The sequence below is a fragment of the Trichococcus ilyis genome (assembly GCF_900109135.1).
Classification (GTDB): Bacteria; Bacillota; Bacilli; order Lactobacillales; family Aerococcaceae; genus Trichococcus; species Trichococcus ilyis.
Window position 1 is genome coordinate 115,155 of record NZ_FNYT01000003.1, and the last position, 45,452, is coordinate 160,606.

The 45,452-nt window shown below is 51.2% G+C and carries 42 protein-coding genes and 1 riboswitch; of the genes, 4 read left to right on the forward strand and 38 right to left on the reverse strand.

Annotated elements, in window-relative coordinates; genetic code table 11:
• Positions 1-69: 69 nt before the first annotated feature.
• The 9 genes from BMX58_RS02640 to BMX58_RS02680 all read right to left on the reverse strand — a co-directional run bounded on the left by BMX58_RS02640 (position 70) and on the right by BMX58_RS02680 (position 13,550).
• Positions 70-2,715 carry a beta-galactosidase gene (locus BMX58_RS02640; protein ID WP_068622135.1) on the reverse strand — a complete coding sequence of 882 codons (2,646 nt, stop codon included), beginning with the start codon at positions 2,713-2,715 and terminating at the stop codon, positions 70-72.
• A 103-nt stretch (positions 2,716-2,818) separates the two neighbouring features.
• Complete coding sequence (locus tag BMX58_RS02645) at positions 2,819-5,029, reverse strand: helix-turn-helix domain-containing protein (RefSeq protein WP_068622137.1); 2,211 nt, start codon at positions 5,027-5,029, stop codon at positions 2,819-2,821.
• Positions 5,030-5,041: 12 nt separating this feature from the next.
• Positions 5,042-5,839 carry a polysaccharide deacetylase family protein gene (locus BMX58_RS02650; RefSeq protein WP_068622139.1) on the reverse strand — a complete coding sequence of 266 codons (798 nt, stop codon included), beginning with the start codon at positions 5,837-5,839 and terminating at the stop codon, positions 5,042-5,044.
• A gap of 104 nt (positions 5,840-5,943) precedes the next feature.
• Positions 5,944-6,822: a carbohydrate ABC transporter permease gene (locus tag BMX58_RS02655; protein ID WP_068622141.1), complete on the reverse strand. Its 879-nt coding sequence runs from the start codon at positions 6,820-6,822 to the stop codon at positions 5,944-5,946.
• Between the two features lie 21 nt (positions 6,823-6,843).
• On the reverse strand, positions 6,844-7,785 hold the full coding sequence (locus tag BMX58_RS02660) for an ABC transporter permease (RefSeq protein ID WP_068622143.1): 942 nt from the start codon (positions 7,783-7,785) through the stop codon (positions 6,844-6,846).
• A 13-nt stretch (positions 7,786-7,798) separates the two neighbouring features.
• Positions 7,799-10,297 carry an exo-rhamnogalacturonan lyase family protein gene (locus BMX58_RS02665; RefSeq protein WP_068622145.1) on the reverse strand — a complete coding sequence of 833 codons (2,499 nt, stop codon included), beginning with the start codon at positions 10,295-10,297 and terminating at the stop codon, positions 7,799-7,801.
• The gene (locus tag BMX58_RS02670) at positions 10,278-10,910 is read right to left on the reverse strand and encodes a DUF624 domain-containing protein (protein ID WP_068622147.1); all 633 of its coding nucleotides are present in this window, start codon (positions 10,908-10,910) and stop codon (positions 10,278-10,280) included. Before BMX58_RS02670 ends, BMX58_RS02665 begins: the two co-directional genes overlap by 20 nt.
• On the reverse strand, positions 10,907-11,584 hold the full coding sequence (locus BMX58_RS02675; protein ID WP_068622149.1) for a DUF1961 family protein: 678 nt from the start codon (positions 11,582-11,584) through the stop codon (positions 10,907-10,909). The genes BMX58_RS02670 and BMX58_RS02675 overlap by 4 nt, the downstream gene beginning before the upstream one ends.
• A gap of 433 nt (positions 11,585-12,017) precedes the next feature.
• The gene (locus BMX58_RS02680; RefSeq protein WP_068622150.1) at positions 12,018-13,550 is read right to left on the reverse strand and encodes an extracellular solute-binding protein; all 1,533 of its coding nucleotides are present in this window, start codon (positions 13,548-13,550) and stop codon (positions 12,018-12,020) included.
• A gap of 286 nt (positions 13,551-13,836) precedes the next feature.
• On the opposite strand from BMX58_RS02680, the gene BMX58_RS02685 reads away from it, so the two are divergent.
• Positions 13,837-14,517 carry a rhamnogalacturonan acetylesterase gene (locus BMX58_RS02685; RefSeq protein WP_068622153.1) on the forward strand — a complete coding sequence of 227 codons (681 nt, stop codon included), beginning with the start codon at positions 13,837-13,839 and terminating at the stop codon, positions 14,515-14,517.
• A gap of 231 nt (positions 14,518-14,748) precedes the next feature.
• Here the strand turns inward: BMX58_RS02685 and BMX58_RS02690 are convergent, their stop codons facing one another.
• From BMX58_RS02690 to sufC, 14 genes are all read right to left on the reverse strand, one after another.
• Positions 14,749-15,192 (reverse strand): Lrp/AsnC family transcriptional regulator, encoded by a 444-nt coding sequence (locus BMX58_RS02690; protein WP_068622155.1) that lies wholly within the window; start codon positions 15,190-15,192, stop codon positions 14,749-14,751.
• An 88-nt stretch (positions 15,193-15,280) separates the two neighbouring features.
• Positions 15,281-16,474, reverse strand: a complete 1,194-nt coding sequence (locus BMX58_RS02695; RefSeq protein ID WP_068622157.1) for an MFS transporter — start codon at positions 16,472-16,474, stop codon at positions 15,281-15,283.
• A 12-nt stretch (positions 16,475-16,486) separates the two neighbouring features.
• A complete protein-coding gene (locus tag BMX58_RS02700; protein WP_068622159.1) occupies positions 16,487-17,239 on the reverse strand; it encodes an amino acid ABC transporter ATP-binding protein in 753 nt (250 codons plus the stop codon).
• A gap of 28 nt (positions 17,240-17,267) precedes the next feature.
• Positions 17,268-18,239: an NAD(P)-dependent oxidoreductase gene (locus BMX58_RS02705; protein ID WP_068622161.1), complete on the reverse strand. Its 972-nt coding sequence runs from the start codon at positions 18,237-18,239 to the stop codon at positions 17,268-17,270.
• 11 nt (positions 18,240-18,250) lie between these two features.
• Entirely contained in the window at positions 18,251-19,471 is a 1,221-nt protein-coding gene (locus tag BMX58_RS02710; protein WP_068622163.1) for an aminotransferase-like domain-containing protein, read from the reverse strand.
• Positions 19,472-19,500: 29 nt separating this feature from the next.
• The gene (locus tag BMX58_RS02715; RefSeq protein ID WP_068622164.1) at positions 19,501-20,247 is read right to left on the reverse strand and encodes an amino acid ABC transporter ATP-binding protein; all 747 of its coding nucleotides are present in this window, start codon (positions 20,245-20,247) and stop codon (positions 19,501-19,503) included.
• On the reverse strand, positions 20,244-20,954 hold the full coding sequence (locus BMX58_RS02720) for an amino acid ABC transporter permease (RefSeq protein ID WP_068622166.1): 711 nt from the start codon (positions 20,952-20,954) through the stop codon (positions 20,244-20,246). Before BMX58_RS02720 ends, BMX58_RS02715 begins: the two co-directional genes overlap by 4 nt.
• A 15-nt stretch (positions 20,955-20,969) precedes the next feature.
• A complete protein-coding gene (locus BMX58_RS02725) occupies positions 20,970-21,788 on the reverse strand; it encodes a transporter substrate-binding domain-containing protein (protein ID WP_068622167.1) in 819 nt (272 codons plus the stop codon).
• A 14-nt stretch (positions 21,789-21,802) separates the two neighbouring features.
• Positions 21,803-22,573, reverse strand: coding sequence for an amino acid ABC transporter permease (locus BMX58_RS02730; RefSeq protein WP_068622169.1), 771 nt, complete (start codon positions 22,571-22,573; stop codon positions 21,803-21,805).
• 481 nt (positions 22,574-23,054) lie between these two features.
• Entirely contained in the window at positions 23,055-24,449 is a 1,395-nt protein-coding gene (gene sufB / locus BMX58_RS02740) for a Fe-S cluster assembly protein SufB (protein ID WP_068622174.1), read from the reverse strand.
• Positions 24,446-24,931, reverse strand: a complete 486-nt coding sequence (gene sufU, locus BMX58_RS02745; protein ID WP_068622176.1) for a Fe-S cluster assembly sulfur transfer protein SufU — start codon at positions 24,929-24,931, stop codon at positions 24,446-24,448. Before sufU ends, sufB begins: the two co-directional genes overlap by 4 nt.
• Entirely contained in the window at positions 24,918-26,153 is a 1,236-nt protein-coding gene (locus BMX58_RS02750; RefSeq protein ID WP_068622178.1) for an aminotransferase class V-fold PLP-dependent enzyme, read from the reverse strand. The genes sufU and BMX58_RS02750 overlap by 14 nt, the downstream gene beginning before the upstream one ends.
• Positions 26,150-27,442 carry a Fe-S cluster assembly protein SufD gene (sufD, locus tag BMX58_RS02755; RefSeq protein ID WP_068622180.1) on the reverse strand — a complete coding sequence of 431 codons (1,293 nt, stop codon included), beginning with the start codon at positions 27,440-27,442 and terminating at the stop codon, positions 26,150-26,152. Before sufD ends, BMX58_RS02750 begins: the two co-directional genes overlap by 4 nt.
• 11 nt (positions 27,443-27,453) lie before the next feature.
• The gene (gene sufC, locus BMX58_RS02760; RefSeq protein ID WP_068622182.1) at positions 27,454-28,227 is read right to left on the reverse strand and encodes a Fe-S cluster assembly ATPase SufC; all 774 of its coding nucleotides are present in this window, start codon (positions 28,225-28,227) and stop codon (positions 27,454-27,456) included.
• Positions 28,228-28,483: 256 nt separating this feature from the next.
• Between sufC and BMX58_RS02765 the strand changes: the two genes are divergently transcribed.
• A complete protein-coding gene (locus BMX58_RS02765; RefSeq protein ID WP_068622184.1) occupies positions 28,484-29,209 on the forward strand; it encodes a gamma-glutamyl-gamma-aminobutyrate hydrolase family protein in 726 nt (241 codons plus the stop codon).
• 92 nt (positions 29,210-29,301) lie between these two features.
• Here BMX58_RS02765 and BMX58_RS02770 read toward each other — a convergent pair whose 3' ends face one another.
• From BMX58_RS02770 to dapD, 10 genes are all read right to left on the reverse strand, one after another.
• Complete coding sequence (locus tag BMX58_RS02770) at positions 29,302-29,661, reverse strand: glycine cleavage system H family protein (protein WP_068622186.1); 360 nt, start codon at positions 29,659-29,661, stop codon at positions 29,302-29,304.
• An 18-nt stretch (positions 29,662-29,679) separates the two neighbouring features.
• The gene (locus tag BMX58_RS02775) at positions 29,680-30,033 is read right to left on the reverse strand and encodes an arsenate reductase family protein (protein ID WP_068622188.1); all 354 of its coding nucleotides are present in this window, start codon (positions 30,031-30,033) and stop codon (positions 29,680-29,682) included.
• 18 nt (positions 30,034-30,051) lie between these two features.
• Complete coding sequence (locus BMX58_RS02780) at positions 30,052-31,248, reverse strand: FtsW/RodA/SpoVE family cell cycle protein (RefSeq protein WP_068622190.1); 1,197 nt, start codon at positions 31,246-31,248, stop codon at positions 30,052-30,054.
• Positions 31,249-31,345: 97 nt separating this feature from the next.
• On the reverse strand, positions 31,346-32,368 hold the full coding sequence (locus BMX58_RS02785; protein ID WP_068622192.1) for a YihY/virulence factor BrkB family protein: 1,023 nt from the start codon (positions 32,366-32,368) through the stop codon (positions 31,346-31,348).
• Positions 32,369-32,687: 319 nt separating this feature from the next.
• Positions 32,688-33,728 (reverse strand): branched-chain amino acid aminotransferase, encoded by a 1,041-nt coding sequence (locus tag BMX58_RS02790; protein ID WP_068622234.1) that lies wholly within the window; start codon positions 33,726-33,728, stop codon positions 32,688-32,690.
• Positions 33,729-34,084: 356 nt separating this feature from the next.
• Positions 34,085-35,032 (reverse strand): aldo/keto reductase, encoded by a 948-nt coding sequence (locus BMX58_RS02795; RefSeq protein WP_068622194.1) that lies wholly within the window; start codon positions 35,030-35,032, stop codon positions 34,085-34,087.
• A 41-nt stretch (positions 35,033-35,073) separates the two neighbouring features.
• On the reverse strand, positions 35,074-35,604 hold the full coding sequence (locus tag BMX58_RS02800; protein WP_068622197.1) for a DUF2179 domain-containing protein: 531 nt from the start codon (positions 35,602-35,604) through the stop codon (positions 35,074-35,076).
• Positions 35,605-35,637: 33 nt separating this feature from the next.
• Complete coding sequence (locus BMX58_RS02805) at positions 35,638-36,141, reverse strand: hypothetical protein (protein ID WP_068622198.1); 504 nt, start codon at positions 36,139-36,141, stop codon at positions 35,638-35,640.
• Positions 36,142-36,553: 412 nt separating this feature from the next.
• On the reverse strand, positions 36,554-37,696 hold the full coding sequence (locus BMX58_RS02810; protein ID WP_068622235.1) for a M20 metallopeptidase family protein: 1,143 nt from the start codon (positions 37,694-37,696) through the stop codon (positions 36,554-36,556).
• Positions 37,697-37,727: 31 nt separating this feature from the next.
• Positions 37,728-38,441 carry a 2,3,4,5-tetrahydropyridine-2,6-dicarboxylate N-acetyltransferase gene (gene dapD / locus BMX58_RS02815; protein ID WP_068622200.1) on the reverse strand — a complete coding sequence of 238 codons (714 nt, stop codon included), beginning with the start codon at positions 38,439-38,441 and terminating at the stop codon, positions 37,728-37,730.
• 158 nt (positions 38,442-38,599) lie between these two features.
• Positions 38,600-38,745, reverse strand: a riboswitch (Lysine riboswitch).
• Between the two features lie 249 nt (positions 38,746-38,994).
• Here dapD and BMX58_RS02820 point away from each other — a divergent pair.
• Positions 38,995-40,161 (forward strand): aminotransferase class I/II-fold pyridoxal phosphate-dependent enzyme, encoded by a 1,167-nt coding sequence (locus tag BMX58_RS02820; protein WP_068622202.1) that lies wholly within the window; start codon positions 38,995-38,997, stop codon positions 40,159-40,161.
• A 307-nt stretch (positions 40,162-40,468) separates the two neighbouring features.
• Here BMX58_RS02820 and scfB read toward each other — a convergent pair whose 3' ends face one another.
• From scfB to BMX58_RS02840, 4 genes are all read right to left on the reverse strand, one after another.
• Complete coding sequence (gene scfB, locus BMX58_RS02825) at positions 40,469-41,872, reverse strand: thioether cross-link-forming SCIFF peptide maturase (RefSeq protein WP_068622237.1); 1,404 nt, start codon at positions 41,870-41,872, stop codon at positions 40,469-40,471.
• A 68-nt stretch (positions 41,873-41,940) separates the two neighbouring features.
• Entirely contained in the window at positions 41,941-42,096 is a 156-nt protein-coding gene (scfA, locus tag BMX58_RS02830) for a six-cysteine ranthipeptide SCIFF (RefSeq protein WP_084253821.1), read from the reverse strand.
• A 170-nt stretch (positions 42,097-42,266) separates the two neighbouring features.
• Positions 42,267-43,739: an aminotransferase class I/II-fold pyridoxal phosphate-dependent enzyme gene (locus BMX58_RS02835; protein WP_068622239.1), complete on the reverse strand. Its 1,473-nt coding sequence runs from the start codon at positions 43,737-43,739 to the stop codon at positions 42,267-42,269.
• A 140-nt stretch (positions 43,740-43,879) separates the two neighbouring features.
• On the reverse strand, positions 43,880-44,164 hold the full coding sequence (locus BMX58_RS02840) for an SMP-30/gluconolactonase/LRE family protein (protein ID WP_068622205.1): 285 nt from the start codon (positions 44,162-44,164) through the stop codon (positions 43,880-43,882).
• Positions 44,165-44,402: 238 nt separating this feature from the next.
• On the opposite strand from BMX58_RS02840, the gene BMX58_RS02845 reads away from it, so the two are divergent.
• Positions 44,403-45,005 (forward strand): hypothetical protein, encoded by a 603-nt coding sequence (locus BMX58_RS02845; protein ID WP_084253823.1) that lies wholly within the window; start codon positions 44,403-44,405, stop codon positions 45,003-45,005.
• 297 nt (positions 45,006-45,302) lie between these two features.
• Here BMX58_RS02845 and BMX58_RS02850 read toward each other — a convergent pair.
• Positions 45,303-45,452, reverse strand: a 150-nt coding sequence (locus BMX58_RS02850) for a cold shock domain-containing protein (protein ID WP_242653619.1), incomplete at its 5' end; no start/stop codon positions are given.

Genomic DNA, 45,452 nt, shown 5'->3' on the forward strand with positions numbered 1-45,452 from the left:
TACAAAAAAATCGACCGGAGCATGTTACCGCGGTCGATTTTTTGAGAGGACAGGGTGTTCCAGATTCAATTATTGATCGGATTCTCCAGTTTTAGGGAATGCCAGAATGACATAACTGTAGCTGTCGAGCAGATGGTTCCCAGTAGCGTACAGTTTTCCCGTCAGCAGGTCCGTCGTCTCCTGCAGAAGCGTAAATTCCGATTCCGTCCTCGTCATGTTAGTCAGATAAAGTTGTACTTGATCCGCTGTTTCGCGCCGATACTTAACGATTCCTTCACTGACAGAAAGCAGATGTCGATCCGTTTCGTACGGATTTATTTCATCCAAAATGAAACTTTTCCAGAGCGTACTTCCGTTCAATTCCTGCGGCAGACCGCCCAGATAGATGATTTCACCGTTCTCCAACGTCATTTTAGCAGCCAACGTCTCGCCATCCGGACCGGATATCAATGGCTCCCAACCTTTCGGACAGCGGAAAGTAGTCACCAGCCGATCCATATTTCCTTGCATGCCTTGATAAGTTCCCGGATAAGCATGATTTTTCACCGAGAACTGCCGGACCCCGGAAAATTCCAACCACTCACCGATCCGATCCAGTCCGTTCCGATCCGGCCAGGCTAGTTCCTCCGTGCGGTCGCCGGTCATCGGCCCGAGGATCAGCTTCCCGCCGCCTGCCACAAACGCCTGCAGTTTCTCCAGAACAGTCGCGCTGATCCAACGGACGAAAGGAACGATCAGGACTTCGTAGCCGGTGTAATCGCTGTTCTCCTGGATCACCTCGAGCCGGATGCCGACTTTGATCAAAGAGCTGTAGTAATCCGTGACGAGCTCGCGGTGATCCTGGCAGCCGCCGTGATCAATCGTGAAAAAGCGCTTAGCATGGTCTGAATACATGAACGCAATCTTCGCTTTCCGGTACTCGCTCTCCACAAGATGCGGCTGCATCTCCTGGGCCAACTTGCCGCTCCGGACGACATCATCGTAGCCCAGATCCGGTTCTCCCCAAGCCGTCACGACTGCACTGTGAGGCTGTTCACCCCCGTGGCGGTGGCTGCGGAAATGCCAATAGCTGAACGACTTCAGGTTCCCGGCATAACCGATGAACATTTCAGCCGTGATGAAACCGGTCGGATGCGGTGTCACATGGTTCTCCAGATGGCCGGTATGCGCTGTTGTCGTCTCCAAAAGTAAAGATTCGTTGCTGTGCTTCCGCACATTGCGCCAGCGATCGACATTCAACAGAAAAGCTGGGTAATTATCCGCAGATGGGTAAGTGTCAAAGCCCGCAACATCAAGATCCGCAAATAGATGGTCATTCATCAAGTTGAACCCGAAGGCCGAGTTGTGTGTGATTGGGACAGCTGTCTCCATCCGGACGAAATGACCCAGATCGTGGGCAAATTCATTGAGCGTCAATGCAGTGAATTTACGGAAGGCATTCATCAAGGATGAGTTGTGAAGGAACGGTGTCCGCGTCGGCAGTACGATGTCTTCGAAACAATCATACGCCTCGCTCCAGACTTGCGTACCCCACAGTTGGTTCAAGTTGTCCACCGTTCCGTAGGCTTCCTCCAGGTGCTTATGCCAACGCGTCCTGCAGGTATCACAATAGCAGAGATCGACGTGGCATTTGAACTCGTTATCTAACTGGATGGCGATGACGTTCGGATACTTTTCAGCCAAGCTGGCCACCTTGCGCGTCATCCGGTAGGCATAACGTCGGAAATCCTCATTATTCGTACAGACGTGCTGCCGCGAACCATGCACCATCACCGTCCCGTCGGCATTCTTGATAAGAGCTCGCGGATATTTACGCGTGAACCAACGCGGCGGGGTTGGGGTCGGAATGCACAGGCAGACGTCGATTTCATGCTTCTGAAATGTCTCTAGCGCACGTTCGAACAAGGAAAGGTCAAAGCGCCCTTCCTCCGGTTCGATTGTCTTCCAGGCGAACTCTCCAAAACGTGCAAAATTCATGCCAATCTCCTGCATGTGCACGACATCCTGTTCAAAAATTTCCCAGCTCCAGACTTCTGGATACATGCAAGCACCGTAATAATGCTTTTTGAACAGAGGTCCTTGCCGCAAAAATTCCTGCAGCCTGATTTTCACGTAACGTGCAATCTCATGTGCCCCTTTTTCCCGGAAATGCGTGTCATCCATACTGCCCATCGGATACGTCGCCTGCTCGCCCCGTCCCAACCACATGAATAATTGTTTCGCTCCTTCAAGGCCATATTCTCGGTACAGATAAAACGTATAGCGATTCAAGTCGAGCAAAGGAATCTCCGCTTCCTCCGCAAGCCTGCGGCAGATCGGCAAAAAGGCCTCTAAAGTCTGCACCGCCCTGCCGTTTCCATTCACCCGGCGCTCAACCGGCGTGCACAGGATCGGCTGTCCTTTCTTCACCCTCACTTCCGCGATCATCCGTTGCAGCCGAAGATAATATTCGTTTAATTTCACCCCATTAGCGGGATTCTGATCGTTATGACCGAATTGGAACAGGACCAAAGCATCTTCATCGACCTTTTCCAATAATTGCTCAAATAGCCCTTCCTCCATAAAGGACCTCGTCGTACTACCAGGCTTGGCAAAATTGATCACCTCAGCTGTATCTCCCAGCTGCGCTACCAACGCTTCCCCCCAACCCATCATGGGCGCAAATTCCTGGCTATAAGTAGCGACTGTAGAGTCGCCGGCAAGTAAAACTTTCATGTCTTAACCTCCGTAATTTTCTGAGTTTTGGGTACAAGAAAAGGCAAGTTCCCAAAATGCGACTTGCCTTAAATTTGATGTTCAGCGGACAAAAGCCGCTTTTCTAAATTCTGCCTTTGCGGAATTGTCCAGGCGTCATACCATTTATTTTTTTGAACAACCGATTGAAGTAACTTGGATTGTAACCGATACCTTCCGCAATCAGATTGATCTGCTCATCCGTTTCCAGCAACAAACGTTTTGCTTCTGCAATCCGGATGTCGGTCAGGTAATCGATGAAATTGACTTTTTTGATGCGCTTGAACTCCTTGCTCAGATAAACCGGATCAATCTTGAATTGGTCGGCGACCGTCTCCAAAGAGATCTGCTCATTCTGGAATTCCCGCTGCATGTACAAAGCGACGTCTTGGATCAGTTCGTTTGCGGTATCGCTGATTTTTTCCTGCCACAACAGTGTAATGGGCTTTAGGAAATCAGCGAAAAGGAAGCGGCTGATTTCATCTGGATCCAGCATCCGTCGAATCCGTTTGAGGATGACGTCTTTCGACAGATAGTCGCTCGAGGAGACGCCGTTTTCGTTCAGTTGGAATTCGATATGATCATAGAGCCGCTCAACCGATACGAGAACAGCGAATTGGCGCGGTTGTTCATCAGTCACCTGACGGATGAACACGCCGATATTTTCCTGCAGTTCCTCAAAGTAACAACTCTTGAGCGCCGTGATGAGATTACGTTCAGAGCTGATCGGGTATTTCGGCGGCAACATCCGTCCCGTTTCGAGCGCCAATTGTTGGTTTTCCAGTTTCAGATATTGATAATCGATATTCTTGCGCAACTTTTCCACCAATTCAGGAATCTGACGGAATTGATGTGTGATTGGTGTCGCCACGATTGTCACATAACGCCCGGCGACCCGATTGATTTGTTCGAACAGATGCTGGATATAGGCATCCCCTTTACTTTGGTCCGAGACCATGGCAAATGTCAGCATCGTCAGGCCGTCGAACGGAATCACAACCCCGTCTTCGAAATGCAGACTAGTTACATCGTTCACGATATTGTCCAGCGCAAACAGCGTGAACTCATCTTCGCGCCTCTTATCGTCGGTATGGATCGGTCCGTTGATTTGGATAAAGAACAGCTGATAACCGGCATACTCCAGATTCCAATGTTTCTTGCGAAGTAGGCGCTGGAGCTCTTCTTCCGGCAGATAACCGTAATATCCCTCAAGGATGCGCCGGACGATCGACCGCTTCTCGGTCAACGATGAACGCGCCGCAATTTTCTTCAGATTGCCCTGCTCGTCCGTCATCTGTTGCCAACGTTCCGCCAGGAAGGTCAGTTCATCCTGGCCATCCCAGTTGTCGCCGAACATTTTCTCCATCGTTCTTCCAAACGGTTGGTACTGCTTTTTGGCAAAGAACTGGCTCAAAAAGACCATAACAACAATCAGGATCAGGCTAGCTGCCACCAAGGAACTGGCAAATTTGCTGACGGGCTGCGTGATAGCAGCCATCGGGACCATGGAATAAAAAATCCAGGTCTGATTCAGGCGTTCCGATGGGACAGCGGTCACGCTGTATTGGTCCCCGCCATGGCTTTCGATCCAGGACCCGCTCTGTTTCTTCTCCTCAGCCAAGTATTTGATCATACTGCTGTCGCTGGCGGCCGAGAAACGTCCTTTATCGAAGGAAATCGCAGTCGCGCTGTAGTCGATTTTGGTGTCATCGAAGAAATTCAGCAGCTTCTTCTGATCGATGACTGCCACCATATAGATTGAAGGATTGTTCCGGTCCAGATGACCGATATTCTGAATAAATAAGAGCTCATCATCACTGTTGAATTTCCACTGGTAGTCCTGGTCATTATCGATCTGGTACTTTTCATTGAATTTCTCTGCGTCCTTATCTGTGAACTCAAACGTACCTCCGCTTTCCAACCCGAATGGCTGGTCTCCGAAGGAATAGACGCCGATATTCTTTACGTAGTTCGAACTGTTCGTCAAATAAAACAATTCTTCGGATATCCGGTTGAGGGTCATGTAATCGGTGGTCAGCGAGTAGTTCTCGGTCTGGTAGCGTTCCTGAAAGGATTGGCCCCAGACACTCAGTGACACTTCCAGCTGGGAAAGCTGCTGGTTGATGTTCTCGACGACACCTTCGACTTGCTGGGTGTGCTGGTCCTGATAGGCTTTTTGTATTGGCTCTATCAGGTAGAAATGCAGCAGAATCGCGACCAAAAGAATCGGCAGCGCCACCCATAGGCTGAGTATTTGCAGGCGGCGTTGATAGCCGCCCTTCTTAAAAAAAATCATCATGCAACATCCTTACGCTAGTGTATTTAGCCCAGTATGAAGTTTCTTGATTTCACCATCGATGGTTACCCATATCGGTTGATCGGAAGGATTCAGGACAGTTTCTCCGGAAACAGAAAAGACAAGCCGCCGGGAAGCGGACATGTACCTCTTGAATTCAATATTCGTGCAGTACCAGATATCCCTCCTGTTACCCGTCGCTCTGCAGAAAGACTCTATAAGATCCCAGTTGCCATCATTGTCGAACTCGTAGCTGTGGCCCCAGACATACATCAGGTGCAGATACTGCTTCTTCGATAGGCCGATGAATGTTTCGCCGTGCTTCAGCAAATCATGGTTATGGTGACAGGTTGCCTGCCACTCATACCAATCATTCGGCAACGAAAAGTTATGGCTGCTGCCGACGATGCGCCCATATTCGATCCCCAATGCTGGCAACAAGCGCTTGATCGCCTCCGTATAGGAGCCGTTAGGGTAGGAAAAGCCCTGCACCGGATACGGAACCAACGCTTCCAACGCGCGGCGGTCCTCCAGTATTTCCTCCATCACCTTGTCCAATGGGCAACGGGCGATGGTCGGATGCGTATACGTGTGGCAAGCTAGCTCATGGCCGGCATAAAGAGCCGCGACTTCTTCTTCCGGGATGCGTTCCGGATCTGAAAAGCGTCCGCCGTTCAAGTGAAAAGTCCCCTTCATACCGTAACGGTCGAATATTTCCACCAAGCGGCGATCGCTCTCCTTTCCGTCGTCATAACTGAATGTTAGCGCTTTAAATTTACCTTCCGGATAACAAATATAGTACTGTTTCATAAGATCCTCCTAGTCAAAGGCGTCTCCTTCATACTCCAACATCATAAAACAGAAATGAAAGATGCGCCACTATCAATTTTTTCACACACTCAAAAAAGTGATGCTTAACCCTTCACGGAACCCACCAACATGCCCTTTGCGAAGTGTTTCTGCAGGAACGGATAAAAAATCAGAATCGGCAATGTGGCCACGATGATGACCGCAAATTTCATGCCTTGTTCAGGCGGAATGTAGTTCGGGTCCAAGTTGCTCAAGGCACTGCTTGCGCTCGAAGACATCGTGATCTGGCGCAGCAGCAATTGGATCGGCCACTTTGAGGAATCATTGATGTACAGCAGTCCGCTCATGAAGTCGTTCCAGATTCCGACTGCGTAGAACAAAGTGAAAGTCGCTATGACAGGTTTCGAAAGTGGCAGCATGATTTTCCAAAGAATGCCCAACTCGGTGCAACCATCCATCTTCGCGGACTCCTCCAGCTCGATCGGCATCTCCTGGAAAAAATTCTTGATGATCATCAGGTTGAATGGATTAATCGCAATCGGCAGGATCAATGCCCAATAGGAATCTATTAATCCAAGGTTCTTCACGACGATGAAGGTAGGGATCATCCCGCCTGAAAACAGCATCGCGAAGATGACCAGATTCAACAGCACATTCCTGCCTTTCAGGTGTCTCCTTGATAGCGGATAAGCAAATGTGAACGTGAAGAATAGTTGCACGAGCGTTCCCACTACCGTCACACCGGTTGTGACGAACAAACTGCGCATAAAGGCCGGCGTTGAAAAAATATATTTATAGGATTCCAGGCTGAAGGTATTCGGCCAAAGAAAGAATGCCCGCGTAGACAATTCGTGTTCGGTAGCAAAGGATCCAGCAACCACGTAAATAAACGGGAGGACCATCAAGATGCCGAGCAGTCCCAAAAAAATTATGTTCAGGACATCGAAGATGCGCCCTCCCTTTGTATTGTGCATATTTTTCATGTGTTTTTCTCCTTCCGTGGCTTAGTAAAGGCCGCTTTCGCCAAATTTTTTCGCTAATCGGTTTGTAGAAAAGACTAGGATGATGCCGATGACTGATTTGAATAACCCGACTGCCGTCGAATAACTGTAGGCACCGTTCGTGATCCCCATCATGTAGACATAGGTATCAAAAACATCCGCAACCGGCCGATTCAACTGATTCGTCATCAAATAGAACTGATCGAATCCGGTTGAAAGTATCGAACCCACTTTCATGATCAACATAATGATAATCGTGGAACGGATCGCCGGCAAAGTGATGTGCCAAACCCGGCGGAATCTTCCGGCGCCATCCATGATGGCCGCTTCGTATTGTTCCTGATCGACCCCGGCCAAGGCGGCAAGATAGATGATTGTGCCCCAGCCCATTTCCTTCCAGATCGACTGGAGGATGATCATCGGGCGGAACCATGTGGGATCCGTTAGGAAGTCAATTTCCTTTCCGGTCAGACTCAGCACGATTTCCGTAATGGCCCCATGGTCGAGGTTGAAAAGAATATGCCATAAACTGACGACGATCGTCCATGACAAAAAGTGTGGCACATAGACGAAAGTCTGAATCGTGCGCTGATAAACTTTCAGCCGTACTTCATTCAACAGGAGCGCCAAAAGTATCGGAGCGGGGAACGCAAACAGGATGTTCAGAAAAGCAATCGCTAGCGTATTCCAGAATATCCGGAAAAAATCTGGGTTGGTGAAGAAATCCTGGAAATTCTCCAACCCTACCCACTTGCTTTCCGCGATTCCGAGGAAAGGCACGTAATCCTTGAACGCGATAATAAGTCCATACATCGGGGCGTATTTGAAAATCGCGAAATACAATAAGCCGGGTATCGTTAAAATATAGAGCCATTTATTCTGTTTGATGTGATTTAAAGCACTGATTTGTTTCTTTTTCGGTATTTCTTTGATTGTTGATTCCATTCCGTTTCCTCCTTCAGCTCCGGTCGGTCATGTGACCGCCGATCCATTCCAAGCAACCTATTGTGTTCAGACACCACTGCGACACTACATTTGTGGAAATCCAAGGCATTTCTTCTACCGGCTTCCAGATGTCTGTCTGTTTCAGTGTTTCTTCAACCGGTAGCGGTACACCGGACAGTTCATTCGTTGTGAGAATCTTCCAAGACTGGTTGGCGATGGCTTTATCATTTCTGACGACTGCCCCGTAAGCCATCATCGTGGTCCCGAACATTGGCCAAGAAAAATGCGGTTCCGACAACTTCCCTTTGGATGCCTGAAGCTTCTCTTCGGGAGTGAGACTATACATCCAACCGAATTCACCGAGCATCTGGTTCCATTCGGGATCCTCTAAGTTCTGCGCCAATTCCAGCCAGACCTGCGGAGCTCCAAACGAAATGACCATATGATAACCACCTGCATTTCCTGTCCCCATGTATTGGAGTTCCTTCGTTTTTGGGTTGAAGAGATAGGTCGGACCGGACAGCAACCGGTCCGGCGTTGCTTTGATGCAGGCAATCCCGGTCCTGATTTTTTCGAGGTAGGTTTCGTCGCCTGTCCTTTCCCACTGCGTGAACCAGTTGGAAACAAGCGCCGACCAATCCGGACCGACCCGGATCGGTACCCATTCCTCGGTCCGTTCGTAGAACTCGCGCATCGGTGCCAAGCCTTCGAAGGCGTACGTTTCATTGTCCTTCACCTGTTCCATGATTTCGCCGATCCGCTCATCCGCCGTTAAATAATAATAATAGCGGTGCAATCCAGCCATCGAAATACGCACTTCTTTGCACTGGCAACCCCAGTGCAGTACGTTGTGACGCGATCCGAGCCCTCTGTATTCCCCGGCATGGTACTGGTCCACCTCGGAGGTATGACGCGTCATCGCCTCTGCGAAACGGAATACTTCCGGATCGCCCGTGCGCAGGAAGTCGAGCCATAGCCACATGTTCGGCACGAGCTCGGTGTTCTGCCAAGCATAACCGCCCAAATCGTAGCGCCACTGATGGCGGTAACGGTCGTAGGTATGCATGACGTCTCCGTAGTTCCAGTAGCCGTACCAGCTGCGCTTATCGACTTCCTTCACGTAGAATTTCCGTAACGCCAGCATCTGATCCTCAAGTCGGGCCATTTTCGGATTGGTGCGGTTCGGCAGGCTAAAGGAACCGAATACTTTTGTCTGACGGTAGTCTTCCGGAGTAGCCACGATCAACGCTGGGTTTCGGTTCTCTAGGGCTAGTTCAAAGAGTTCGGCATTGCTGAGCGGTTCCGCACAGAGGTCAAGCCACAAACGGGTCGTATTGGCGACACCCACAGCAGTAGACCGAATTTCCTCCATCCCTTCATAGGCGCTCAGCATATGATCACGCGGCGAGTAATGCGAAAAGTCCATCTCACCTGCTTCCGGACTCCAAAGCCAGGCAATCATTTTGGTGCGGTGACCGGTCAGATCTCTGACTTCGATTGCGGATGGCGCTTTTTCCCAGAATTTTTCGATGCTACAGGCAACCCCGCCTGTTTCCCCGCCGGCATAAACGCTTCCCAAGGAACGGCTACCATCCCCGATCAATAGCGGTGCATAGCCCGGCTCGGTCTGTTTCTTCAGCGTATAGGAGCGGTGGTTGATTTGGGTCAGCGAAAAGTTGTTCCAGACCGCATTTTCCTTGGCATGGATCAGCATCGGTCTGTCCGTTTCGGTCAGCTGGACGATTTCGCCGGCCGCCTGTTTGGCGTATTGCGGATGTTTTTCATAAAAACGGCGGGACATTAACAATTGACCTGGTTCGGCATAGACGCCACTTTCACCGACGAATTTCACATGGCGGTTCCAACTTTCCCCTGTCAGCGTGGTCTCATACGCAATACCGATTCCTTTGATTGGTTTGGAATCAATCACGATTAAGGTATGTACAATATCTAATCTGTTGACTTCGTGGTAAAAGCGGAAGCGTACGATGAACTGCTGTAGCTCTGTATTGTCCTGATAGATATAGCCACTGACCTTCACAACAGCTTTGAGCGGACCATTTTCTTCCAGAATCAAATCAGTAACTTTTGAAGAGAGCGTTCCTTCAGCGTATTTTGCTTCAATCCGCAGATCTGTCAATTTAGCTTCACCGGCAATCTTTACCCAATCCAGTAAGTTCTTCCCTTCCCCGTGTTTCGGGAAGAAAGCTTTCAGGGAACCGTTATCGATATAGATGCCGTTATAGCGTGATTCGGCGATATTACCGGAAAGCTGCTTGCCTTGTTGCAAATCGATCAGCGTACTTGTTTTGTCAAAGATACCAGCGTGTCCGGTCCATTTGATGCTGCCGTCCGGCCAGAAAGCCAGCGCTTTTGTCTGCAGCGGTGTTCCATCGAGCCAGAAGGTTTGGGATTGTAATGTCTCTTTTGTTAATTCCCCCTTTTTCCAAGGAGTTCCCCAGTTGATGCCTCGTTTAATTCCAGGTTGTTTTTCAAGCCATTTCAGTGTCATTTTTCAGTTGTGCTCCTTTCAATTTTTCTTCGTTGTCTTCAAAATACTTCAGGTAAAGTCCCATATTTCCATAGACCCACACGCCGACACTGAGGAACGACAACAAGCCGGGCAACATATACGAGACCGTGCTGCAGATGCCCAGCCAGAGGAGCGCCAACAAGCAGCCAAATGGATTATAGGTCAAAAATTTCAATGCGGAAGGAAAATAGCTGCGGAGCGGCAACTCGTAAAACTCGTACATCGCGAATAGCGTATTCACAGTCGCCAACATCGCCCCTTGGCTCACCAGGAAAACAAGCAGTGCTGCAGTTCCGAGATGCGGCAAGAACAACTGCTGGACCGCCAACATCGGCAAACCGTAGAGAGCTACAATTGCCAGAAAAATTTGGTTAGATGAAATGAAGTGCGTGCGGTAATAGAAAAAAAAGCTTGAGTAAAAATTCATACCTTGCTGACGGTGGAGCGCTTTCGCCACATGATGTGCTGCTTGGAGGCTCGGTGCCAATCCGAAGATGCCCAACCCAAGCAGCGTTCCTAGTATAATTGCGCTGTTCAAGCGCAGGCAGTCATATATTTTTTCGGTTCCATTATAGAGTTTGTCCCAATTCATATGCCTTCCTCCTCGATTCCGAACACTTTTAGGTTACGGTATTTGGCCATCATCGGCGCCATCTGACGGAAGCCAACGCAGCCTTCCTTCAGAATCGGGCCCAGCGTCCCGTCATCCTCCCAACGGAACAACACGAGAGCGTTGATGCTGAAAGTGATCCATTGTTGTCGCTTTTCTACCGTCAGTTTGTAGAAATCAATCGCGTCAGCCACTGCCGGGAGCGGATCAGCACCTTGGGCAACCAGATGGAATCCATGACTTTTCCGAAGGTTGCATGTTTCAAAATAGCGCTCCGAGGCGAATTTCCTCCTATAATAGGAGATGTGGTAGGCATTGATGTCGCCTGAATGATACTGCGGGTAATAGCCATCCCGTTCCTGAAGCTCCGGGCTGAAGAGCAGTTGCCCCTCCCTGCCGAGTGCGGCAAAGAACAACATACACAGCCCTGGCTCCCGCAAAGGTTGAAATTCCCATTCGATCTTAATGTCAGCCGGAAAAACCCGGTTCAACCACAAAACCCAGTGGGCATGATCGCCCAGTTCTTCCGGATCCGCATTCGCGAGGATGATACCGTCTCCGTCGAATGCGATTGCCGGATTTCCCTCCTTCACGAAATCGGTGAGATGCTCCGGCCCAGTCAAAGGATTCTCATAAAGCAGTCTGTATTCCGTCATATCATTGTCCTTTCCAACGTTAAAACGTTTTCATGTTTATGCTCTTATCTTATAGTTGCACTGGGTTTCCCTCAATTGACATTTTTTGTTTTTCTCCTTAGAAAAGGCTACAGGTAAAGGGTTTTCTGTAGGTGCTTCAAAAAAGGGCTAGACTGTTTTGGATTTGGAAATTATGCGGTTGCAAAGATGCATCCTGCGCAACTCCGGTGAATGGTTGTTTGGCCGGAGTTGGTGTCCTTTTCCTAGTCTGTCCTGCGGTGAAGTTGGTCTGGCCGGAGAACAGGACCAATGCCTGAGGTTACCTCCGGGGATGGACGGATTCGCCGGAGGAGCGGAGTTGTCTCAAGACGGCCGCGCCGGCCGAACAGTTATTCTCTCAAAAAAAAAACAGCGCCGGACTGCTTCTTAGAAAGCAATTCGACGCTCTTATCATTTAGTTTTTGTGCAATTCGTTCGTTTCGTCGATCAACTCTTGGCCGCCTTGGTTCTTCCAAAGCTCGATGCTGTCGGCCCAGCCTTGATCATCGATCTGGCCGGCAACATATTTGACGCGCGCATCGCTGATGATCTGATCCAGCTGTGCCCCTTTAGTGACATAAGTGTCAGTGATATAGGATGAAGCCGGATTGTAGACCGCGGATTCCAGATCTGCTGCCATCAGGGAAAGGCGTCTTTCGAATTTCTGCGTCATTTCATCCGTTTCAGGTTTGGCACGATAGAACAAGATTTCTTCGGTCACGTTCATGCCGATCTGCGAATAGCTCTTGACATAGTTTGCATATTTTTCGGCTTCGGCATCTTCCTTGATTGCTTGCGCCATGCCGTCGACAACATTGAAGTTCACGCCTTCAAGGCCGTTCGTCAATAGGATCTGAGCTTCTTCGTCATTGAGTTGATCCAAGAATGACAATACTTCCTTCAGCTCGTCCTCGGTCTTAACGCTTGTTTTCGGAATCGCCAAGAAGCCAGAGTACCCGTCCGTCGGTAAAGCATTCAGTTCTCCCTCTGCGTTCTCAAGGTTACCGGTGAAGACAACGATATCTTCACTATCAGGGTTCGCCTGGCGCATTTTGTTGCTGATGGAATCTGCTCTGGAATAAGTATCGACAATAATACCGCCTTTGCCGTTCAAGAACGGTTCATCCCATTTGTCGGCAGTCAATGTCGCAAAATCCTTATTCACATATCCATTTTCGACCATGCTGCGCATAAATTGCATCGATTCCAAATATTCAGGCTGCATGAAGGATGGTTCCAATGCGCCCTCTTTTTCAATCCAAGCATTCCCTGCTCCGAACCAAGTTGCCAAGGTGTCGTATGGGCTATTGGTATTGATGGATGCCGGCCATTGCGGCACGATCAAACCGTATGTATCTGCTTCGCCGTTGCCGTCCGGATCATTTTCCGTGAAAGCTTGGGAGATAGCGAAGAGATCGTCAACCGTTTCTGGCAACTCCAAGCCCAGATTCTCTAGCCAGTCTTTGCGGATCATCACCGCGGTCCGCATGCCATCACGCGACCGATAGATGCCGTAGATTTTCCCGTTCACCGAAGAGTTGCGCAGAACATCAGGGTTCGCTTGCGACAGATTCGGATAGTCCTTCAAGTAATCGGTCAGGTCCCAGAAAGCGCCATTCTCGGCGGATTTGATGAAGCCACCCGATTTTCCTTGGATGACCATGACTTTCGGGATGTTGTCGGAAGCAAGGGTAATATTCATCTTATCCTCATAGGAAGTATTCGGTGCCCAGGTTATTTCGATTTCCTTTCCGGTCAGTTCCTCCAGTTGTTCGATAATTTTATTTTCTCCTTCTGGGGGATCAGTTTCGATAAAAGGAGACATGATTGTGATTGTGTCCGTCGTCGCGCTGGCCGTTTCCCCTTCCTCATTATTTCCGCAAGCCGCCAGTATAGTGGTAGCTGCCATCGCCACTCCGAATACCGAAAAGATTTTGTTCTTTTGCATCTTTTTTCCTCCTTTAATTTTGAAGCATGTTAGTTAACCGCTTTCATGATTAAATCATAATCAATTACCTGATTTCCGACAATTGACTGTTTTTACTGGAGTCAAAAAACCTTGTCAGCACAGTGTTTATTGGCGAGCTAAGCAGATTATATCAATTTTTTTATCAAAATGAAGGGCAATACCCGCAAAAGAAATCAGATTTCCACGAAAAATGTCGAGAATCCGCGCTTGTATGTCAAGTCTGCCATAACTACAATGAAAGCATAACCATAAAGGAGACCAAAGTATGAAGAAAAAATTGTTCATCGCCGGCGATTCGACGGCAGCGCAAAAATCCGGCGAAGCAAAGCCTGAGACCGGCTGGGGGGAAAAGTTTTCCTGCTTCCTCTCATCCGAAATCGAAGTGCGCAACTATGCCCAAAACGGCCGCTCCACCGAATCGTTCATCACCGAAAAAAGGCTCGATCAGATTGCCAAGGAAATCGGTCCAGGAGATTTCCTGCTTATCCAGTTCGGGCACAACGACCAGAAGATTGATTTGCCGATAGGGACGATGCCTTACGAAGATTATCAGGAGAATCTCGCTCAGTTTGTGGAAGTTGCGTTGGCTAAGAATTCTTTTCCCTTACTGCTGACGTCCGTTACTAGACGAGATAACTTACCTGATGGTCGACTCAATCCGGAAACACTTGGCGACTACCCTGAAGCAATGATTGCTTTGGGGGAGAGACTGGCCGTTCCCGTTATTGATGTCTATCGTCTGACGCAAGACTACTATCAGAGATTGGGTATGGAGGAAACAATAAAACTACATCTGCACCTTTCCACTGGGCAGCATCCCAACTATCCAGCTGGTATTGCGGATAATACGCATTTCAATGACTATGGCGCTCATCAGATTGCGCGGATTATTGCCGAAAACATCCGACTGATGGAGCATCCTTTGAGTGCGTATGTCCGTTGCTGATAATCGCCCGATTCGGGGGAGGCTCTCCTCCTGCGAAGCAGCCCTCGCCGGAGATCCGATTCCGTTTACCGCCCATCTCCGGTGCCTCGGGCTTCATCGGAGATGAATGTTATTTTCGGTATTGTTCTCCGGCCAACCGATCGCTCGCCGGAGATACGGCTCCTCTACTCAGCGCTCTCCCCCGCACACAAAATAAGCAAAAACGCCGGAAATAATTCTCGGCGTCTTTGCTTATTCGTTTATTTGGATTTGCAGGCCGCGGGGACCGACATTTGTTGAGAAGACAATATGCGTTTTGGTATCGCCAAAGCGTTGCAGGTCCGTTATGAATTCATCCAACTCGATTGTGTTTGTAAAGTATACCTTCAATAGCATCGAGTAATCCCCGGTGATGCAGTCGCATTCTACGACATTGGGGATTTCTTCGATGTATCGGTAAAAATCCTGTTTATCCTTTGCGTTGACCGCGCAATTCACATAGGCTTTGATCAAAAAGCCCAATTTCTGATGGTCAAGAACAGCTTGATACGTACGGATGTACCCCATACCTTCCAAATTTTGCAAACGCACGGATACGGAAGGAGACGAAATAAAACACTCTTCGGCAATTTGTTTGACAGTAATCCGGCTGTTTTTTTGCATAATATTTAAAATTTTCCGATCTAAAACATCCATAATGGCCCCTCCATTCTCTCATCATATTCTTAATTTTAGTAAGAAAGGATAAGAGTTGCAAGGTTGGGCTCACAAGATGTGTCAGGCTTTATGACATTTGCTTTTTCCTCCTAGCAAACAGAAGGTAAGCAAACAGCGCCGCCAGTCCGAATCCTCCACAAAAGAGATACATGACTTGAAAACCAAACAAGCTGGCGATCACGCCCCAAAGCATCGCCCCGCCGCCGTACGCTACATCCAGAGCAGCCGAGAAAATCGCTATCGCGCGTCCGCGTTCCTGATCGGAAATGCTTTGCAAAACAATCGTATTCATGACCGGCAGCAGACTTGCAAACCCGATTCCATATAGGACAGCCGCCAAAAGAAGATGGACAAGATCATCGGCATAAGCAAGCAGGCCAAACGCTGCACTGATACTCAGAATGCTCCCGCAAATCAAAAACGTTTGATTGATCAGATTCAGCATTTGCGGGAAGAGAAACCGGATCAGAACCGTGACGACTGTCATCACAGTAAAATAATAGCCAGCCCCGTCTATATTCTTTTCGATCGCGAACTGCGCGATAAATGCGATGACTCCGGAATTCGCGAAGCAAATCAGAAACATGATCAGACTTGGAAACATTACGCCCCGATTCTTTATGAGGGACAACGCTTCAGCCACTCCGCCCTTCGGCTTTGCTTTTTCTCCGAAAAAAAGCGTTCGTGGCGATTCCGTACTTATAAAAAAGCTCAAAACAAAAGCCAAACTTGTCAATAAAAACGCCACCCGGAATAAGGCCTCGAATCCGTATGCTTCTACAACGGCCAACCCCAACAAAGGTCCGATTGCGCCAGGGACGGCTTGGGCGATGCTGAAGTAGCCCAAACCGACAGATAGCTGTTCCTTGGGGATCAAATCTGCCGCCATGGTCGCGGCGCTAGTCGCTTGGATGCTGTTGCCGATTCCTTGGATCAAACGTAATGCAAACAGCATAACCAACGTCTGCAGTACATTCAGCAAAGCGAAATCAAGGAACAGGATTCCCAGACCGATCGTGAGCAGCAGTCTGCGACCGTACCGGTCCAATAAGATTCCGATCGGCAAGCGGAAAAACAAAGCCGCAATGCCTAAAATCCCTACGATGCTCCCAGCCACCGCTTTCGAACCACCAAGAGCAGTCACATATAGGGGCAACGTTCCCATTTGGGTTGTGATTGCCGTCATCGCCAAAAAGGTGATGCTGTTCACCAGGAGAAAATCCTTTGTCCAAAGCTTGCTTTTCACTTCCGTATATTCCACGTGTCATCCCTCTCAGACTGCTGTATTGAAACGGACTTGCATCAAAAATTGTTTTGTCCGCTCTTGTTTCGGATCCTCAAACACTTCTGCAGGTGTCCCTGCTTCAACGACTACCCCGTCCGCCATGAAAACTACTTTATCCGCCACTTCTTGCGCAAACTGCATCTCATGGGTAACAATGATCATCGTTTGCCCCGTGTCGGCCAATTGCCTCATCACATTCAACACATCCCCGACAAGTTCCGGATCAAGCGCGGATGTGGGTTCATCGAATAACAACAATTCCGGAGATAACGCCATCGCTCGGGCAATGCCGACCCGTTGCTGCTGCCCTCCTGAAAGTTGGATCGGATACATCCCTGCTTTGTCTGCCATGCCGACTTTTTCCAGGACGGAAGTGGCGATTGTTTCCGCCAGCTTTTTGGGGACTTTCCGAGGTGTAACCAAGCCTTCCATCACATTCTGCAGGACCGTCATATGGCTGAACAATTCATAGGATTGAAAAACCATCGCTGTTTTTCTGGCAATTTCCCGGCTCTGATGGGTTCCGATACGGCTGAGGTCATAGCGAAGGTCGCCGAGTTCATACATGCCCGCATCCGGTTGTTCCAAGAGATTCAAGCAACGCAAGAAGGTGGTTTTGCCGGAGCCGCTTGGACCGATAATGCAGACAACTTCGCCTTTATGGATGGTCAGCCCTACATTTTTCAATATTTCGTTCTTACCGAAACTTTTTTTCAGTCCACTGATTTGTGCCTGGATCATCGTCATCTCCTCCTTCTTTTTTGGATTCTCAAAGTGAAATCGTATTGCGGCAACTACCTGCGATTATGATGTCCCGCGCATTGGTCAACGAAGTCTCCACAATCTCCTGCACGGCCAATTCTGTATGGTAGGCAATATGTGGGGTGATCATGACATTAGGTAGAGCCGTCAAGCGCGAATAATACGGGTTCTTTTCCCAACCGACGGAGAAATATTTTTCCTCATCCTCCAATGCATCCAATGCTGCACCAGCCAATTTCCCGGTTGCTAACGCTTCGATCAGCGCTTCGGTATCAACAATTTTTCCGCGCGCCGTATTCACAAGACAGCTGCCGGGCTTCATTTTTGTAAAATTTTCCTTAGAAAAAAGATGTGTGGACTTTTCGGATAAGGGGATGTGGATGGACAGAACATCCGATTCCTTCAGTAGTTCTTCAAAAGGAACATAGCTGACTTTCCCTTTCAGGCGCGGATTTTCTTTTGAACTGGTGGCGATCACGCGCCCGCCTAAAGCATGGATCCCTTCGGCAACGACAGAACCGATCCGGCCGGTTCCCAGTATTCCGACCGTCACATCCTGCAATTCCCTGCCGATCGCTGCTTTGCGTGATGATTTTGTCTGCAGCACTGCCGGAACATTCCGCAGCACCATCAATATCGACATGATCGCAAAATGGCCGACAGATGTGGGACTGTAGGAAGGCACGTTCGTCACGGTCAAGCCGTATTTCTGGGCCCATTCGAAGTTGATGCCATCCACACCGGTCGATTTGACCGACAATTGGTGGATCCCTTGTTCCCGCAATTTGCGGTAGAGCAGCTCGCTTTGGCGCATTTCCGGGCTCGGATACAGGCAGACGCCATCATGCGGGCCGGCGAAATGGACATTCTCGCTGGATATGCCTTCGTTGATGATGGTCACGGGTATCTTGTTGCTGAAACTCCAGCGTTTGATGAACTTTTCTTCATCTGCGCTGACGCCATAATAAATCAATCTCATACTTTCCCTCCTCAGATCACTTGTTTGCAGGATGCGGGTGTCGCTTGTTCCAACGCTTCACCGATTACTTTCACACCGTCCACGATTTCCGAAAGTGTCGGTTTTGTGAAGTTCAAACGGAAAGAACGTTCATAACCTTCCTGCGCCACGCTCATCACATTGCCGGGGATGACGGCAACCTTGGCTTCGTCCAATGCCGTATAGAATGTTTCAGGATCCAGATCATCGGCCATCTTGCAGCAGATAAAGTAGCCGCCGGTCGGTTTAATGAACTGAATTTTGTCTTCAGGCAACGCTTCAAGCCCCGCAATCATCGCTTCAAACTTTTCTTTGTAATACAGCTTCAAGGCCGAGACATGTTCTTCAAACTGGTGATTCTGCATGAATTCCGCCAGCATCACTTGCCAATAGAAATTGGTGTGGGAGTCGGATACTTGCTTGGCTAAAGCCAATTTTTCCATAATTTCATCCGGCGCCATAATGAAACCTAACCGCGCGCTGGGTGCCAAAATTTTGGAAAACGAACCCGCATACATGACGCGCCCGTCCGTGTCCATCTCCTTCAGCTTCATGATCGGTTCGCCATAGTACAGCAGGTCGCCATAAGGGTCATCCTCGAAAATCAGCACATCATATTTTTGGGCCAAGCTGTAGATGGCTTGGCGTTTTTCCAGCGGGATCGATGTCCCCAACGGATTTTGGAATGTCGGAATCAGGTAAATGAACTTGATGCGTTGCTCGAAACGCAGCAGTTCTTCCAGCGCTTCCAGATCGACGGATTCTTCCGTAACGTTCATCGGAATCGGTATGGGAATGGCGCCATACCCTTTGATCGCATTCACCGCCCCCGAAAAGGTCTGTTCCTCGCAGAGCACGATGTCTCCTTCATCGCACAGGACTTTCACGGCAATATCCATTGCTTGGGTGGAACCCGATGTAATCAGCACCTGTTCCTCATTGTGAAGATTGGCGGTTTTCGCCAAGCGTTCTTTGACCAGCTTACGCAGCAAGGGATAACCTTCGGAAGCGCCATATTGCAAAAACGTTTCCGGATCGACTTCTGTGTATAATTTTTGCGAAATTTTTTGGAGTGTCTCCATCGGGAAAGCTTCAACCGGCGGAAAGCCGTAAGCAAATGAGATCACATCTTTGAGTTCCATGTTTTTGCTTGCATTTTCCCGCAAGGGGGATGTTTTCAATTCCTTGATACGGTTTGCGAAACGATATGCCATCTGATCTCCTCCTCTTCCATTCTTTCTGTCTATCTTGCCATTTGGGTCATGAATCGGGCCAAAAAGGCTTTGGTGCGCTCCTCTTTGGTCTGCTCGAACACTTCTTTCGGGCTCCCTTGTTCAACGACCTGGCCATTTTCCATGAAGACTATTTTGTCCGACACTTCATAAGCGAATTTCATCTCATGCGTCACCATCACCATCGTCGCGCCCGTTTCGGCGATGTCGCGCAGGAGCGTCAGCGTCTGTCCCACCAGTTCCGGATCCAAGGCGGAAGTCGGTTCATCGAACAGGATCACTTTCGGATCCAAGGCCAAGGCCCTTGCGATGCCGACCCGTTGCTGCTGGCCGCCGGATAATTGGCTCGGATAAAAATCTTTGCGTTCGGACAAGCCCACTTGCTCAAGCAGCGTATCCGCCAATACGTAAGCCTCTTCTTTCGTCTTCTTTTTCGTCAGAACAAGCGGCATCACGATGTTTTCGCGCGCCGTCTTGTTTTGGAACAACGCATAATTCTGGAAGACCATCGCGGTTTGGCGTTGGTGCGCCAAAATTTCTTTCGGATTGGCTTTGTTGACGACCGTTTCGGTTTCCCCCAACAGGATGCTGCCTTCATCCGCCTTTTCCAAAAAATTCAGGCAGCGGAGAAAGGTCGTTTTGCCGGAACCGCTTGGCCCCAGAAGGGTGACGACTTCCCCTTTGGCGACATCCATATCGATGCCTTTGAGTACTTCCTGCTTGCCGAAGCGCTTGTGGATATTGCGTACTTCCATCATAAAATCGCCCTCCTCAATTTGCGGGTCATGCGTTCCTCCAGAAGTTGCGCAGTTTTTTCGATCACCAGGCTGATCCCCCAATAGATGACAGCAACCGCCACATAGGCTTCCAGGAAGCGATAGTTTTGCTGGGCGGTGATCTTCGCAGCCGCAAAAACATCGACGACACTGACCATCGAGGCCAAGGAAGAAGCCTTCACCAAGGTGATCAACAAATTACTGAACATCGGCAATGAAATCGGAATCGCTTGCGGCAACAGCATCCGGCGAATCGTTTGCAGATTGGTCATGCCCATCGATTTGGCCGCGTCGAACTGCCCCGGTTTGATGGCCGCGAATGCCCCGCGGAACACTTCGCTGCTGTTGATTGTGGCGAACAGGCTCAAGGCGGCGACGGCGATCCAGACCATGTTGAAATCCCGGAACCGCAGCGACCAATTCATCGATTCCGCCCAAACATCGAACTGCTTGGACGAAACCAGATACAAAGCGAGAATGATCAATACCATCGGAATGCCTTTCAACAGCGTGACTGCCACCTGGAAAAATTGGGTCAATCCTTTGATGCGGTAAAGCCTGATCAGCGCAATGGCCAATCCCAAAACAACGCCGATGACCAAAGCTGTGATTGCCATGAATAATGTTGTGCCGATGTATTGGCTCGCTACTTTCAATGATTCGATCATCACCTCAAATTTGAAACTCATGGCTCTCATCCTTTCTTATTCCGGCACGTAATCACCATCTAGATATTCTTCGGAAAGTTCTTTTATCGTTCCGTCCGCTTTCAGTTCCTCCAAAGCTGTATTCACGGCATCGATGAAGGCTTGATCGGTTTCTTTGTTGAACAACAGGTAGGCATCCGAATTATGGACCGGTTCGCTGCCGACTTCCAGGTTTTCGCTGAACGATTTGTTCCAGTTGTCCACTTGATATTTCGGAGCCAAAGAGGCATCCACCGCTCCGGACGTGATCGCCTGGACGATTTGTTCGTTGTTGTATTCCCCATAAACCAATTCGAAAGCCCCCGGATTTTCTGCTAAGTACGTTTCAGCCATTGCTGCCTGGTTCGTTGCGGTCGTTGCGTAGACTTTTTTGCCGGCCAGATCGTCGAAAGTGTTATAAACCGTTCCTGCGTCCGGGTCCGAAACGATGTACGTATCCCATACCACGTAGCCGACATCGCCGTAGACAAATTTTTCCTGGCGCTCTTCATTCACTTCATATTCGAAGGCTGACATCTGCACCTTGCCGCTTTCCAGGTTGGACAATGTCGTCGGGAAGTCGGCTCCTTCAAAAGTGAACGTATAGTCCGTCAATTTTTCATCAATGGCTCTCACTACCGCGACATCATAGCCATCGTATTCGCCATTTTCATCTAGATACGCATATGGCAAGGCTTCGTTCCCTGTGCCGACTTTGATCTCTGTCGCTCCGCTGTCCGCGTCACTTGCAGTATCAGCCGAACCGCTGCTGCACCCAGCCAAGATAACACCTGCTGCCAATAAACTTGCTCCGAATCCGAATGTTGATTTTTTCATAAATGAATCCTCCTTCAATTTATCTCGATTTTTTGGACTTTTTGGATTTTCTGACTCTTTCTGATGATTGCCAGTCTTGGCAGTCGGAACGGCGTTGTTTTCGCTTGCGTGAAGCTCATCCGTTTTTCCAACAGGGCGAAGACTCTTTCAAGAATGACGCTCAAGGTAATAAACAGAACCGCTGCCCCTACATAGCCCTCCAACGTATGGAAGGTGACGGCACCGATGGCCCGCGCTTTCCCGACCACATCCACGATCCCGATCGTGAAAGCCAGGGATGTGTCCTGCAGCAAAGCGACGGTGGTGGTTCCGAATGACGGCAATGCCACGCGGACCACTTGCGGAAGAATTACACGTAAGTACATTTGCGAATTGGTCAGCCCGCAAGCGATACTCGCTTCTTTCTGCGTGACCGGGACACTCAGGATCGCGGCGCGGATGGTCTCCGATTGGAAAGCCGCAGTGTTCAATCCGTAGGTGATGTAGATGAAAATGATCTTGTCCCAGGATGACACATCGATCTGGATCGCCTGCAACAAACTCGGCACACCGTAATAAACGACATACAGCTGTACAAGGATCGGTGTCCCGCGGATGAATGAAACAAAGACGGCGGCCAGCTGACTGAAAATCGGTATTTTTTCCACCCGCATGAACGCGATCAGGCTTCCGAGCACCAGACCCACCAGCGTCGCGATCGCCACAATCATCAACGTCACGGGCAACGCACTGAGAATTTTGGGAAAGTATTCCCAGACGAGATCCCAACTAAAGAAACTTGACATTGTATTTCCTCCTCTCCTATTTATTTATGTAATCCAGATCGTTTTGAACTTTCTGAATTTCCAATAGAATACCTTACCGTCCCGCCCTTCCACAATATGCCGGGGCTTTTCTATAATTTAATTCGTAAATATCGTGCTTTTGATTATGAAAATAAAAAATGAAGCGCAACCATGGTTGTTTTATTTTGTGGGGGAAATCTGGTTTGGGCTCGGAGGAACAGTTTTGGAGGGTTTGAGGAGGCCCTCCTCCGGTGAAGCAGGTCTCGCCGGAGATCCGCTCCAGCTTTTGCCGATTTCCTCCGGTTGGACGGGCTTCATCGGAGATGAAGATCCGTTTTTGGTGCTGAACTCCGGCAGGCCGGTCCTCGGCCGGAGTTCCGGCCCAGTTTGCTGTTATCCGGTGATCCATCAACACCGTCTGGAGAACGCAAAAAAACCGCAAACGCTAATGAATCAACGTTTGCGGTTCTGTATTAGTGTATTACCCCACTGACCCTTCCATCTCATAAGCAATCAGTCTGTTCAGTTCGACTGCATACTCCATCGGAAGCTCTTTGGTGAATGGCTCGACGAAGCCCATGACGATCATTTCTGTCGCTTGGGACTCGCTGAGGCCGCGGCTCATCAGGTAGTAGAGCTGCTCTTCAGAGATTTTGGAAACTTTGGCTTCGTGCTCCAGGGAGACGTTGCCGTTGTGGATCTCGTTGAACGGGATTGTATCGGAAGTGGAGATGTCGTCCATGATGATCGTGTCGCATTCGATATGCGAGATCGATCCTTCCGATTTCTTGCCGAACTTCACTTGTCCGCGGTAGTTCACGGCCCCGCCGTCTTTGGCGATCGATTTCGAGACGATCGAACTGGACGTGTGCGGTGCGTTGTGGATCATTTTCGCACCGGTATCCTGTTGTTGGTCTTTGCCGGCGAAAGCGACGGAAAGCATCGTTCCTTTGGCGCCGCGTCCGTTCAGGATGACGCTCGGGTATTTCATGGTCACTTTTGACCCCAAGTTGCCGTCGATCCATTCCATCGTTGCGTTTTCCTGAGCTACGGCGCGTTTCGTCACCAGGTTATAAACATTGCCTGACCAGTTTTGGATGGTCGTGTAGCGGCAGTAAGCATCCTTCTTCACGATGATCTCAACCACTGCGCAATGCAGGCTATCGGCCGAATAGGTCGGGGCTGTACAGCCTTCGACATAGTGGACGCTGGCGCCTTCGTCAACGACGATCAGTGTGCGTTCGAATTGGCCGGAGCCTTCGTTGTTGATCCGGAAGTAAGTCTGCAGCGGCACTTCGCAGACGACGCCTTTGGGCACATAGATGAACGTGCCGCCGGACCAGACGGCCGAATTCAAGGCCGCTTCGAAGTTGTCGGTCGGCGGAACAATGCTGGCGAAGTGTTCCTTGAAGATTTCCGGATATTCCTTCAGGGCCGTGTCCGTATCGGTGAAGATGATGCCCAGTTTCTCGAATTCGTCCTTCATGTTGTGGTAGACGGCTTCCGATTCGTACTGGACCGTTACGCCGGCCAGGTAAGCGCGTTCGGCTTCCGGGATCCCGATTTTTTCGAAGGTTTCCTTGATTTCGTCAGGCACATCTTCCCAGGTCCGGGCCACTTTGTCGGTTGCCTTCTGGAAATAGGTGATGTCATCGAAGTCCAAGTGGGTAAGATCCGGTCCCCAATTCGGCAACTTCGATTTTTGGTAGGCTTCCAATGATTTGAGACGGAAATCCAGCATCCATTCCGGCTCTTCCTTTGACTTGGATATTTCCCTGACGATTTCTTCCGTCAGGCCTTTTCCGGTCGAATAGATGATTTTTGCGTCGTCATGAAAGCCAAATTTATAATCGTCAACTACTGGTACTTCACTCATATGATCTCTCCTTCATGCGGGGATTCCGCTGTTGCTTCCCCATTTTCTTTTTTGTCCTGGAGGATCGCTCTTTCCAATGCCTTCCAAGCCAAAGTGGCGCATTTGATGCGGGCCGGGAATTTGGCGACGCCGTTCAGGACGATCGCTTCGCCGAGGTGCTGCTCATTCGGCTCGATTTTGTCCTGGACGAGCAGGAAAAATTCCTCCGCCAAGGCCAAAGCCTCTGCTTTCGTCTTGCCGATGACCACGTCCGTCATCATGCTGGCGCTGGCTGTGCTGATGCTGCAGCCGTGGCCGGAGAATTTTGCGGCCGTGATTGTGTCGCCTTCCATCGCCAATTGCAGCGTGATGACGTCGCCGCAGGTCGGGTTATTCAGCTCGATCTGTTCGTCGGCGTTTTCCAGGGTGCCGTAGTTGTGCGGATGGCTGGAGTGGTCAAGAATGACATGGCGGTACAGGTTTTCTAGTTTAGATAAAGCCATCTTTGAAAAACTCCTTTATGGTGTGCAAGGAGGCGATGAATTGATCGGCCTCTTCGAATGTGTTGTAGAAATAGAAACTCGCCCGGGCTGTCGAAGATACGTCCAAGTAACGCATCAGCGGCTGGGCGCAGTGGTGGCCGGCGCGGACGGCGATGCCTTCCATGTCGAAAGCGGTGGCCAAGTCATGCGGATGGATCCCTTCCAGATTGAAGGTGATGACACCCGTGTGCTTTTCCGGATCGGCCGGCCCATAGACGGTGATGCCTTCCACAGCCTGCAGTTTCGGCAGCACATAGCGCACCAGTTCCTTCTCGTAGGCTTCGATTTCGTCCATGCCGATCGCTTCCAGATAGTCGACGGCAGCGCCGAGGCCGATTCCGCCGGCGATGTTCGGCGTCCCGGCTTCGAATTTCCAAGGCAGGACGCTCCAGGTGCTTTCCTGATCGTAGACGAAATCGATCATTTCGCCGCCGAATTCGACAGGTTCCATTTTTTCGAGCAAGGCTTCCTTGCCGTAGAGCACGCCGGAACCGGTAGGCCCCAGCATTTTGTGCCCGCTGAAGGCATAGAAGTCGGCATCCAATGCCTGCACATCGACTTTCATGTGCGGCGTCGATTGCGCGCCGTCGACGACGATGTAGCCGTTGTGCTCGTGGATCAATGCAGCCAGTGCCTTGATCGGATTGGTGATCCCCAGGACGTTCGAGGAATGGCAGACCGACAGGATTTTGCCTTTTGCGGTGATCACTTCGGCCGACTTCTCGACATCGACGAAGCCGTCTTCGGTCAGCGGCAAGTAGACCAATTTGGCTTTTTTGCGTTTCGCCAATTGTTGCCAAGGGACCACGTTGGAGTGGTGCTCCATCGGCGTGATGTAGATTTCGTCGCCCTCTTCGACGATCAGATCGCCGAAGCCGACAGCGACCCAGTTCAGGCCGGTCGTCGTGCCGCGGGTGAAAAGGACTTCCTTCACCGAAGCGGCGTTGATGAAGCGGCGCAGTTTTTCGCGGGCGGCTTCATAGGCCGAAGTCGCGCGTTCCGCCAACGTGTGCACGCCGCGGTGGATATTGGCGTTGTCATGCTCATAGTAATGCTGGATGGCCTCCAGCACCTGTTTCGGCTTTTGTGAAGTGGCCGCGTTGTCCAGATAGATCAGCGGCTCGTCGTTCACGGTCTGGAAAAGGATCGGGAAGTCCTGTTTGATTTTATTTGCATCGATCAAAGTTTCATCAGCTTCCTTTCGATCATCTCAACAAGGCCTTCACGGATTTCTTTGACCGGGATGGCCGCGATGACCGTACCCAGGAATCCGCGGATGACCAGACGCTCGGCTTCTGCCTTCGGGATGCCGCGCGACAGCAGATAGAACATCTCTTCCGGGTCGACGCGTCCGACGCTGGCGGCATGGCCTGCAGTGACGTCGTTCTCGTCGATCAACAGGATCGGGTTAGCATCCCCCCTGGCGTTGTCGGACAGCATCAGGACGCGGCTTTCTTGTTGCGCGTCAGCGCCCTTCGCGCCTTTGATGATGTGGCCGATGCCGTTGAAGGTCAATGTCGAACGGTCCATGATGACCCCGTGCTGCAGGATGTGGCCGATCGAGTGCTTTCCGTAGTTCGTGACGCGGGTATCGATGCCTTGCACTTGTCTGCCGGTTGAAACTGCCACGACTTTGATTTCGCTGTGGGAGCCGTCGCCGATCAGATCGGAATCGAAATCGGAGATGACGTTGCCGTCATTCATGACGCCGATCGCCCAGTCGATGGAGGAATCCTTCAACAGGTGGCCGCGGCGGTTGATGTAGACCGATGTGTTTTCGCCCAAGGTATCGACTGCAGAGAATTTGACTTGCGCGCCGGTTTTGGTGATGACTTCGACGATGATGTTGGCGCTGTTCTTTTCATTGCCGTCGGTCTCGTAGCGCTCCACATATTTCACCGAGCTGTTCACGTCAGCGACCAGCAGCACGTGCTTGACGAAGCTCTCCTTCACGTGGGCATTCTGGATGAACAGAGCCTCCAAAGGTTCTTCGATGACGACGTTCTTCGGCACATACAGGAAGACGCCGCTGTTCATGAAGGCCGTGTGGAAAGCGGTGAAACGGTCCTCTTCCGGCTTCACGGCTGTCGTCATGTAGTATTCCTGGACCAGTTCAGGATAATCCTGAGCGGCCGTATGCAGATCGGTAAAGATGACGCCCTGATCGATCAGATGCTGCGGCAACTGTTCCATCAGCGTCACGTTTCCGTATTGCACGATTTTCGGGGTGTCGCCCAAGTCGTATTGGAGACCTTGGCTGTTCACCAATTCCTCGCCGTATGCACCGGCGGAAATGGTCGTATCGAAAAGCGGCCAACGGTGGTAGCTGATGCGTTCCATCAAAGGCAAAGACTGCTCTTCGTATTTTTCAAGCCATTCCAAACGTTTGGTGCGCATCCATTCCGGTTCTTCCTTTTCGATGGAAAACAGGCGAACCGCATCCAACAAGGACGTTTTTTCTTCGTTCAGCATGTGACGTCCTCCTATTCTTCATCCAACTGGATATCTAGTCCTAATTCGTCGCGGATGCCGCGGTAGCCTTCCGCTTCCAGACGTTTTGCCAGGCTGGCGTCGCCGGATTTGACGATGCGGCCGTCCATCATGACATGCACGAATGTAGGGTGTACATAATTCAGGAGACGTTGGTAATGGGTGATGATCAGGACGCCGAAGTCGGGTCCGGACATCAGGTTCACGCCTTTGGAAACGACTTTCAGAGCATCGATATCGAGGCCGGAGTCGATTTCGTCAAGGATGGCGAATTTCGGTTCGATCATCATCAGCTGCAGGATTTCGTTGCGTTTCTTTTCCCCGCCCGAGAAGCCTTCGTTCAGGTAGCGCTCGGCCATTTCTTCCGGCATGTTCAGGATTTCCATTTTTTCGTCCAGTTTCTTGATGAAGTTCATGACCGAAATTTTGTCGTCTTCCGCGCGGCGGGCATTGATGGCTGCGCGCATGAATTCGGCGTTCGTGATGCCGGTGATTTCGCTCGGGTATTGCATCGCCAGGAACAGGCCGGCGCGGGCGCGTTCATCGACTTCCATCTCCGTTACGTCTTCTCCGTCCAGCAGGATCTGGCCTTGCGTGATCGTGTAGCTCGGGTGGCCCATGATCGCTTGTGAAAGAGTCGATTTACCCGTACCGTTCGGCCCCATGATGGCGTGGATTTCGCCGGTGTTCATCACCAGATTGACACCCTTCAAAATTTGTTTATCCTCGATGGAGACATGCAGATCTATTATTTCTAATGTAGACATAAACTTACTCCTCACAATCTATGTATTTTAATCGAAACTTCATTATTGACACTACGACTATTTTAAACCAATTGAAAATGTTTCGCAATGGAATCCTTATGAAAACCCAATCAATCAACGATATTCTTTTTTTAATTATAATCATTATAATCTATTAATCGGTTTTGTCCAATCAGAAGAACGATTCTTTCCCATATTCCCGATTGTGGTGTAAAATGGTAAAAATCAGTCCCCAGAGAAAGGAAGACAAACCTATATGAGACCATTGATCGGCATCACCGGCAACCAATTACTGGAAGCAGCTCCTGCTTTCTCAGGGATCTCCGTCGCCTACACACCCATCGGATTCGTGAAAGGGATCCAGGCCGCTGGAGGCAATCCTTTGGTCATCCCGATCGGCGCCCCCGAAACAGCGGCGGACTATATCGCCAAGATCGACGGGCTATTGTTGACGGGCGGACAGGACGTTTCCCCGTACTTTTACGGCGAGGAGCCGAGCCTGCACATCGGCGCGACTTTCCCGTTGCGCGACGACTTCGAAATGGCGCTAGTGGAAGAAGCCTTGAGACAGAAAAAACCGATCCTGGCCGTCTGCCGCGGCATGCAGCTGCTGAACGTGCAGATGGGCGGCAGCCTGTACCAGGACCTTGCCCATGAATACGCGGAAATGAGCGTTCAGCACCAGCAGAAGACCGACTTCAAATATGCGACCCACTCCGTCATCGTGACGGAAGGCAGCCATCTGCACAGCCTCGTAGGCGGGAAGCTGTCGGTGAATTCCTTCCACCATCAGGCGCTGAAAGTAGTCGCTAAGGGCTTGCAGCCGGTCGGATACAGCCCGGACGGCCTTGTCGAAGCCGTCGAAGCGACGGATCCGGAACAAAGCATCCTCGCCATCCAATGGCACCCGGAGACGATGATACCGGAAGCGCGCAATATGCGCTTGTTCTTCGAAGATTTCGTGGCGCGGGCATCGCGCTAGGCGCATGTCAGGCGGCGATGCAGCCGCATAAAAGTCAAAAAGGCAAGCAGTCGGATCAAAATCCAACCGCTTGCCTTTTTGGTTTTCCGCATTTATTCAAGTCCGGACTCGTTCTGCAGCGCTGCGAAAGCCTCTTCCGATACGTCCGTCAGTTCGACGATCCAGTTCACTGTTGCATCGGTGCTGTTCAGGTTCTCGGGATTGTTCTCCAATGCTTCGTTGACGGCTGTGATCGTGCCGGCAAGCGGCGATGCCAAGTCAGTCATCGCTTTGGCGGCTTCGACGCCAATCAGGGTGTCGGTCGTTTTGATCGCTCCCGTTTCCGGCAGGTCGATGAAGCTGACTTCGCCCAGGTCATCCTGACCTTTTTCGGACAGGCCGATGATGTATTTGTCCGCTTCCTTCTTGATCCAGAAGCCGTTCTCGCTGTATTTCACGGTATTTTCAATCATGTTGTTTTTCTCCTTCGCTTATTTCCAGATAGTGGTTAATTTCTCTTCGTCGTGGCCTACCGTGATCTGGGTGCCGTCCGTGACAAACGGCCGGCGGATCAGCATGCCGTCCGATTCCAGCAAGTCTAGCGCTTCCTCAAGGTCCATGCTGTCGAGCTTGTCCTTCAGCTGCAGTTCCTTGTACAGGTTGCCGCTCGTGTTGAAGATGCGGCGCAGCGTCAGCTTGCCGGTTTCGATCGCTTGGCGGATGCTTTCCCGGTCCGGGTGCTCCTCGCGGATGTCCTTCAATTCGTAAGCGATGCCTTCTTCGTCGAACCAAGCCCGCGTCTTTTTGCAGGTCGAGCATTTGGGATGTTGGTAAATGGTGATCATGCATGTGCCTCCTAGTAATTAGATGCCGAAATGTTCGTCCTCTTCCGAGAACATATAGCTGCGGTAATGATAACGCATGGACATGACCAGCCCGATCGCCAGCATATTGCCGAGGAGCGCCGAGCCCCCCTGTGAGATGAACGGCAACGGGATACCGGTGATCGGCAACAGCCCGATCGTCATGCCGATGTTCTCCAACACGTGGAACAGGATCATCATGATGACACCCGTCGCCATGTAGGCATAAAATTCATTTTTCGTATCGAAACAGATGCGGATCATCTGATAGATGAGCAGGAAATAGATGAAAATGAGAAAACAGCCACCGATGAAGCCGAAATTCTCGCCGATCGTTGAGAAAATCATATCGGACACGCGCACCGGCACGTAGACTTCGGAAACGCCGAGGCCTTTGCCGAACAACCTGCCCGACCCGATCGCTTTCATGCTCTGCGCCAGCTGGTAGGCATCTCCGGTGCTGTCGCCGAACGGATCGAGCCAGGAGTCGATCCGGGCGAATTGGTAATTCTTGAAGCCGAAATTCAGCAGCACCTCGCGGTTGTAGACTACCAAGTAGATGAGCAGCGATCCGAGGGCCGCGATTGTCCCGAATACGGGCAACAGGATTTTCCAGGAAACGCCGGAAAGGAACGTCATGCCGATGATGATTGCCAGGAATACAAGCGTCGTTCCGAGGTCATTCTGCAGGATGACCAGCAGCAGCGGGGGTGCCGACCACATGGCGATTTTCATAATCAGATTCATGTCGGTCTTTTCGGTCCGGTCATCGATCTGCATATTATGCTCGGTGATGACCCGAGCCAGCATGATAATGATGGCAACCTTCATGACCTCCGAGGGCTGGAAGGTGACGCCACCGAAGCGGAACCAGCTCTTCGCCCCTTGCAGCGCATAAGTGTTGCGGTCATAAAAGATCAGTACCAGAAACAGCAGCAGGACGCCGGCTCCGTAGGCGAGCGGGGCGACCTTCCAGAGTTGTTCGGAATCGAAGCGCATCACGATGGCCGCGGCGACGATGCCAATGCCGTACCAGACGAGCTGCATGATGGTCGCGTCGAGTCCGCCGTTGTTCTGCAGGACAGTAGTGGAATAAATCGTCAGGACGCTGATGATGGCCAGAAGGAAGACGGACAGGATGATGCCGTAATCGATCTTCGAAACATCCGCATTCTGCGTAGTTTGTTGATTTCGCATGATTAAATCCTTTCTTTCAAAAACAATGGGGGGCGTGCTATCTATTCATTATATAGAAACTTCACCCAAAAAAAAAGGCGAGGAGGTTTAAAAAAACCTAAACCTCTTTGCCTTTTGATTGCGGGTTCAGTACCGCTTCCGCTTGCTTGTTTGACTGGATGCGCAGGTTTTTGCGGATCAAGCGCCGTTTCAGCGCCTGCTCTTTGACCGTGAGCGCCAGCGCGTTCTTCGAATAGCGGATCGCGTAACGGCTTTCCTCCTTCAGGGCAATCGGCAGCGGCCGAAAATAATGGTACAGCATCACATTGAGGAAGCCGCCCAGAATCAGCACCGTCCCCATCAGATACAGCCACAGCAGCAGGGTGATCACGACCCCGAGCGCCCCGTTTCCGATGGCCTGGCTGCCGGCGACGCCGACATAGATCGAAAACAGCTGCGAAATCAAGAGGAAGCCGGTGGTCGCGAATACCGCGCCCGGCAGCGCAAACTTGATGGACCAGCGGACATTCGGCACCACATAATAGATGACCGTCATAATGATTTCGATGATCAGGGAAGCCACAATCCAACGGACATTGTCGAAAGCGGTGATGAAGTCCAATTGGATATTCAAAAACTCTTCGAAGAAATCCCGGATGTACCTGCCGAACATGAACAGGAAAGCGACCAGCGCAATCATGCCGACCAACAGGAAAGCGATCACGAAGGAAAAGATCCGGTGAACGATGAAATTCTTGCGCATTTTCGTATTGTAGACTTGGTTCAGAACATTCTGAAAAACATTGAACGCCTTTGAAGCCGTCCAGATCGACAGCAAGAGCCCGAATGAAACCACCCCGCCATTGCCGCTGTTTAAGTATTGTTCCAGTATCGGCGTGGTTGTGCTGCTTACTTCCTCCGGCAAGGCCATCTCCACGTAGGACAGCACCTGCTCCCGCGGGAAAGGCAGCAATGGAATGATGTTCCCCAGCAACAATAGTGTCGGCAGCAGCGCCAAGAGCACATAATAGGCCATTTCCGCCGACTGCCGCCCGATTTCCAGTCGGCCCCAATGTTGCTGGAACAAGACAATGATTTGGCGCATTTTTGGATTCTTGATGTATTTTCTGAGTACGTTCATATTGGCTCCTCCCGCCAAGTTCTATAGTTTAATCATAGACAAAAGCGGCCGCAATTGCCACCGATATGCATTGAGAAAGGTACCTGGTGCCCAACTCCGGGGAAGCGGCCCTCGCCGCAGGAAAAGGTCCCGGATGGCTGTCACCTCCGGCCAATATGTGCTCGCCGGAGCTGGTCGACGGCTCCGACACTGTTCTCCGGGGAGCGCCCCGCTCCCCGGAGAACAGTGCGGTGCAGAATCTGCGGCTGCCTACCTACAAATCAAAAAACAGCCCTAGTCAGCGATTAAGCTGAAAAGGGCTGTTCCGCTCTCAATCAAATCAATCCACTTTCACGATCCATCCTTCCGGCGCTTCTTTGTCGCCGAATTGGATGCCGGTCAGTTCTTCATACAATTTGCGTGTCACCGGTCCGACTTCCGTTTCCGAATAGAAGACGTGGAACTTGTCGCCGTACTGGATGCCGCCGATCGGAGAGATGACGGCTGCGGTACCGCAGGCGCCGGCTTCGCTGAATTCATCCAGCTTGTCGATGTAGACGTCGCCTTCCTCCACTTGCATGCCCAGGTGGTGCTCAGCCAAATAAAGCAACGAGTATTTGGTGATGCTCGGCAGGATCGATGGTGATTTCGGCGTCACGAAACGGTTGTCCTTCGTGATGCCGAAGAAGTTAGCGGAGCCGACTTCTTCGATCTTCGTGTGCGTAGCCGGATCCAGATAGATGCAGTCGCTGAAATGGCGGTCGTGGGCTTCCTTGCCGGGAAGCAGGCTGCTGGCGTAGTTCCCGCCGACCTTGGCTGCACCCGTTCCGTGCGGAGCGGCACGGTCGTAATCGGACACGATGAAGTTCGTCGGCGTCAATCCGCCTTTGAAGTAAGGGCCCACCGGCATCGCGAAGATGGAGAAGATGTATTCGGTAGCCGGGCTGACGCCGATGTTGTCTCCGACCCCGATCAGATACGGGCGCAGATAAAGCGTGCTGCCGGTATTGTATGGCGGCACCCATTTTTCGTTGGCTTTCACGACGGCCTTGGCGGCTTCGACAAATTTTTCCACCGGAAACTCGGGCATCAACAGACGTCGGCAACTTTGGATCATCCGTTTGGCATTTTCGTCGGGACGGAACAGGTTGATGCTTCCGTCTTTCGTGCGGTATGCCTTCATCCCCTCGAAGCAGGCTTGGCCGTAATGCAGCACCGGAGAGCCTTCGCTGATATGGACTTTGTTGTCGGTCGTCAGTTCGCCATCGTCCCATTTTCCGTCTTTCCAATAAGAAATGAAGCGGTAATCCGTCTTGATGTAGCTGAAGCCTAGATTTTCCCAATCGATGTTCAACGCTTTTTGTTCTTCTGTCTGTGTCATTTCTGTCATCCAAACCACTCCATATCTATAATTATTTATCAGAATTAATGGTGAAAAAAAAGAATGAGCCTGTGTGATCAGGCTCATTCTTTATGAGAGCCCAGTGAAACGGAAATAGGACTCTACTTATAGTAAGTAAGAATCCTGGGCTAAATCACTTCTAGAATGACTAGGGCATCGAATGAGAAGGCTGTGTTCTTTTTGTTGTGGCGTGTGCCCATTCCGCAAGTCGCATCCATTCCCATTCTCCCCTTTCTGTTTGTTAGATTATGATGTAATTCTATGCCTGATGTTAATGAATGTCAAACCCTTTTTTCATCATTTTATAATAAAAGAGCATTTCAACAATCAGAAAATCAATTCGGTAACCGGTACGAGGCCGGAAAAGCTTGTTGGATCAGTGCGACATCTTCCGCCTCCAAACGGACTTCAGCTGCCTCGAGATTCTCAAGCACCTGTTGCCGGTTACGCGCGCCCGGAATCACCGCGTCGATAACGTCCTTGGACAGATAATAAGCCAACACGACATTCTGCAGCCCGGTCCGGTGCTTATCGGCGAGCGGCCGTATCCGCTCAACGCGCTTGAGGATGTCCAGATAGGCAGCCCCTTGGAACTGCGGGCGTTTCCGCTGTTTTTCCGGCAAGACCGTCTGTTCGGTGTACTTGCCCGCCAACAGACCGGAAGCGAACGGAAAGTACGGGATGAAGGAGATGCCCTGTTCGCGGCAATAGGGGAACAGCTTCTCTTCTGCCGACTGATTCAGCAGGTTGTATTCATCCTGGACAACATCGATGTAGCCGTTGGCGTTGCCTTCCTTCAGCTGCTCCGGGCTGAAGTTGGAGACGCCGATGGCACGGATCTTTCCTTGTTCCTTCAGTCGCTGCAGCGCGCCGACCGCTTCGGCTTTCGGTGTCGTTTCATCCGGAAAATGGATGTAATACAGATCGATATGGTCGGTCTGCAGGCGCTTCAGACTGTTCTCGACCTGCTCCGTCAGGAAAGCCGGACTGTTGTTCAGGACGATGCCCGTTTCCGTCACCTGGTGCGCGCCTTTTGTCGCGATGACCACTTTGTCCCGCAGCTTGTGCTCCTTCAGCGTCTTCCCGATGATCGCTTCGGAAGTGCCCATCCCGTACAGAAAGGCCGTATCGATGAAGTTCAGCCCTTTATCGATTGCGCTCAGCAGCACATCGCCGCCGTATTCGGTGTTCGTTTCCGGATCGGCTGCGGCAATTTTGTTCGCCCCAAGCCCGATCGGATGGATCAGCAGGTCGGTCCTGCCCAATTTCACAAGTTCAGTCATATCGTTTCCCCTTTCCTTGTCTTGTTCATTGGCTTTTGCCTTTATTTGCCGAGGTGGACGCGTTTGGACCAGAAGCCTCCGTGGATGTATTTCGGATCGTACGAAACCATGAAAGCTTTCGGATCGATCTCCAACACTTTGTTCTGCAGGTGGCGTTCAGCTTTCCGCGTCAGCAGGATTTCGAGCACAAGCCGCTCACCGTCCCTGCCGTTCGCCCGGTAGCTGGAAACGCCATAACCGAGATTGCGCAGTTGGTTGGGCATCGGGCTGTCCACATCCTGCGTCATCACGGTGATCATCGTGTAACCGAGCGCGAGCCAATCCTCGATTTTGATGCCGATACCGATGCCGGCGCCGTAGCCGAGCGCATAGGCCGCCAGATTAAGCGGATTGTCGAGACTGCTCATGACCATCGACAGGCCCAAGACATAGATGACGATCTCAACCATGCTCAATAGCGGGGCCAAAACGCGGTAACCTTTCATCGTCAGCATGAAGCGGATTGTGCTCAAGGTGACGTAGCTCAGATTGATCGCGAATACTTTCGCCAGTAGTTCCAAATCAAAAATCATCATCACTCCTCATCAATCTCTTTTGCCAATCGTTTAGTATTGGGCAGGATGGCGGGTGTATTCTCCGGTTACAACATCCATTTCCAGCAATTCCCCGGTCGATCCGTCGTAGCGGTAAAAACCGACTGAGCTTGCTGTCTCGGGGCCGTTTTCGCGGACATTGATGGTGACTTCATTGCCTTCGACCTCTTCCACGATGAACAGGTATACATCGCTTTCGACATAACCCGTCAATTGCGTGATGGTCTGTTTGGCCTGCTCGATCAGCGTTCCTTCGGCGGTCTGGGCTGCATCGGCTGCTGCACCGGCATCCGTCGTGGAGCTGCTTGCGGCGGATTGTGCTTGCGCGCTCTCGGCCGCTTCCAGGCTGCTCGTTCTTGAAGCTGCTTGTTCGCCCGCTTTGCTGGTCGCCGATTGGACTTGTGACGAGCTTGTCGCCGCTTCAGTCGCTGTCGTGTCCGTGGCCGGGTTTTGGCACGCGACAAGAAGCAATGCAGTTGAGACTAAAAGAAATCCGGATAATTTTTTCTTGTGCATAGTTTTCCCTCTTCCATACAGTTTGTGATTCCATTGTACCTTTTTTGGCGGAAAAATGCTTTCCCAATCCATCAGCTTAATCGAACCTTTACAATTTTGTTGTGTAGGGTCCAATATTGAGGCAAAGCGTCCGATGCTGAACACACGTCCGCCGAGGAAGAACAACACGAGGTTGACCGCAACTCCGGTGAGGCTCTGTTCACCGGAGTTGAACGGTAATTCGTCGGGTTTCCTCCGGGGAAGCTTCGTCCGCCGGAGCTGACCATCCGGCAGCGGACAGGAACTTCGGCCAGGCCGCCCTTGGCCGGAGAACAGCTCGATATTTCAGTTATTTCGCCACGAATGCAAAAAGGCACCCCGCCAGGAGTGCCTTTCTGTCTCTATTGTGTTTTCGGTGACTTTAGCAGCTTGGTTACCCCTGCAGCCCTTCCTTTTCCAGGATCAGGTCGTAACATTCGATCCCTTTCAGGAGAACCTTCTCGTCGAAGTTGAAGCGGCTGCTGTGGAGCGGGTGCGTCCAGCCCAGGTCGGGGCGGCCGGATCCAAGCAGGATGAACGCGCCGCGGATGCTTTCCTGGTAGAAAGCGAAGTCCTCGGCCAACATCAGCGGTTTGACGACTTCGTAAGCACCGGCCGGCAGCGCGTCCATCAGTGTACCGATCATTTCCGCATCGTTCGTGACTTCCGGATAGAAGTCGCGGATATCCAACCTGCAGATGACGCCGCTCAGGCGCTCGATGCCGGCGCAGATATCGGCGAGGCGTTCCTTGATGGACGCATAGACCGCCTTGTCGTAGCTCCGGATTGTACCGGTCAACTCGGCTTTTCCCGCCACGATGTTGCGGGCTTCACCGGCGTGCAGCGTGCCGATGTTCACGACCGCCGGCTGCTGCGGATCGAGATCGCGGGCCAGGATGTTCTGGACCGAAAGCAGGATCTGTGCGGCGGCAACCAAGGCATCCTTGCCGAAGTGCGGCTGCCCGGCATGCGAGCTGACGCCCTCGAGCGTGATGTCGAATTCGCCGTTGCGCGCCATCAAAGGTCCTTTCGCCAAGCCGAAAATGCCTTCCGGCAGGCTCGGATAGAGGTGATAGCCGTAGATCTTTTCGACCCGCAGCTCCTGCAGGATGCCGGAATCCATGATCCACTTGGCGCCGCCCGGTCCTTCTTCAGCCGGCTGGAAAACCAGCACAACGGATTTCTCCAAAACCGGCAGGGTCTTCAGGTATTTTGCAAAACCCAACAACAAGGCCATGTGCCCGTCGTGGCCGCACGCATGCATTTTGCCCGGGTGAAGCGAAGCGAAATCCGCGCCCGTTTCCTCAGTGACCTCCAACGCGTCCATGTCCGCCCGGAAGGCGATCGCTTCCGGTTTCTTTCCCTTCAGGACAGCGACCCAGCCCGTTTCGGCTGTGCTGATCGGTTCATAACCGAACGACACCAATTTCTGGCGGACGTATTCCGAAGTCAACGGCAGATCGAAGCCGATTTCCGGAATCTGATGGAGCTCCCTTCGCATCGTCTTCACCGTTTCGTATAATTCTGCAATCTGCATGCTGTTCACCTGGTCCCTCCGCGTGTATTCTTTAATCTCTCAAATCAGCCAACAATTGGGTTTTTTCGCTTGTCTGCTCGTCCTTCATCTTCACGATTCTCGCAGGGGATCCCGCAACGACAGCGTTAGCCGGTACGTCTTCCAATACGATCGCGCCGGCTGCGACAACAGCGCCTTCGCCGATGTGCACGCCTTCGATGATGACCGCATTCGCGCCGACCAAAACACCGTCTTCGATGATGACCGGTGCTTTCGAAGGCGGCTCAAGAACGCCGGCAACCACTGCGCCTGCTCCGATATGGCAGTTTTTGCCGATCGTGCCGCGCGCGCCGACTACGGCGCCCATATCGATCATCGTGCCTTCGCCGATGACCGCACCGATGTTGATGACCGCACCCATCATGATGACCGCGCTCTTGCCGATCGTCACGTGATCACGGATGAATGAACCCGGCTCAATGCGGGCATCGATTTTTGTTGTGTCCAGCAACGGAATCGCGGAATTGCGTCTGTCGTATTCCATGACCTGGTCTTTGATTTTGTCTTTGTTCGCTTCCAAGAAAGGATAGATCACCGAAGCATCCCCGAAGACGGTGTAGCTGTCTCCGCTTCCGAAGAATTTCAAGCCTTCGTAGCTCGGATTATCGAAATTCCCTTTGATGTAAAGTTTTATGGGTGTTTGCTTTTCGGCAGCTTTGATGTAAGCCGCGATTTCGTAAGCATCTGTCAACAATAGTTCGCTCATTTTGATGTTTCCTCCCGATCATTTTCTTTTTATGACATGCCCATTATAGCATGCCGGCCTGTTTTTGCCCTATGCGGTGGGTCACCGTTTGTTCCTGAAATACAAAAAAAATAGCGGTAAGCGAGTGCTTACGGCTACGGAGACCTGCATTCGCCCAACCAAGCTAAAGCGCAATCCAGTGTCATCGGGCAACGACAAGGGAACAGCCCCACATTTGTTCAACCTGGGTCCAGCATTCGCATGCTTCGGCGACCGTCCCTTTCCCTTGCGGTACTCTTGACCAGCCGCGACCTCTTTTTGCTTGGCGATTCATTCATTTTTCTAATCGTACACTTATCCGGCGGGGCTGTCAACCGCTCCGGGTCGGAAAGTGCCGGGATGAGTGGCCTCCTATATGTGAAAATGCTCATCAAATTAGCGGCTTTCTAATTTTTGATCGCTTTGCTTCCATCTTTATATAGAAATCGGTCCGCAATCGTGTTATGTTACTTCCATATAGAGTGGGCGTTCCACTAGAAATCATCAAGGATAGTTCATCCAGAGGAGACAAATTATGAGCAGAGAAACGAACCGTTTGGTAAAACAACTGAAGGGATCACCCATCCGCAACTTCGATGCTGCCATCAGCGATGTAAAGGATCTGATCCGTTTCACGATGGGCGAGCCTGATTTTGATACGCCGGAATTCATCAAAGCGGCAGCCGAAGAGGCGCTGAAACTGAACCAGACCCACTATGCGCCTTCCGCCGGGGTCCTCGAGACCCGCAAGGAAATCGCGAAGTTCATGGAGCGGAAATACGGGCTGCATTTCGACGCAGAAACCGAAATCATCCTGACGGTCGGTGCGACGGAAGCGATCACCGCTTCGATGTTCACGCTGATGAATCCGGGGGACAAGGTGATCATCCCATCTCCGGCCTTCCCGCAATACGAATACGTGGCGCATCTGGCGGGCGGCGAGAGCATCATGATCGACACTTCCGGAACGGGCTTTTTGATCACACCCGAGGATCTGAAGGCTACGCTGGATGCCAATCCGGAAACAAAAATGATCGTATTGAACTACCCGAGCAATCCGACCGGTGCAACCTATACGCAGGAAGAGGTCGAGGACTTGGCGGCAGTGATCGCACAATATGATGTCTTCGTGCTCAGCGACGAAATCTACAGCGAGCTGACCTATGACGGCAGCCATACTTCCATCGCCAAGTATATCCCGGAGCAGACGATCGTCATCAACGGGACATCGAAGAGTTACGCCATGACCGGTTGGCGCGTCGGCTTCGTCGCCGCCCAAGCGGAGCTGACCCGCGAAATCCTGAAATACCATCAAAGCCTGGTCACTTGCGGCTCGACTCCTGCGCAGACCGCAGCTGGCGTTGCTTTCCGTGATGGTGATGAAGTCACCGCGACGATGAAGGCCGCTTACCGCAAACGCCGCGATATCCTGTTGGAAGGCCTTACGGCTGCCGGGCTGCAGATCCACAATCCGGACGGCGCTTTCTACCTGTTCCCGCGCATTCCGGAACAGTACGGCAACGATGACTGGAACTTCTGCATCGACTTGGCCCGCAAAGCCGGAGTCGGCGTCATCCCCGGATCGGCTTTCGGTCCAGCCGGCGTCGGCTACTTCCGCATGAGCTACGCCGCCAGCGATGAAAACGTCAGCGAAGGCTGCCGACGGATCGTCGCGTTTCTGGATGAGTTGAACGGGAAATAAAGGAATGACTGTTGAACCGTGCAATCGGGTGATTGTGCGGTTTTTTCTGTTCTTTTTTGGCCGGGGATCCGGCCCGCATTCTGGGATGGTTCCCCCGGTTAGGGCTGCTTCGCCGGAGTTGGAGCCGATATTTTGACGGTTCCTCCGGTTGGGACGGCTTGGTCGGAGTTGGAGCCCGAATTCCAAGTTTTCCTCCGGCCACCATCCCCTTCACCGGAGGAAAAACCGGTGCTGCCCTCCTCCACGACAAAAGAAGTGCACACCGGCAGCAATCCGGCGCGCACTTCTTTAATTTTGTCTCGTTTTTTTACATTTCAGCTGCCATTTCGGCTTCCATCTCGCGGATCTGTTCGGCGACTTTCACCATCATTGAGCATTCCACGCGTTTGCGGAACAAGTCGCAACTGAACTCGTAGTTGCCTTTCAATGATCCGGTCGCATGCAGCGAATTTGCAGGGCAGCCGCCGCTGCAGTACAATTTCGCCCAGCAGCTCTGGCATTCCGGTTTGGAATAGCAGTTGACTTCCTTGAATTGGCCTTGCAGTTCCGGTTTGGTGACGCCATCCCAGATATTGCCCAGGCTGAATTCTTCATCACCGACAAACTGATGGCAAGGGAACAATTCGCCCCAAGGCGTGACAGCCATGTATTCCGTTCCCGACCCGCAGCCGGAGATGCGTTTCTGGATGCATGGTCCTTCAGAAAGATCCAGCATGTAGTGGTAGAAGGTGAAGTCGTTGCCTTCTTCGCCGCGCTTCAGCATTTCCTCCGCCAGGATTTCATACTGTCGATACAGTGCCGGAAGGTCTTTTTCCGTCAATGCGTAAGGTTCGTTCGGATCGCAGATGACTGGTTCCATCGAAAGTTTGTCGAAGCCAAGATTCGCGACGTGGAAAATGTCATTCGTGAAATCGACATTGTTGCCCGTGTAAGTGCCGCGGACGTAGTATTCCTTGTCGCCGCGCCCTTCCACGAATTTTTGGAATTTCGGCAAAATGTAGTCGTAGCTGCCTTTTCCGTTGACGGTACGGCGCAGACGGTCATGAACTTCCTTGCGTCCATCCAGGCTCAACACGACATTGTACATTTCCTTGTTGAGGAATTCGTTGATCTCGTCATTCAAAAGCATCCCGTTCGTCGTGAAGGTGAAACGGAAAGTTTTTCTGTACTCCTCTTCCTTGCTGCGGGCATACTCGACGATCTGCTTGACGACGCGCCAAGCCATCAATGGCTCGCCGCCGAAGAAGTCGACGTCCAGATTACGGTGGTAGCCGGAGTTCTCAAGCAGGAAATCGATCGCTTGTTTGCCGACTTCGAATTTCATGATCGCACGGTCGCCGTTGTACTTGCCTTGGCTGGCGAAGCAGTAGTCGCAAGTCAGGTTGCAGGTGTGGGCCACATTCAGGCACAAAGCTTTAACGAATGTCTGGCGGTTCTTCAAGTCGATGGAAAGGTCTTGGTACATGTCCTCCGTGAACAGTTCCCCGTTGGCCTTCAGTTCTTCGACATCCGACAGCGTATCGCGGATTTCCGTTTCGTTGACTTCAGGATCATCCGCATATTGCTCCAGCATCTTTGCGACGATATCTTCGGCCGGCGTCGCTTCGTAGAGCGCGATAATGTCGTAAGCGAGATCGTCGACGACATGCACGGATCCGCTGTAGGTATCCATGACGATATTGTATCCGTTCAGTTTATATTGATGAATCATGTTGGTTTCAAACTCCTCTTTGTCCATAAAATTGCCGCCCAACTGGAATCAGTCGGGCGGACTCTTTTTTACTTCGCTGCTTGTCTAGGGTTCACACAGCTTTGATTGGCGATTCCGCAAGAAGTTTTGCATGCGGATTGGCAAGATGTTTGGCATGCTCCGCAGCCGCCGTGTTTGGCAGTATCCTTCAGGTTGCGGGTGCTTAATGTTACGATTCTTTTCATAACGACATCTCCTCTGAAATAGGTTAAGGAAGCATATTGCTTGACAGAAAAACACTTCCTTTGTGAATAATTTTACCAACAAATTGTTAGTCCGTCAATCTGCCTATCTATCAGCATAGTGACCGTTTTTATCGATATCGTGATCCGGTCAATAACTATTTAAATGTAAGTTAATGAGCAAGGTTTTTCTGCCTAATGATCCGGATAGTTTCCGGAAGCCCCTCGGCATCGCTGTGGACTTGCGTCCCCTTTTCCAACAACGACTTGATTTGGCGGATAAATCCGCTATTGATCCGTTCTCCCGGAACAAGCAATGGGATGCCCGGCGGATAGGCCCAGATATATTCGGCTGCTGTTTGGCCTACCGCTTGCTCCAGCGGACATGCGGCTTTTCCCGATTCCAGCGCCTGCCAGATTCTGCATTGTTTTTCGGGCAAGGCGAAAAGGAGTGTCGCATCATTCGAAGCCTGCTCTCCAGCCGCGGATCCAAGCGAACGATCAACGGCCAACAGTGCAGCAGCCAAAACCGTCATCGCGGAAGCCGTATCGCAGACGCTCGTCATCGCCAACGCATGGTCTCCGTAAGCCATCTCCATTTCGAGCTGATGCTCGCTGCGCAGAATTTCCGCAAGTCCCTGTCCGCTCAAGCCGGTACCTTGCGCAGAAATCAGGATTTTGCCTTGGTCGAAAGCGAAAAAGCTCGGGTGCACCACCGGACTGTCGTTGCCGTGGCACAGCACCTTGAGATGCTGGAGCTGCTTCATTTTTTCCGAAAAAACGGACAGCCTTTGATTGTAGTCTTCGAACAGCCGCTCCCCTTCATCGCGCAGCAACCGGAAGCAGCGATCGATCGATGCCATCAGCACATAGGACGGCGAACTACTTTCGAAGATGGCGAGTTGCCGGGCCAGTTCTTCCGGGCTGATCAGATCGCCGGTCAGATGGGCCAACGATGTCATCGTCAAGGAAGGCAACGTCTTGTGCAGGCTCTGGATCACAAGGTCGGCTCCGAGGACAATCGCGCTGTCCGGAAACTGTTGCGAGTAATTGAAGTGCGAGCCGTGTGCTTCATCGACCAGCAACGGGATGCTGTGCGCATGGCAAATTTCTGCAATCGCTGCGATGTCGCTGACCACCCCTTCGTAGGTCGGCGAAGTCAAAACGACCAGCTGCGCATCGGGATGTTCCTCCAGCGTTCCGGCGATGCTTGCCACCGAGATGGCGCCGTGAATGCCGAATGCTTCCTCCATTTCCGGCACCAGGTAGACCGCCTCCAATCCGAAAAGTTCGATCGCATGATAGACGGATTTGTGGCTGTTGCGCGCAATCACAATCTTGCCGCCGCGTCCCGTCGCGGCCCGGATTCCCGCCAGGATGCCGCAGGTGCTTCCGTTGACAAGGTAAAACGAGCGCTTCGTGCCGTAGAAATCCGCGATTTCTTCCATATATTCTTTCAGAATGCCGCTCGCGCCGTGCAGATTGTCGAAGCCGCCGATTTCCGTGATGTCGATGGCGTAGGGGAGATCCGCGCCGAGCAGGTTGGTGTTGCGCTTGTGCCCCGGCATGTGCATCGGGATGCTGCCGGATGCTGCATGTTCTTTCAATCTATCCAATAGCGATGGTTGCATGGTCTGTTTATCCATTTGTTTACCCTTTTCTTTTTTGATTTGTCTGTTTCCATTATAGCAGAGGGTGAACAGCAAAAAATGCCCATCCTCACATTATATTCTGAGAATGGGCATGAATCTGCGTATATGCTATTTCGCTTGTTCCGTACTTTCGATCAGCCGGACGAAGGCAGGATATGATTCCGGAAAATACCGCTCCTTTCTGCTTCGAGGATCATCCCATCCCGATCGAGGACGGCGCAACCGACCGGTCCGTCTGTCAAATAAGTCCGTACCTCGCCGCTCTCCGGATCGATGGCATAGATCATGCTGTCCTCGATCGAAACGCAATACAGCAAATTGTTCGTTGCATCCCAGTGCGGTCCTTCAAGCAGTCCGGATCCCGCATAGAAGACCGATTCCGGTTTCGGGATCCTCACTTCCTCTGATTTTCCCACCATACTCAATCACCTCATTTTTGTTTGTGACAACTGTCCTCAGTATATAACAACAAAAAATGCATGCCAATTGAAATGATTTTGCTTAAATTTCATAACACAAACGGTTGCAGCTCTCAATTTGGCCTCAAGCAATAGCTGGAATTCCTATTGCCGCCAAAATTGGTGCTATAATGACTGTATACCTGAAGCAGGAACAAGCACAGTCAGGTCAAATCCAGAATTCGTCAGGAGGATTCCCATGAACACGAATAACGTCGAAAAACAAAACAGTCATTTGGACTTGCATGATAAAACGGTAAGGGAAATTTTTGAACTTTACAAAGAGCACGCAGAAGTGCCATACATTTCCGACAAGCGCGACAAGGAAAGCTGGCTGAATGCAGTCCACATCGGTTCGGAGCAACTGGTCCCAAAACGCAACATGATTCGTTTCGAAGAAGACATTTTGCCGGGGCATCTGATCCTGTTGTGGCGCATCCAATTCGGCACATTCACAAGCGAAAGCGTCTATCCGAAATATTTTGAATACAACTACGGCATCAACGGCCCGCAGGCATTGGCTGAAGTGATGGAAAAAGGCTATGCAGTGGAGCTTTCTGCGGCTGACTCGCTGGATCACCTCAATGCCGCCAGCCTGAAAGCCATCCTGAAGCATTACGGAGTGGCTGGCTATTCCAAGATGAAGAAACCGGAATTGATGGCACTCGCGAAACAGGAATTGAGCGAAGAACAGTTGGATTCCCAGGTTGCAGTGAGAGGATACCGCATCACCCCGGCAGGCGAAGCAGTCTTGGCAAAACATCCGGAAGTTGTCGACCGCCATCCGAAGAAAAATTACTGATGAAACGAAATAAGCCGCCGGAATCCTTTTCTAAATTGGTTTCCGGCGGCTTATTTTGTTCGCATTGCTCCGGTGGGCCGGGGCTCCAGCGAAGGGCGGCTGTTGGACGATATGCTCATCTCCGGCCATAGCAGCTTAACCGGAGATGAGGCAGCCGGTTGAGCTGCTTCTCCGATGTGAACCCCACAATCGGAGGACAGACTGTTTCAGAAACTTTTTCCCCTGCTGGACCTGATCCTGCCTGATTCAAAAAAAGAACCCGATCCGAAGATCAGGTTCCTATAAGTTTAATTTGAATTAAGCTTTAACAACGTTAGTTGCTTGTGGTCCGCGGTTACCTTCTTCAACGTCGAAAGTTACTGCTTGGCCTTCTTCCAAAGATTTGAAACCTTCAGATTGGATAGCTGAGAAGTGTACGAATACATCGTCTCCGTTTTCGCGTTCGAT

What these genes read in the sequence shown, in the direction of transcription:
- BMX58_RS02640 (WP_068622135.1), bottom strand. Translation starts at nt 2,715, where the DNA reads ATGAAAGTTTTACTTGCCGGCGACTCTACAGTCGCTACTTATAGCCAG.
- BMX58_RS02645 (WP_068622137.1), bottom strand. Translation starts at nt 5,029, where the DNA reads ATGATTTTTTTTAAGAAGGGCGGCTATCAACGCCGCCTGCAAATACTC.
- BMX58_RS02650 (WP_068622139.1), bottom strand. Translation starts at nt 5,839, where the DNA reads ATGAAACAGTACTATATTTGTTATCCGGAAGGTAAATTTAAAGCGCTA.
- BMX58_RS02655 (WP_068622141.1), bottom strand. Translation starts at nt 6,822, where the DNA reads ATGAAAAATATGCACAATACAAAGGGAGGGCGCATCTTCGATGTCCTG.
- BMX58_RS02660 (WP_068622143.1), bottom strand. Translation starts at nt 7,785, where the DNA reads ATGGAATCAACAATCAAAGAAATACCGAAAAAGAAACAAATCAGTGCT.
- BMX58_RS02665 (WP_068622145.1), bottom strand. Translation starts at nt 10,297, where the DNA reads ATGACACTGAAATGGCTTGAAAAACAACCTGGAATTAAACGAGGCATC.
- BMX58_RS02670 (WP_068622147.1), bottom strand. Translation starts at nt 10,910, where the DNA reads ATGAATTGGGACAAACTCTATAATGGAACCGAAAAAATATATGACTGC.
- BMX58_RS02675 (WP_068622149.1), bottom strand. Translation starts at nt 11,584, where the DNA reads ATGACGGAATACAGACTGCTTTATGAGAATCCTTTGACTGGGCCGGAG.
- BMX58_RS02680 (WP_068622150.1), bottom strand. Translation starts at nt 13,550, where the DNA reads ATGCAAAAGAACAAAATCTTTTCGGTATTCGGAGTGGCGATGGCAGCT.
- BMX58_RS02685 (WP_068622153.1), top strand. Translation starts at nt 13,837, where the DNA reads ATGAAGAAAAAATTGTTCATCGCCGGCGATTCGACGGCAGCGCAAAAA.
- BMX58_RS02690 (WP_068622155.1), bottom strand. Translation starts at nt 15,192, where the DNA reads ATGGATGTTTTAGATCGGAAAATTTTAAATATTATGCAAAAAAACAGC.
- BMX58_RS02700 (WP_068622159.1), bottom strand. Translation starts at nt 17,239, where the DNA reads ATGATCCAGGCACAAATCAGTGGACTGAAAAAAAGTTTCGGTAAGAAC.
- BMX58_RS02705 (WP_068622161.1), bottom strand. Translation starts at nt 18,239, where the DNA reads ATGAGATTGATTTATTATGGCGTCAGCGCAGATGAAGAAAAGTTCATC.
- BMX58_RS02710 (WP_068622163.1), bottom strand. Translation starts at nt 19,471, where the DNA reads ATGGCATATCGTTTCGCAAACCGTATCAAGGAATTGAAAACATCCCCC.
- BMX58_RS02715 (WP_068622164.1), bottom strand. Translation starts at nt 20,247, where the DNA reads ATGATGGAAGTACGCAATATCCACAAGCGCTTCGGCAAGCAGGAAGTA.
- BMX58_RS02720 (WP_068622166.1), bottom strand. Translation starts at nt 20,954, where the DNA reads ATGAGTTTCAAATTTGAGGTGATGATCGAATCATTGAAAGTAGCGAGC.
- BMX58_RS02725 (WP_068622167.1), bottom strand. Translation starts at nt 21,788, where the DNA reads ATGAAAAAATCAACATTCGGATTCGGAGCAAGTTTATTGGCAGCAGGT.
- BMX58_RS02730 (WP_068622169.1), bottom strand. Translation starts at nt 22,573, where the DNA reads ATGTCAAGTTTCTTTAGTTGGGATCTCGTCTGGGAATACTTTCCCAAA.
- sufB (WP_068622174.1), bottom strand. Translation starts at nt 24,449, where the DNA reads ATGAGTGAAGTACCAGTAGTTGACGATTATAAATTTGGCTTTCATGAC.
- sufU (WP_068622176.1), bottom strand. Translation starts at nt 24,931, where the DNA reads ATGGCTTTATCTAAACTAGAAAACCTGTACCGCCATGTCATTCTTGAC.
- sufD (WP_068622180.1), bottom strand. Translation starts at nt 27,442, where the DNA reads ATGCTGAACGAAGAAAAAACGTCCTTGTTGGATGCGGTTCGCCTGTTT.
- sufC (WP_068622182.1), bottom strand. Translation starts at nt 28,227, where the DNA reads ATGTCTACATTAGAAATAATAGATCTGCATGTCTCCATCGAGGATAAA.
- BMX58_RS02765 (WP_068622184.1), top strand. Translation starts at nt 28,484, where the DNA reads ATGAGACCATTGATCGGCATCACCGGCAACCAATTACTGGAAGCAGCT.
- BMX58_RS02770 (WP_068622186.1), bottom strand. Translation starts at nt 29,661, where the DNA reads ATGATTGAAAATACCGTGAAATACAGCGAGAACGGCTTCTGGATCAAG.
- BMX58_RS02775 (WP_068622188.1), bottom strand. Translation starts at nt 30,033, where the DNA reads ATGATCACCATTTACCAACATCCCAAATGCTCGACCTGCAAAAAGACG.
- BMX58_RS02780 (WP_068622190.1), bottom strand. Translation starts at nt 31,248, where the DNA reads ATGCGAAATCAACAAACTACGCAGAATGCGGATGTTTCGAAGATCGAT.
- BMX58_RS02785 (WP_068622192.1), bottom strand. Translation starts at nt 32,368, where the DNA reads ATGAACGTACTCAGAAAATACATCAAGAATCCAAAAATGCGCCAAATC.
- BMX58_RS02790 (WP_068622234.1), bottom strand. Translation starts at nt 33,728, where the DNA reads ATGACACAGACAGAAGAACAAAAAGCGTTGAACATCGATTGGGAAAAT.
- BMX58_RS02795 (WP_068622194.1), bottom strand. Translation starts at nt 35,032, where the DNA reads ATGACTGAACTTGTGAAATTGGGCAGGACCGACCTGCTGATCCATCCG.
- BMX58_RS02800 (WP_068622197.1), bottom strand. Translation starts at nt 35,604, where the DNA reads ATGATTTTTGATTTGGAACTACTGGCGAAAGTATTCGCGATCAATCTG.
- BMX58_RS02805 (WP_068622198.1), bottom strand. Translation starts at nt 36,141, where the DNA reads ATGCACAAGAAAAAATTATCCGGATTTCTTTTAGTCTCAACTGCATTG.
- BMX58_RS02810 (WP_068622235.1), bottom strand. Translation starts at nt 37,696, where the DNA reads ATGCAGATTGCAGAATTATACGAAACGGTGAAGACGATGCGAAGGGAG.
- dapD (WP_068622200.1), bottom strand. Translation starts at nt 38,441, where the DNA reads ATGAGCGAACTATTGTTGACAGATGCTTACGAAATCGCGGCTTACATC.
- BMX58_RS02820 (WP_068622202.1), top strand. Translation starts at nt 38,995, where the DNA reads ATGAGCAGAGAAACGAACCGTTTGGTAAAACAACTGAAGGGATCACCC.
- scfB (WP_068622237.1), bottom strand. Translation starts at nt 41,872, where the DNA reads ATGATTCATCAATATAAACTGAACGGATACAATATCGTCATGGATACC.
- scfA (WP_084253821.1), bottom strand. Translation starts at nt 42,096, where the DNA reads ATGAAAAGAATCGTAACATTAAGCACCCGCAACCTGAAGGATACTGCC.
- BMX58_RS02835 (WP_068622239.1), bottom strand. Translation starts at nt 43,739, where the DNA reads ATGGATAAACAGACCATGCAACCATCGCTATTGGATAGATTGAAAGAA.
- BMX58_RS02840 (WP_068622205.1), bottom strand. Translation starts at nt 44,164, where the DNA reads ATGGTGGGAAAATCAGAGGAAGTGAGGATCCCGAAACCGGAATCGGTC.
- BMX58_RS02845 (WP_084253823.1), top strand. Translation starts at nt 44,403, where the DNA reads ATGAACACGAATAACGTCGAAAAACAAAACAGTCATTTGGACTTGCAT.